Below are 57,331 nucleotides of genomic sequence, written 5' to 3'. Positions count from 1 at the left end.
GCTCACGGTCGCGATGCTACGCGGGGTGCCCCGACCCACCTCGCTGCCGCGCCGGGTGCGCCGGACCGGGTATGGCGCGCGGCTCAGGCGACGAGCTGCGCCTCGACCGCGCGGGGCGCGGCAACCGGGGCCTTGAGGGTGGCCCGCAGCCGCCAGGCGCCGAAGACGGCGAGCAGGCTGATCGCCACGTGCAGCCCGATGAACAGGCTGCCCAGGCCGGCGCCGAGGATGACCCCGGCCACGAGCGGACCGACTGCGGAGAACCCGGTCTGCAGCGCCGTGAACATCCCCAGGGTGGTGCCGACCAGGCCCGACGGGGCGAGGCTGGCCGTGAGCGGGTTGAGCACGGGCGCGTACATCGTCTCGCCGACGGCGAAGATGCCGAAGGTCGTGACGAACAGGACGGCGGCCAGCTGCGGTGCGAGCGCCGAGGCGGCGAGCACGAGCCAGGACACGGTCCAGATCAGGCCGACCCCCATGAGCAGGGTCGCGCCGCTGCGGTTGGCCGTGAGGCGCACGACCAGCATCTGCAGGGCGATGATCACGACGCAGTTCACGGCTGCGGCGAGGCCGATGGTGGTCTCGTCGACGTGCAGGACGGTCAGGGCGTAGGCGGGCAGCCCGGACTCGAACTGGGCGTAGAACCCCAGGGCCAGGGTGACCGTGATCAGAGCCGTCCACCGCAGGGCCGGGATGGCCCAGATGGCACGCAGCGCCTCCCGGGGGCTGGCCTGGCGCACCGGCTCGTGCGCGGCGCCACCGACAGCCGCAGTACCCGAGCCCACACCCAGCTCGGCACCTGCGTCCACGCCCGGAGCGGCGCCCCAGCGCGCCATACCGGCGACCAGGAGGAGCGCGGCGGAGACGAGGAACCCGCCACCGGCGGTGGCGAAGGCCGGCCACATGCCGTCGGCACGGTCGAGGTCGACGACGTAGCCGGCGGCGAAGGCGCCCACGGCCATGCCCAGGGCCTGCCCGGTGAACTGCCACGCGAAGACCTTGCGGCGGTCGTGCCCGCCGACCCACTGCAGCACCAGGACCGACTGGGCGGGGTTCGCCGCGGTGATGCCGAGGCCGAAGACGAACATGCCGACGAGGAACGCGGTCGGGCTGTCCGCCCAGATCAGCGAGGCCGCACCGGCGGCGGCGATGACCTTGGCGCCCACGGCGACGAGCACCGGCGACACGCGGTCGGCGAGGCGACCACCCACGGGGGCGGCGAGCAGCGCGCCGACGGAGAACAGGCTCGAGGCCGCGGCGGCGAGCAGCGCGCCCCAGCCACGGGTGTCGGCGGCATAGGCGTACTGGTAGGGCAGGACGGTGCCCCAGCCGAGCATGGCGATGGCGGAGGCGAGGATCAGGAGTCGGGCGCGCATGGTGTCTTCAACAGTTCTTCGAGGTCTAATATTTCGATATCGAAATCTTAGCATCCGAAAGAGCCATGCCAGAATGACCCCATGGCAGCGAGGAAGAAGGCAGCGCGCAGCGTCCGCGAGCAGTACCAGGAGGCGGTGGCCAGCTACGTCGCGGCGGGCGGTGACGAATCGGTCCAGCGCGTCATCACGGCCGTGAACTCGCTCAGCCGCAAGCTCGACCAGTGGTACACCCGGCAGCTCGCCGACCTCGACCTCTCCCACGGAGAGTGGTCCGTCATCGCGGTCCTGGCAACGTCCGAGGGCCGGCCGGTCACCCCCTCGCAGCTCGCCGACGCGAGCAACGTCGCCGCCTCGTCGATGACCCACCGGCTCGACAAGATGACCGAGCGCGGCCTGGTCCGCCGCTCCCCCGACCCCGAGAACCGCACCCGCGTGCTCGTCGAGCTCACCACCCAGGGGTGGGAGCTCTTCGAGGCGGCGGTGCGCGAGGCGAACGTCGTGGAGTCCGACGTGCTCGCGGGGCTCAAACGCGAGGAGCGCGACCAGCTGGCCGCGCTCCTCGAGGTGGTGATCAGCGGCCTCGACGAGATCGAGACCGCGTAGGACGGTGTGGGGTCAGAGGTTCGGGAACCAGATCGCGATCTCGCGGGCGGCCGACTCCGGGGAGTCCGAGCCGTGCACGATGTTCTCCTGGACCTTCTTGCCCCAGTCGCGACCGAGGTCGCCACGGATCGTGCCGGGCAGCGCCGCGGTCGGGTCGGTGGCGCCGGCGAGGGCGCGGAAGCCTTCGATGCAGCGATTGCCCTCGATGACGATCGCCGTCACCGGGCCGCTGGACATGAACTCCACGAGCGGCTCGTAGAAGGGCTTGCCCTCGTGCTCGGCGTAGTGCTCGGCCAGCTGCTCACCGGTGGGGGTCGTCACCGCGAGCGCGGCGAGGGTGTAGCCCTTCGCCTCGATGCGGCGCAGGACCTCGCCGGAGAGGCCGCGGGCGAAACCGTCGGGCTTGACCAGGACCAGGGAACGTTCGATCTGCGTCGTCACGCCCGCCAGCCTACCCAGCCCGCGCGGGCACTAGCGTCGCGGTGTGCGAGCGACGAGCGGGACCACCAGGACGATCCCGTATGCCGCGTGGCTGGCCCAGCCGGCCTACCTCGCCGCCGAGGTCCTGCTCGCCCTGCTCGCCGGCGTCGGCTACTCCTTGTCCGACGACACGATCAGCGCGCTGGGCACGAGCTGCGACTCCCCTGACGCGACGGGGTGCTCGTCGGCTCCGTGGGCCATGAACGTCGCCTTCATCGGCTTCGGCATCCTCCAGGCGGTCGGCGCCATACCGCTCCTGCGCGGGGCGACCACACGGGAACGGGCCGTCGGCTGGCTCTGGGTGGTGGCGGGAGTCTTCTCCGTCGGGGTGGGCCTGGCACCGGTCGACACCCACCCGGTGCTGCACTCCCTCGTCGCGCTGCCGGTGTTCGTGGCGCAGCCGCTGGCCCTCCTGCTGCACGCCCGGTTGCTGACCCGTGGTCGGCTGCGGGTGGTCGGCACGGCGCTCGCCGTCGCTGCGATCGCCGGTGCGGCGGCGTTCGGGCTGCTGCTCGGGTCCGACACGTGGTCGGGAGCCGTCGAGCGGCTGGCCATCTGGCCGGCGAAGCTCTGGCTCCCCCTCGCGGCCGTCGCCCTGCACCGGGCGAGCACGCGCCGCTAGGCGGAGGCCGCCTCCTGCTGGCGGCGGGCCTGCTCCTGCTCGACGCGGTGACAGATCACCAGCGAGCCGACCCACAGCACCAGGAAGAGGACCCCGACGATCAGCATCGCCGGGACGACGAATGCCGCGGCGAAGGTGGCGGCCTGGATCAGCCATCCCAGCGTCACGCCCCAGGGGCGACGCATCACCCCGGCAGCGAGGAAGCACAGCACCGCCAGGCCCGTCCCGACCCACAGCCATCCGGACCCCTCGTCCCCCTCGGAGACGGCGATCCCCCGGGCCACGAGGGCGCCGAGGAACACCACGATCCCCTGGCCGGCCAGCACCGTCGCCAGCATCCGCCAGGTGAACTTGCCGAGGGTGCCGTACAGGACGATCCCCTTCACCGGCGGTTCCGCCCGTTGTCGCGGAACTTCGTCAGCAGCCAGAACGCCACGGCGACGACGGCCACCAGCAGGATCAGCTTGGTGATGGGGTGCATGGGACGAGCCTAAGCCGTCCTGTGCGGGCGTACTGTCGAGGCACGGAGCCACTCAGGCTTCCTAGCGCTGGGAGCACAGCCATGGCCGACAAGTCACCGAGACAGAACCTGGCCAAGAAGGCGAGCAAGTCCATCAAGGAGAAGCGCGCCGAGAAGCACGCGAAGGCCGACGCCAAGAACCACAGCGACGTGGGTTCCATCGGCAAGAAGTAGTCGCTCATCCCGGGTTCGGGGGCACAGTGGCGAGCCGAGCTCACGCTGCTGCCCCCGAACCCGGCGGTGCGGGGAGCGCTCAGACGTCGGTGGTGCCGACGAGCATGCGCACCTCGGCCGCGGTCGTCACCGAACCGGTGGCCACGACCCCACCGCTCATGCCGCCCTCGTCGGCGAGGCCGGCAGCGACGTCCAGCGCGTCAGGGAGGTCCTGGACCACGGTGACGCGGTCCTCCCCGAAGATGTCCACCGCGAGCTCCCCGAGGTCGTCGGGCCGCATCGCGCGTGGCGACGTGGTGCGCGACACGACCACGTGGTCGAGCACCGGCTCGAGCGCCTCGAGCATCTCGGTGGCGTCCTTGTCCTTGAGGATCGCGATGACGCCGACCACCTTGGCGAAGGTGAAGGAGTCCTCGAGCGCCTGGCGCAGCGCCAGCGCGCCGGCCGGGTTGTGCGCCGAGTCGACGATGACGGTGGGCGACCGGCGGACGATCTCCAACCGGCCCGGTGACGCCGCGCGGGCGAGACCTGCCCGCACCACGTCGGGTTCGAGCCGCTGCTCGCCGCCACCGACGAACGCCTCGACGGCGACGAGCGCCAGGGTCGCGTTGTGGGCCTGGTGGGCGCCGTGCAGCGGGAGGAAGAGGTCCTCGTAGTCGCCCCCGAGACCGCGGATCGAGATCTGCTGCCCGCCGACGGCCACCTCGCGCGTGAGGAGTCCGAAGTCGTTGCCCTCGAACGTCATCCGCGCACGGACCTCCTCACCGCGCTCGATGAGGACCTGCGCGACGTCCGGCTCCTGCGTGCCGATGACGGCGACCGCGTCAGCCTTGATGATCCCCGACTTCTCGGTGGCGATGTCGACGACGTCGTTGCCCAGGAAGTGCTGGTGGTCGAGCGAGATCGGCGTGACCACGGCGACCGAACCGTCGGCGACGTTCGTCGCGTCCCAGCTCCCGCCGAGCCCGACCTCCACGATGGCGACGTCCACCGGGGCGTCGGCGAACGCGGCATACGCGACCGCCACGAGCACCTCGAAGTAGGTCATCCGCGGGCCGCCCTCGGCCACCGACTTCACGTCCACCATCTCGATGAACGGGAGGACGTCGTCGTAGGCGGCCAGGAACTTCTCGCGGCTGATCGGCTCGCCGGCCAGCGCGATCCGCTCGCGGACGCTGTGCAGGTGCGGGGAGGTGAACCGGCCCGTGCGCAGCCCCATCTCGGTGAGCAGGGTGTCGATGATCCGCGTCGTCGACGTCTTGCCGTTGGTGCCGGTGAGGTGGATGACGGGGTAGCTGCGCTGCGGGTCGCCGAGCAGCTCCATGACCGCGGCGATCCGGTCGAGGCTGGGCTGGAGGTCGTGCTCGGGGGCTCGGGCGAGGATCGCCTCCTCCACCTCGCGCATCCGGCGCACGAGCTCGAGGTTGCGCGCGGCCTCGCGCTGGGCTGAGTCAGGAGCGGGCACGGGGGGTTCCTTCCTGGGCGTGGGGGCGGGCAGCTGGCGGTATGGCGCGTAGGGTCATGACAGCTTCATCACCTTGATGCGCACGGGCTCGCCGTCACCGACGGTGGCCTGCACGACGTCGGCGCGCTCGGGCAGGGCCTCGAGCTGCGGGGCGCTGCCGAACTGGGTGGCCAGCGTCTCCTCGACGATGAGCGCCTGATGGGCGACCGTCGCCTCCCAGACCGCCTGGCTGCCCGTGACGGTGAGCGAGATCCGGTCGCTGACCTCGAGACCGGCGTCACGCCGCGCCTGCTGGACCGCGCGGACGACGTCGCGGGCCAAGCCCTCGGCGGCGAGCTCGGGGGTGACCGCGGTGTCGAGGACGACGAACCCGCCGCCGGGCAGCATCGCGGTCGCCTGCGAACCACCCTGGGCACCCGAGTCGACGACCGTCTCGAGGGTGTACTCCCCCTCGACGAGGTCGAGCCCCCCCGAGGTGACCATGCCGTCCTCGGCGACCGACCAGTCGCCGGACTTGCTGCCCTTGATGGCGAGCTGGACGTCGCGCCCCAGGCGCGGGCCGGCCGCACGGGCGTTGACCGTGAGCCGCTGCGTGATGCCGAAGTCGGCCTGGCTGGCCTCGGAGATGTCACGCAGGGACACCGTGCGGACGTTGACCTCGTCCGCGACGATGGCGCCGAAGTCCTTGAGGGACAACGCGTCCGGCACCACGACGGTGAGGTCGTTCAGCGGCAGCCGATTGCGCAGGCCGCCGGCCTTGCGCAGCGACGACGCGACGGAGCAGACGTCGCGGGCACGATCCATGCCGGCGACGAGCGCGTCGTCCTGGGGCAGGTCGGTCGCCTCCGGCCAGTCGGCGAGGTGCACCGAGCGGCCGCCGGTCAGGCCGCGCCAGATCTCCTCGGTCGTCAGCGGCAGCAGTGGCGCGGCGACCCGGCAGACGACCTCGAGCGCGGTGTAGAGCGTGTCGAAGGCCTGCTCGGTCGCTCCCCCACCCTGCCCGGCGCCGGTGTCCCAGAACCGCTCGCGGGACCGACGGACGTACCAGTTGGTGAGCACGTCGAGGAAGCCGCGCGTGGTCTCGCAGGCGTTGGCCACCTCGTAGCGGTCGAGCTGGTCCTGCATCGTCTGGACGTACTGCCCGAGCTTGGCCAGCAGGTAGCGGTCGAGCGGATCGGTCGAGGACGTCGACCACTTCGCCTCGTAGCCCGCGCCCCCGTTGAAGGCGTTGGCGTACAACGAGAAGAAGTACCAGGTGTTCCACAGCGGGATGAGCACCTGGCGCACCCCGTCACGGATGCCCTGCTCGGTGACGACGAGGTTGCCGCCGCGCAGGATCGGGCTGCTCATGAGGAACCAGCGCATCGCGTCGGCCCCGTCGCGGTCGAAGACCTCGCGCACGTCGGGGTAGTTGCGCAGGGACTTGCTCATCTTCTGGCCGTCGGAGCCCAGGACGATGCCGTGGCTCACGCACGACGAGAACGCCGGCCGGTCGAACAGCGCCGTGGCCAGGACGTGCAGGGTGTAGAACCAGCCACGCGTCTGGCCGATGTACTCGACGATGAAGTCGCCTGGGAAGTGGTGCTCGAACCACTCCGCGTTCTCGAACGGGTAGTGCACCTGCGCGAACGACATCGAGCCCGAGTCGAACCACACGTCGAGGACGTCCTCGACCCGGCGCATCGTGGACTGGCCACTGGGGTCGTCGGGGTTCGGCCGGGTGAGGTCGTCGATGAAGGGCCGGTGCAGGTCCTTCACCTCGACACCGAAGTCGGCCTCGAGCTCGGCGAACGACCCGTAGACGTCCATGCGCGGGAACTCGGGGTTGTCGGACTTCCACACCGGGATCGGGCTGCCCCAGAAGCGGTTTCGCGAGATCGACCAGTCGCGGGCGTTCTCCAGCCACTTGCCGAACTGCCCGTGCTTGATGTGGTCCGGGGTCCAGTCGATCTGCTCGTTGAGCTCGAGCATGCGCGCCTTGATCTTGGTGACCTCGACGAACCAGCTCGAGACGGCCATGTAGATCAGCGGCTGGCGGCAGCGCCAGCAGTGCGGGTAGGAGTGGTCGTAGGTCTCGCGGCGCAGCAGGACCGTGCCCGGGGTGACGGCGCCGGTCGGCCCCTCGCCACGCGTGCGGTTCTTGAGGTGCTCGATGACCATCGGGTTGGCGTCGAAGACCTGGACGCCCTCGTAGTCGGTGACGGGGAAGGTGAAGCAGCCGTCGGGACCGACCGGGATGACCGGCTCGATGCCAGCCGCGTCGGTGACGATCTTGTCCTCCTCACCGAAGGCGCCGGCGGTGTGCACCAGCCCGGTGCCGTCCTCGGTGGTGACGAAGTCCGCTGGGAAGACGCGGTGCGCCTTGTCGTGGCCGAGGTAATAGTCGAACGGCGGTGTGAACGACCGGCCGACGAGGTCGCTGCCCTTGAGGCGCTCGACGACCCGGGAGGCGGGATCCTTCTCGTCCGCGCCGAAGAGGTCCTTCGCGTAGGCCGCGAGCCGGGCCTCGCCGATGACGTAGCGCTCCGTGGTCCCGGTGACGTCGGACTCCACGACGACGTAGTCGATGTCGGGGCCGACCATGATCCCGAGGTTCGCCGGCAGGGTCCACGGCGTCGTCGTCCAGACCAGGGCGAGCTCGCCGGTCTCGAGGCGCAGGCCGACGGTGACGGCCGGGTCCTGGCGGTTCTGGTAGACGTCGTCGTCCATGCGCAGCTCGTGGTTGGACAGCGGCGTCTGGTCGTTCCAGCAGTAGGGCAGCACGCGGAAGCCCTCGTAGACCAGGCCCTTGTCGTGCAGCTGCTTGAACGCCCAGATGACCGACTCCATGTAGTCGGGCTCGAGCGTCTTGTAGTCGTTGTCGAAGTCGACCCAGCGCGCCTGACGGGTGACGTACTCGCGCCAGTCGTCGGTGTACTTCAGCACCGACTCGCGGCACTTGGCGTTGAACGTCTCGATGCCGAGCTCGAGGATCTCGTCCTTGGTCTTGATGCCGAGCTGACTCATCGCCTCGAGCTCGGCGGGCAGGCCGTGGGTGTCCCAGCCGAACCGACGCTCGACCCGGCGCCCGCGCATCGTCTGGTAGCGCGGGATGAGGTCCTTGACGTAGCCGGTGAGCAGGTGGCCGTAGTGCGGCAGGCCGTTGGCGAAGGGCGGGCCGTCGTAGAAGACGAACTCGTTGTCGCCGTCCTGGCCGGCGGAGCGGTTCTCGACGGAGGCGATGAACGTGCCGTCCTCGTCCCAGTACTTGAGGATGCGCTCCTCGATCTGCGGGAAGCGGGGCGAGGCGGGCACCCACTGCGTCGTGCCGGTGGTGCTCACGGCGTCGTCGGGGGCTGCACTGGAGACCTTCGGGTAGGTCATGGTGGCGAGGTCCTTCGTCATCGTTCGTGCGTGTCGCACGAGGACGATGTCGCCGGGACGTCCCGGCCGCACCGCGGTACCACCTCGCTTGCCGCACGACGCGTGGGTGACCACGCGGCATACGACCGCTCTTGTGCCAGGCGATGACGGGCCCACCCGTCCGGGTCTAGTGGGGACCGTCCGCCGGGGCGGGTGGTCCTGTTCTTCCGGAGGCTCGCCGGTGATGGCCGGGTCGATGCCTGTGGGACCAGTCTAGCGGGGTGGGACGAGGGGCTCGTCCGGGTTTCCGGCGCCGCCGCGGCGCGGGTGTAGAGTCGGGCCGTCGCCCTCGGGTGACACCACGACGCGCCACAGGGGAAGCCGGTCCAAGTCCGGCGCTGACCCGCAACCGTAGGCCGCCCGCGAGGGTGGCGAGCCGGAATGCCTGGAACGCGAAGCGGCTCCAAATCCGTCGAGGTACGCGGGGTGGAGCCCGGACACCCACCAGGTCCGAGGCCACCCCCTGTTTGTCGTGAGAGCGACGAGCGGGGGTTCTGTCTTTTCCTGCGGGTGCACCGGTGCCACCGTCGCGACACCGCTCGCACTGAGAGGCACCATGTACCACTCCATCCGCAGCGCCCGTCCGGCTGCCGCGCTCGCCCTGGCGGTTGCCGCCACGCTCGTGACGCCGGGTCTTGCGTCCGCGAGCACCACCACCCCCACCGGTCCGGCCGGTACGACGACCAGCGCGTCGACCACCAGCCCGTCGACCGGTTCGGCCACCAGCTCCGCCCCGTCGGCCACCACGTCGTCGTCAGCGACGACGGGGGCGACTACCACCGCACCGGCCACGACCCCCTCGACGACGAGCCCGTCGTCCACGGCCCCCTCGACCACGAGCCCGTCGACCACCGCGCCGTCGACCGGCACGACCGGCTCGACCGCCACTGCACCGAGCCCCGCGACCACGACCAGCACCGGTGGGCTCGTCGCCGGGGGCGACGCCGCGCGGTACGGCCTCGCGGCCCCGTCGGCCCTGCCCGCCACCTCGACGGACCCAGCCCTCGTCGGCGCCGGCTTCCTCGAGCGTGAGCTCGCGGCGGGCGGCCACCACCTCTCGGTGAGCTTCGACGGTGTCGACTACCCCGACTACGGCGTCACCCTCGACGCGGTCCTCGCGCTCGACGCCGCCGGCGCCGGGCAGACCGAGGCCGCTGCTGCGACGAAGTACGTCGCCGACAACGTCGGGCAGTACATCGGCTTCGCCTTCGGTGACACCGAGTTCTACGCCGGCGCCGCCGCGAAGACGCTCCTCGTCGCCGTCGCCCAGGGCGTCGACCCGACCGCCTTCGGCGGGGTCGACCTCGTCTCCTCCCTGGAGGGGCTGGAGCAGCCGAACGGGCGCTTCAGCGACAAGACCGCCTACACCGACTACTCCAACCTCATCGGGCAGTCGCTCGCCGTGATGGCCCTGCGCCGCGCCGGCGAGACGGTCTCCCCGGCCGCGGTCGAGATCATCCGCGACAACCAGTGCACCGACGGCGGCTTCAGCCTGAGCTTCGACGCGAGCCCCTGCACCAGCGACCCCGACGTCACCGCCTTCGCGGTCCAGGCGCTCCTGGCCGCGGGTGGTGCCGGTGACTCCGACGCCGGGCAGGGCCTGGACTACCTCGCCGGCATCCAGGGCGCCGACGGCGGCGTCGGTGGCGCCGGTCCGACCGCGGCCCACAACGCCAACTCGACCGGCCTCGCCGGCCAGGCGTTCCTCGCCGGTGGCCGTTCGGCCCAGGCCCGCGCCGCCCAGGGCTACCTGCGCGCCCTCCAGTACGGCTGCACCTACCCCACCGCCTTCCGCGGTGGAATCGCCTACGACGCCACCGCGTTCACCGCGGCCGCGGTCAAGGGGGCGACGGTCCAGGACCAGGACCGCCGCGCGACCAGCCAGGCGCTGCTCGCCCTCGCCGGCACCCCGCTGTATGCCGTGTCCGGCACCGGTGCGGACGCCACGGCGCCCGACCTGACCTGCGCGGCGCCGACGACCTCGACGACCACGAGCCCCACCAGCACGACGTCGACCACCTCGACGGCCACCTCGATGTCGTCCTCCTCGACGACCTCGGGTCCGCTGGACACCGGTTCCGCGACCGCCGGGTCCGGAGGCACGGGCGCCGGGTCCGACGGGGCGAACGGCTCGGACGACCCCGCGTCGTCCACCCCGGGTTCGCTGGCCTTCACCGGTGCGGACGTCAGCGCCTTCGTCATCACCGGGCTCCTGCTGCTCCTCGCCGGCGCCGCCGCGCTGGTCCTGGCTCGTCGCAAGGGCGTCCACGCCTGATGCGCCACGTCGCCAGCCACGTCACCCGCAGCCCTGCGCGTCACGCCACCCGCCACCTCGGTCGGCTCGTGGCTGCCGCAGCCCTCGTCGCCGCCGGCGGCCTCGCCCTCCCGGGTGGGGCCGCCCAGGCGGCGGCCTGCTCCGGCACCACCGGGGTCACCGTCGTCATCGACTACGGGTCGTCCTCCACCACGTCGTGCGCGGCGGGCGACCCGTCGTCGGCCATGAGCGCGCTCAAGGCCGTCGCCACGGTCGTGTCGCCGCAGCGCTACCCGGGCACCGTCGTCTGCCGGATCAACGGCACGCCGGCAAGCGACCCGTGCATCCAGATGCCGCCGGCGAGCGCCTACTGGGCGTTCTTCCACGCACCCCGTGGCGGCTCCTGGACCTACAGCCAGTCGGGGGTCGCGAGCTACAACCCGGCGCCGGGCACGGTCATCGGGTTCGCGTTCGGTTCGGGCGGCAAGCCCGACACCGCTCCGCCGGCCGCAGCCAGCGCACCGAAGCCGAGCTCATCCTCCACCCCGAAGCCGAGCACCAGGCCGAGCGCATCGAGCACTCCGCGCGCGACCTCCTCCACGAAGCCCCGCGCGACGAGCACCCCCCGCAGCACCTCGGCGGGCACCTCGGCGAACGCCACGGCACCGTCCTCCGGGTCCGGCACCACCGCGAAGCCGTCGTCGGGCGCGACGACGTCCGGATCCCCCGCCACCACCAAGGCTGCGGGCAAGCCGGCTCCGTCGACCCCGCGCAGCACCGGGACCGCGACGGCGCCCGACAGCACCGCTTCCACCGCGACGTCCGGCACGGCGACCACGGGTGGCACCGAGCAGTCGGCACCCGACACCGCCGCGCAGGCCGCGACGACGCCGGACTCCGGTTCGCCCACCACCCTCGCCGCAGGGATCGGGCTCATCGGTGTCGTCGGTGCCTCGGCGGCATACCTCACCCACCGCCGCCGCACGCACGGCTGAGCCATGTCCGCGCCACGACCGGTCCGTAGCCCCCTCCCCCGCCACCTGCACCCGGTGGCTTGGTGGGTGTGGGCGATCGGGCTGGCCGTGGCGTGCTCACGGACCACGAACCCGCTGCTCCTGCTGCTCGCCGTGAGCATCGCGGCGCTGGTCGTCTCCGCGCGCAGGGGCAGCTCGCCGTGGGCGCGCGCCTTCCGGCTCTACCTCGTCCTCGGCGCCTCGATCGTCGTCCTGCGCGTGGCGCTCCACCTGCTGGTGGGGTTCAAGTTCGGGACGACCCGGCTCTACTCGCTGCCGAGCATCGACCTGCCGGGCATCACGATCCTGGGCCCGGTCTACCTCGAGGGGGTGCTGGCGGCAGCCGTCGAGGGCCTGCGGCTCGCCTCGCTCATCGCGTGCATCGGTGCCGCCAACGCCCTTGCCAACCCCAAGCGGCTGCTGCGCGCGCTCCCCAGCGCCCTGCACGAGATCGGGACGGCGGTCGTCATCTCCGTCACCGTGGCGCCGCAGCTGGCCGAGAGCGTCCAGCGGGTCCGCCGCGCGCGGGTCCTGCGCGGCGAGGGCGGCTCCGGCCTGCGGTCCGTGGGCCGGGTCGCGCTGCCGGTGCTCCAGGACACCCTCGACCGATCGCTGCTGCTGGCGTCGGCGATGGACTCGCGCGGGTACGGCCGACGCCCTGTCCAGTCCGCCCGCACCCGTCACCTGACCGGCGCCCTGACCCTGACCGGCCTGCTCGGTGCCGCGGTCGGCACCTACGGCGTGCTCGACGCCACCGCTCCCGCGGTCGTGGGTCTCCCGATGCTCGCGGTCGGCCTGCTGCTGTGCGTCGCCGGGCTGAAGGTCGGTGGAGCGGCCGTGGAGCGGACCTCGTACCGCCCCGACCCGTGGACCCTCCCCGAGTGGCTCGTCGCCGGTTCCGGGGTCGCAGCAGCGGTCCTGGTCGTCGTCGCAGCCCGGCTCGAGCCCACCGCCTTCGTCCTGCCGCTGGAGCCCCTCGCGCCCCCGGCCCTGCCCCTGCTCGCCGTGGTGGGTCTGCTGCTCGCCGCCCTGCCGGCCGTAGCGGCCCCCGAGCCGCCCCGACGCGGAAGTCGCCGATGAGCGCCCCCGTCGTGGTCCTCGACCACGTGAGCGTCACGTATGCCGACCGCGAGCGTCCCGCCCTGCGTGACGCCTGCGTCGTGGTCGAGGAGGGCGAGCTCGCCGTCGTCGTCGGTCGCACCGGCGCGGGCAAGTCGACCCTGCTCGGCACCGTCAACGGCACCGTCCCCCACTTCACCGGGGGCCACCTCTCCGGACGGGTCACGGTCGCGGGGCTCGACACCCGCACCCACCGGCCCCGTGACCTCGCAGCCGTCGTGGGCGTGGTGAGCCAGGACCCGCTCGCCGGGTTCGTCACCGACACCGTCGAGGAGGAGCTCGCGTACACGCTGGAGCAGCTCGGCGTGCAGCCCTCCGCCATGCGTCGCCGCGTCGAGGAGGTGCTCGACCTCCTCGGGATCGCCGACCTGCGCGACGCTCCCCTGCGCGACCTGTCCGGCGGCCAGCAGCAGCGGGTCGCCATCGGCTCCGTGCTCACCGCCGACCCGAGGGTGCTCGTGCTCGACGAACCCACCTCGGCCCTGGACCCGACCGGCGCGGAGGAGGTGCTGGCCACCCTGTCGCGCCTCGTGCACGACCTCGGCCTCACCGTGCTGGTGTCCGAGCACCGCCTCGAGCGGATCGTCGGCCTCGCTGACCGGCTCGTGGTCGTGGCCGACGACGGCACCGTCACGCACGGCGCCCCGCCCGAGCTCATGGAGCACTCGGTGCTCGCTCCGCCGGTCGTCCACCTCGGCCGGTGGGCCGGCTGGACGCCGCTGCCGCTCACCGTCCGCGAGGCCCGCCGGGCCGCCACCGGCCTTCGGACCGACCTCGCCACCCTCTCCTCCCCCGCCGCGCTCCGCCCCTCCGGCCGACTTCGTACCCCCAGTTCCGCTGACGACCCCCGCGAAGGCCGCCATGAGCGGAACGGCGGGTACGAGGTCGACGGGGAGGTCGTCCTCACCGGCACCGGTGTCACCGTGCGGCACGGGGACCTGGACGCCGTCGACGGCGTCGACCTGTCGCTGCGGGAGGGCGAGGTCGTGGCGCTCATGGGGCGCAACGGCTCCGGCAAGTCGTCCCTGCTGTGGGCCCTGCACGGGTCCGCCCCCCGCGACGGCGGCGACGTCGCCGTGCGATCCGCGGCAGGCACCACGGTCGACCCAGCCTCGGAGTCCCCGCGGTCCCGCCGACGGCACATCGGGCTCGTGCCGCAGAGCGCCGCCGACCTGCTCTACCTCCCGACCGTGGACGCCGAGTGCCACCAGGCCGACACCGAGGCGCACGCCGCCCCGGGCACCGCACAGGGCCACCTCGACCGGCTCGCCCCCGGCATCGACGGCAGCACCCACCCGCGCGACCTGTCCGAGGGGCAGCGGCTCGCGCTCGTCGTGGCGATCCAGCTGACGGCTGCACCGGCGACGCTGCTGCTCGACGAGCCCACCCGCGGGCTGGACTACCCCGCCAAGGCCGGGCTGACGACGTTGCTCCGCGACCTGGCGGCCGCTGGGGGCACGGTGCTCGTCGCGACCCACGACGTGGAGTTCGCAGCCGGAGTGGCCGACCGGGTCGTCGTGCTCGCCCAGGGGCGGGTCGTGGCCGACGGCCCAGCCGCCGACGTCCTGTGCGACTCCCCCGCCTTCGCCCCACAGGTCGTCAAGGTGCTCGCCCCCACCCGGCTGCTCACCGTCGACGCCGTCCGCCGGGCGGTCCGTGACCTGCCCGCCGTCGCAGGGGGCCCGCGATGACCTCCCGGCGCAACGCCGTCGCCCTGCGACCGCGCTCGACCGCAGCCCTCGTCCTCGTCTCGGTCGCCGGTCTGCTCGCGTTCCTCTGGCCGCTGTTCGCCACCGCCGACTCGCGCCTGGGCCAGAACGCCGACGCCCCCCTCGTCTTCGCACTGCTCCTGCCGCTGCTGCTGGCCGTGGTGCTGTTCGAGATCAGCGAGGGTGGCCTCGACGTCAAGGCCATCGCCATGCTCGGCGTCCTGTCTGCCGTCGGGGCGGCCCTGCGCCCCCTCGGCGCCGGCACCGCAGGCCTGGAGACGGTGTTCTTCCTGCTCGTCCTCGGCGGCCGGGTCTTCGGGCCGGGGTTCGGCTTCGTGCTGGGGTCGACGACGTTGTTCGCCTCTGCGCTGGTGACCGGTGGCGTGGGCCCGTGGCTGCCCTACCAGATGGTGGGTGCCGCCTGGGTCGGCCTCGGTGCTGGCCTGCTCCCCCGGGTGCCCCCACGCTGGGAGCTGGCCCTGCTGGCGGCGTATGGCGCCGTGGCCGGCCTGCTCTACGGCCTCGCCCTCAACTTCTCGTTCTGGCCCTTCGCCACCGGCCTGGGTGGTGACCTGTCGTTCGTCGCGGGTGACCCCGCCTGGGAGAACCTGCGGCGCTTCGGGCTCTTCTCCCTCGCCACCTCGGCGTGGTGGGACCTGGGCCGGGCCGTCACGAACGTCGTGCTCATCGTCGTGACCGGGCGCGCCGTGCTCGGCACCCTCCGTCGGGCCTCCCGCCGGGCCGCCTTCGACGCCGAGGGCACCTTCGACGCACCGGCTGCCACCGCGCCCGAGCCGGCCACGCGGCATACCCTGTCTGGGTGACTTTGCCCGAATCGCTGTCATCCCGTGCCGTCACCGACCCCGACGTCAAGGCGACGTACGGCATCGACGAGTCGGTCGGCGCGCTCGCGCCGGACCGCTACGAGGTGGTGCGCGCCCGTGACCTCGGGGACGTCGTGGACGTGCTGGCCCACGCGCAGGCCACGGGGACCCCCGTGGTCCCGCAGGGCGCGCGCAGCGGGCTCGCCGGTGGGTCGGTGGCCCTGGACGGCGGCATCGTGCTGTCCCTCGAAGGACTCACGACGATCACCGAGCTCGACGCGGTCGAGGGCATCGCGGTCGTGCAGCCCGGGGTCATCAACGCCGACCTCAAGGCCGCCGCAGCCGCCGAGGGCCTGTTCTACCCGCCCGACCCGGCCTCGTCCGCGTTCTGCAGCATCGGGGGCAACGTCGCCACCAACGCCGGTGGCCTGTGCTGCGTGAAGTACGGCGTCACCGCCGACTACGTGCGCGGGCTCGAGGTGGTGCTCGCCGGCGGTGAGGTCATCCGCACCGGCCACCGCACGGCCAAGGGTGTCGCAGGGCTGGACCTCACGGGTCTGTTCGTCGGGTCGGAGGGCACGCTCGGGGTGGTCACCGAGGTGGTGACCAAGCTCGTCCCCGCACCCGACCCTGCGCTGACTGCCCTCGCGACCTTCGACAGCCTGTCCGCCGCCAGCGACGCGATCGTGGCCCTGCGCCGCGAGCGCCACCGCCCGAGCCTGCTCGAGCTGCTCGACGAGCCCACCCTCGCCGCGGTCCAGGCCATCGCCGACTACGGCTTCCCCACCGGGTGCGCGGCGGTGCTCATCGTCCAGGCCGACCGTCCCGGACACACCGCGGAGGACGTCCAGCGGTATGCCGCGCTGCTCGAGGAGGCGGGCGCGACCGAGGTCGCCGTCGCCGACGACGCGCAGGAGAGCGAGGCCCTGCTCGCCGGTCGACGGGCCCTGCACCACGCGCTCGTCGCCAAGGGCACCCACTTCATCGAGGACGTGTGCGTCCCGGTCCGCCAGCTCACCGACCTCATCACGGCCGGCCACGAGATCTCGGCCCGCACCGGGGTCGAGATCACGATGTCGGGCCACGGTGGCGACGGCAACCTGCACCCGTCCTTCTTCTACGACGCCGGCGACGACGACAGTCGCCACCGGGCGGAGGAGGCGTTCGGCGAGCTGGTGAAGGTGGCGCTCGGCATGGGCGGCACGATCACCGGGGAGCACGGCGTGGGCTCGCTCAAGGCGCGCTGGCTGCCCGACGAGGTCGGCGCGGCGTCGATCGAGCGGCAGCGGGCGGTCAAGGCGCTGTTCGACCCGCGCGGGATCCTCAACCCCGGACGCGTGTACTGGTCCTGACGCGGCCGGCTCCTGGCCCCGGCTCCTGGCCCCGGCTCTGCCACGGCCGACCCGCTCGGCACGGGGCCCGGCCGGTCCACGGCCGGTCCACGGCCGGGGCTGTCCCGGCGGCGCCCGGACCCGGCTGGTAGAAACGAGGCATGAGCCCCCTCGAACTCGACCGCAATGAGTCCTGGCTGTCCCGCGAGGAGCTCGATGCCGCCCGTGGGCGGCTGCCGATCCTCTACGTCGACGCCGTCCCGGTCCGGGTCGACGACCGCGGTGTCCTCACGGCGGTCGGCCTGCTGCTGCGCGCCTCCGACGGCGAGATCAACCGCGAGCTCGTGTCGGGCCGGGTGCTCTACCACGAGCGGGTCCGCGACGCCCTCGTCCGGCACCTCGAGAAGGACCTCGGCCCGATGGCGCTGCCGCAGATCCCGGCGAGCCCGCAGCCGTTCACCGTCGCGGAGTACTTCCCCACCCCGGGCGTCACGCCGTTCCACGACCCCCGCCAGCACGCGGTGTCGCTGGCGTTCGTCGTGCCGGTGGCGGGTGACTGCCAGCCCCAGCAGGACGCGCTCGACCTGGCCTGGCTCACTCCGCAGGAGGCCATGGATCCCGGCCTGCTCGCCGACATGGACAACGGCCACGGGGTGCTGCTGCGCCAGGCGATGGGCCACCTCGGCCACGCCGTCTGACCGACCTCGCAGACCGGCCAACCCGGTCCGACCCTAGGTCAGCCGACAGGCGAGGCCTGCATCTGCGAGAGCACCTGCCGCAGGTCGTGCAGGGTGTAGGGCTTGCTGAGGTACTCGTCCATGCCGGCTGCCATCACCTTGTCCCGGTCGCCCTCGGCAGCGTTGGCCGTCAGTGCGACAACCCGCGGCTGGTGCCCGGTGCGTTGACGCAGCTGACGCGTCGCAGAGAGCCCGTCGAGGTTGGGCATGTTGACGTCCATGAGGATGACGTCGTAGTCCTTCGCGGCCGCAGCCTCCAGGGCCTCCACTCCGTCGGCGGCCACGTCGACCTCGATCCCCAGTCGCCGAAGCATCCTCGTGGCCACCATCTGGTTGACGCGGTCGTCCTCGGCGAGGAGCACCGCAAGTCCGAGCTGCCCGCCCCCCTCAGCCGCCGTCCCGTCACGGGTCTCGACCTCGGTGCCGGCCACGGCGTCCGAGGCGGTCACCGGCACGGTGACCGTGAAGGTGGAACCGGTACCGGGCGTGGACACCACAGCGATGTCACCACCGAGCCGCTGGGCGATCCGTCGACAGATCGCCAGCCCCAGCCCGGTCCCTCCGTGCGTACGGGTGGTGGAGGCATCGCCCTGGGTGAAGGCCCCGAAGATCCGGTCCAGGCGGTCGGCGGGGATGCCCACACCGGTGTCGGCCACCTCCAGGACGAGGTCCCCCGCCCTCTGGTCCCCTATCGCCAGGCGTGAGGGGTCGGGACGGAAGCTCGCGCGGACCGAGACAGACCCGTGCGGGGTGAACTTGAGCCCGTTCCCGACGAGGTTGATGAGCAGCTGCCGCAACCGCACCACGTCGGTGAGGACCGAGCTGGGCACACCGTCCGCTTCCCAGGTCAGGGCGAGGCCCGCCCGGTCGGCGATGGGGGTGAGCATGGCGAACACCTGGGCGATGACCGCGCGGACGTCGGCCGCGGTCGACTCGAGCTCGAGCCGGCCGCTCTCGAGGGCGCTGAAGTCCAGGATGTCGTTGACCAGCGCCAGCAGGTGGACACCGCTCTGGTACGCCGTGGTGACGTAGAGCCGCTGCTCCTCACCCATGTCGGTGTCGAGCAGGAGCTCGGTGAGACCCAGCACGGCGTTGAGGGGCGTGCGGATCTCGTGGCTCATGTTCGCGAGGAACTGCTCCTTGGCGCGGGCGGTCTCCTCCGCCGTCTCCTTGGCCGCGCGCAGGGCGTCCTCGGTGAGTCGGCGCTTGGTGACGTCGGACTGGACGGCCACGAAACCGGTCACGTGTCCCGTCTCCTCGAGGATGGGGCGGACCTCGAGCGCCACCCAGTAGGGCTCTCCCGTCCGCGAGTAGTTGAGGACCTCGCACGTGAAGGGGTGGAGCGCGGCGAGCCGATCGCGCATGAAGGCCACCGTGGCGGGGTCGGTGTCGGGCCCCTGGAGCAGGCTGCCTGGTGCCGAGCCCACCACGTCGGCGAGGTCGTACCCGGTGCGGCGCGTGAAGGCGTCGTTCACCCACTCGATCCGGCCCAGCTCGTCGGTGATGACGACGAGGTTGTCGGTCGTCTGGACCGCGACCGAGTGGCGCTGGAGCAGCGCCCGGGCGTCGTGCAGGCGTGCCGTCTGCGCGAGCTGCGCGCTGCGTGCGCTGTTGAGGAACCAGATCATGCCGGCAACCAGCACGACCAGCGCGACGAGGGTGAACCCGAGCCCGCCGAGCAGCAGGCGCGTGTCCCGGACCAGGTCACGCGTGGCGGCGTTGGCGGCAGCCGCGTCCCGCTTGCGCAGGATCTCGGCGTCGGAGACCAGCTGGTTGTAGCGAAGCTCGAGGGCCATGACCTCGGCTCGCAGGGTGGAGGCGCTCTGCGGCGTCAAGGTGCCGGGATCGGCCACGATGGCGCGGACCTGCGGGTCCAACTCCCTGCTCCACACGGCAGCGAGCCCGCGCGAGCGCGCCAGGAGGTCGGAGTCACCGAGGGTCCGGCCCTGGTAGTCCAGCGTCCCTTCCTGGATCCGTTGTGTCGCAAGGGCGCGGGAGAGCTCGATGCGATCGGCATCGGTGGCGGTCGGATCGAGCGACGCCTGCAGGCGCAGGAGCTCACGCTGGACCTGGCTCAGGGTGCGGACGTTGCCGTCGACGAGGTCCTGGGTCACCTTGACGTTGTCACTCAGGGCGCGGGCCGAGCTGGCCGTCAGGGCACCCAGCACGACCGTCGCGACCACGGCCAGCACGGCGGGGACGACCAGGGCGAAGAACACCCGCCGCCGCCCCGCCGCGACCCGCCACCAGGACCCCATGGCTACTCGACCTCGATGGACTTCAGCTGCCAGATCCAGCGGGGGTCGTAGACCGTCGGGTCCAGGCCGACCCCGTCGGTGGGGTAGACGAAGCGGGTGGGGCCGTACCGCTCCACCGACATCCGCTCACCGTCGACGGAGGTGGCGAGGAGCACGGGGAACTTGGCGGTGTCGGACACCGGGATGTCCACCGCGTAGTCGTTGAGCGCGACGGCATGCATGGTGGTCGCGTCCTCGGCCCCCAACCACTGCAGCAGGGTGCTGACCAGGACACCGCGGAAGGTGGCCCTGCGCCCCTCCGCCTGCTTGTCGAGGACCGAGTACTCGACCGTCCCCAGCCGTTCCAGACCCGCGAGGTCCAGCTCGACCTCCGGCCCCTGCGCGAAGTCGCCGGTGAGGGTGAGCACGACCTTGCCCGTGGGGGCAGGGGCAGGGTCGCCGGGCTTCAGGGTGGGTTGGGAGACGACGGTGTATGAAGCATTGCCGACCTGCGCACCGGTCGACCGTGCCGTTGTCGCCGGCCCGGCCGTCGGCGCTTCCGAGGTGCAGCCCCCCAGCGCGAGGGTGAGGACACCGCAGGTCATGAGGGCGCCCGCCACGCGACGGCGCACAGGAGAAGTGGTCATGCCAGCACTGTGGCGGAGCCAGGTCTGCCCCACGTCAGCGCCACCTCAAGACCGGCTCAAGGCGATCGGATCTTGCGCCAACCTTGATGTGGGCCGGAACTGGTCGAGAACGAGGCAGGTCACGGTGGGACCTGTTCCGTTCCACCGACCAGAGGAAAGCGCCATGACCACCTTCGCCACCGAATCCCCCTCTCGCAGCCGGCTCGCGGTCCCCGTCACCGAGCCCAGGCCGTGGGGATCGTTCACCATCCTGGCCCTCAACGAGCCGGCCAGCGTCAAGCTCATCACGGTCGCCCCCGGAGGTCGGCTGAGCCTGCAGCGCCACGAGCACCGCGCCGAGACGTGGCTGGTCCTGGACCCGGGCCTCGAGGTCCTCGTCGGTGACCGGTCCTGGGTGGCTCAGGTGGGCGAGGTCGTGCATGTGCCGCTGGGCGAGGTGCACCGGATGTCGTCGAGCCACGGTGAGGTCAGGGTCCTGGAGGTGGTCCTCGACCGCTTCGACGAGGACGACATCGAGCGTCTCGACGACGCCTACGGCCGAGCCTGATCACCGTGATGGTCGGCGACACGGCGTGGACGGTGGTCGCCGACCGTAGGATGCGTGCGACTCTTCACGCGACGACGAGGTGGGCGATGGACGAGGACGACCCTCAGTGGCCGGACGCCGCCCTGGCGGCCATGGCCGACCAGCTCGGTGGGGAGGACATCGTCCTCGAGGTGGTCGCGGTGTACCTCGAGTGCCTGCCGGAACGGCTCGCCGCCATGTCGGCCGACGCCCTGCACTCCCGCGAGGAGATGGGTCGCGCGGCGCACAGCCTGAAGTCGGCCAGCGCCCAGCTCGGGCTCCACGACCTGTCGCAGAGCTGCGCCCGTCTGGAGCAGCTGGCGCGCGACGACGGGGGCGCAGACGTGCGCGCCGCTGCCGACGACGTCACCCTGCGGGCGCAGGTGGCTCAGGAAGCCCTCACCCGGTGGAGCGCCGGTCGGACGTGAGGGCGTCGGTCAGCGCGACGCCCACCGGCGGGCGTCGTCGAAGTTGGCGCGCGCCTGCTCGCGCAGCTCGGCGCTGCGGCTCTCGACCTGCCCGCCCACCGCTGTCCGTTGGGCGATCAGGCGGACCAGCCGCTCACGGACGTCATCGACGTCGATGGACTGGTTGATGTCGACGCACCACGGCTCCACCCCCAGCATCTTCGCGAGCTCGCGGACCTTGACGTCGTAGGCGAGCACGAGTGACGGAACACCGAGGATGGCAGCCATGACGATGGCGTGCAGGCGTTCGCTGACCACGATGTCGCAGCTCGCGAGCAGTCGAGCCGCGTCCCGGTGCGACGTCAGGTCGTGGCGCACGAACGGCACCGAGGGCAGGCGTGCCATGAACGCATCGATGACCTTGACGTCGTCGTTCTCCTTGAAGCCCGCCTGCATGGGCAGGGCGTGGACCTCGATGGGGCACTGCCCGTCGAGCTGCTCCAAGCAGGTGGCCAGCCGCGCCTGGAACTGCTCCCAGCTGTCCGGGTTCTCGATGTCGTAGTTCAGGTTGAGCGCCACCCGCACCCTACGCGGGTCCTCACCTGTCTCGTCGTCCGGCGTCAGTTGCTCCGTCGGCGGTTGGCCGGCTCCGAGCAGGAACTCTCGATCGACCGAGAACACCGCGTCCGTCGCGGCCACGGCCGGCACCCCGATCGACCGGCACGTGGCCACCGACCGCTCGTCGCGGACGGTGAGCAGGTCGACCTGGGACAGGATCAGCTTAGCGAGCCGGAGGCCGCGAGGACTGCGTAGCGGCCCGACGCCCACGTTGAGCATCGCGATCGGCTTGCGCACGACGCGGCGGGTGAAGGTCACGATCGCCAGGATCATCAGCAGCGTCGCGTACCGGTTGCGGCCCGTCGACGCATACAGCTCCTTGATGATCGAGCCGCCCCCGAAGACCAGCAGGTCGCAGCGGCGCAGCGCTCCCAGCAGGGCACGGCGGTCCTTGGCCGTGTCGATCACCTCGACCTCGAAGCGTCCTGCCAGCTGCTCCCGCGTGAACTGCGGGTCGTAGCTGTTCACGACGTACCGGTGCTGCGGTCCCAGCTGGGTGAGGAAGGTGTCGAGCAGCAGCTCGTCCCCGATGTTGTACTGCCCATGTGTTCCGAGGAACACGATGTCTCGTCCTTGCGTGCTCATGCGTCGTGCTCCTTGTTCGGTCCCGTGGGATCGGGCGGGGTGTCGGGTTCGGCGTCCGGGTCAGGTTCGGCATCCGGGTCGGGTTCGGTGTCGGGATCGGGGCCGTCGGGCAGCAGCCGCGCCCTCCAGCGCACGACCAGGCCACTCGCCAGCAGCAGCAGGAAGGTGAGTCCGACCCCCACCAGGCTGGACCCGACGGCGCCACCCTTGGGTGGTTCGAGGTCGTTGACGTCGGCCGCGGCCAGGTTGAGCAGCTCGTCCTGGGTGAGGTTCGCGTGCTCGGGGTTGGCGGCCGGGTCGACGTACCCTCCGTCCACGCCGCCACCCATGGTCCGCTCCGCGCACTCCAGCGTGTTCGGGTCCGTGATCGCGGTGACGCCCTCCGGGAGGGCGAGGCCGCTGTAGACGTCCTCGGGCACCACCATCATCCCCTCGAAGAGCATGGGATTGGTGTCGGTCTTGTCGATGGCGAAGGTGTGGGTGCCGGCCGTCGCGTCGACGACCCCGAGGTCCTGGAAGCTGTACCCGGAGTTGACCGGCACGAGCTCGTCGGGGATGGCGCGCTCCAGCTCCGCGACCGACATGCGTGTCGTGTCCGCGGCGGTGCGGTCGGCGTCGTAGACCGACGCGGCGGGAAAGAGCTTGACGTTGTCTGCGGGGGAACGCAGCTCGAGCCGCCGGTCGTAGGACAGGGACGGTGAGGTGACGTGCAGGGTGTTGGCCGTGTTCGCCGTCCGCATCAGGACGCGGTACCGACCGGCGGCGGGGATGGTGACGGGGACGCTGATGCTGGTGGCGCGTGGCAGGCCGATGAACGAGCCGCGCAGGGTCCCGAAGACCCCCGGTGTGATCATCCCGGTCCGGTTCCACTTGGTGTTGGAGAACAGCAGGAAGGACCGGAACATCGGTGACAGGTAGTAGTTGGAGGCGACGACGTCAGGGTTGAACGCGAACATCCGCGTGTCGGGACCCGAGATCGCCTCCGGGTGCCGCAGCAGGTACAGGTCCAGCGCGGAGGTCGGGACGTCGTCGGTGAGCAGCTCGATGGGAGCACCGTCGGGGAGGTCCGCCGGGTCGAAGTAGGGGGTGAAGGCGAAGGTGTAGCACCGGCTGAGGTTGCGCCGGCTGAAGACCAGGTCGAGGTAGGACTGCCAGCTCGAGTCCACCAGGAGCGTCGGACGGTCCGCCTTCGGCTGGTCGGTGATCTCGTACAGCGCGTAGCTGGAGTTCTGGAAGCGCAGCGCGACGTCGTCCTTGAGCCTGGCCAGGCCGGGCTCGACGAAGCTCTCGACGTCGGGGAGGTACTCCGCCCCGATGCCACCGTTGGAGTGGATCCGGCGGTTGACGACGATGTACCTGACGTTGATGTCGCGAGCGACGTTGATCCACCAGTCCTGCTTGTAGTAGAGGCCCCTCAGGATCAGGAAGAAGTCGAACTTGTTCTTCACGTCCCCGGTCAGCCCGTAGTAGTAGCTCGGCTTGTCGAGGTAGTAGATGAAGAACTTGTCGATGAACTTGTGGTCGACGCCGTTGCTGTCGGCGACGAGCTTGGCCGTCTCCGTCGGCGGGAGCACCACGGTCTTGCCCTGCGGCAGGCCGTTCAGGGTGTGCTTGAGGTCGCGCAGGTCGTCCAGGGGGAAGGGCGCGAGGAAACCGGCCATGTTCCCCGAGGCGAAGACGGAGCGGTATGGCGCGTTGGACCAGAAGGGGGTGAAGAACACCGAGCCCACGCAGACCGTCGCCAGGAGCTTGACGAGCAGCTCGCTGCGGGCCATCACGGTCGCAGCGCTCGCTGCCGGCCGCCTCCGTCGAGCGGCCAGCCGACCCGTCCCGCTCGGCCGCACGGCCGTCTGTCGTCGGGGACCTGCGGGGCGCCGCTTGCGCGGGGCAGCCACGTGCAACCAGCGCCCGCTCACCGTGTCGATCAGGTAGGCGACGGTCAGGGACATGACGAGCGGTGCGAGCATGAACAGGATGAGCTGGAAGCGGTGCGGGAACCGCAGGATCTGCACGACGGTGCCGGCTGCCGTGACGAGCAGGTCACCGAAGGGCGAGTGGCTGCTGTTCGCCGCGATCGCGACCCCGGCCAGGGTGCGGTGGAACGTCGGGAACCACAGCGGCTCGCCGTACCCGATGGTCGCCCACATCGCGAAGCCGATCGCCACGTACAGCACTCCCAAGAGCTGGCGGTGCGCGCGCGTGCTGAAGAGGCGGCGGCGGACCGGTGGTACCGCGAGGGGGACGAAGAGCAGCACCGTGTACAGGGCGTTCGGGTAGCGGGGCACCTTGGCCAGGTAGTCGCCGAAGAGGATCTTGTCGGTGATGCCGGCCAGGTCCCAGGACAGCTCGTGGAGCCACGAGACGGAGGCGTCCTGGATGAAGTAGAAGTCACCGGGCACGGTGTCGCTGAGGTTTGTGACCCCGGCGAGCGCGACGAACTTCACGAACAGGGCGTAGGGCACCAGCGTCACGCAGGCGTACAGCACCGAGGCGAGGACCACCCTCCCCGTCGTCGTCACCGTCCACCGCCCCCACCACGCACGCAGTCGGCGCACCCTCCCGCGGTGGGTCACCAGACGACGCACGCGACCGGGCAGCCTCCGCAGGCGCAGGGGACCGCCGCGCCGCAGCCAGTGCCCCACCTCTCCCAGCAGCAGGGTGACGACGGTCAGCGCGTGGAACAGGCTGAAGAGGATGAGGTAGTGGATCGCCGGGTTGAACAGGGTGGCGACGCAGGCGATCACGGCGTAGCGCTTCCACGTGCGGCCGGCGAAGAGCAGGGCGTAGAGCATCCACAGCGCCGAGATCATCATCAGCACCAGACCGAGCACGAGCGTGTAGAAGTGGGTGATCTTCGAGTAGACCATCACCAGGTAGATCAGTCCGACAGGGAAGAAGGTGGCGAGGTAGATCGCCTCGGTCGACAGCGAGGTGAACACCTTGTCCATGAACCGGGCGACGGTGAGGTAGGCGATCCAGAACAGGCTGGGGATCACGACCAGGATCGCGAAGGGCAGCACCGGGTAGTACCGCAGCCAAGTGGTCAGGAAGGCGTACCGCACCCGGAACTCGTAGCCGTGCACCAGCTCGTTGAACTGCCCCGCGGCCTGGTCGAGGAGCTGGCTGTGCCAGTTGAAGAACGGGACGAGCTCGTCGCCCGCGATGACCGCGTCCCCCCGCAGGACGGAGGGGATGGCCGTGAGGACGTCCCTGAAGACCACCAGCGCCCCGACGTAGTAGGCCAGGCCGGCGATCAGGGCGATCTTGCGGTGGGAGAGGCGGGTCACCCCGACGGGGCGAGGTGTCGGCGAGCTGGGGGCCACCGTGGTCTCACGGGTCGCGCCCGAGAGCCCGGCGCGGGCGGCGCGGCGACGACGTGGTGGCACGCGCCCCTCCCCTTCCCTCGTCGTCGAAGACACCGGCCGATGCGTCTTCGACCCGGGCCTGAAGATGGCTCGACTGTACGGCGCCCTCTCCGCGGACGGGTTCGTTTGCTTTCAATGCCCTTTGGGGCGATCTGTTAACACGACCTCCTCCTCGGGCAAAAGGAGGACCTGAGGTGAACTTGCGCTGGTCTTGAGGATGGCTCCCTACCTTGAAAGGACATCGCCCTTCCAAGCCGAGGACACCACTGTGACTGAGCTGCTCACCGCCAAGACCGGTGGAGCCACGCGTACCGGGCTGCGCATCGGCGTCATCTCGGCCTTTCCCCCGGGGCGCAACAGCCTCAACGAGTTCGGGTACCACCTCGTCCGGCACCTGTCCCGCCTCGACGAGGTCGACGACGTGGTCGTCTACTCGGACGTGACGGACTCCGGCGACCCGGACCCGATGGACAAGGTGACGTTCCGTCCGTGCTGGCGGTTCAACTCCTGGGCGACGCTGCGCTCCATCCCGAAGGAGGTGGCCAGGACCAGTCCTGACGCCGTCATCCTCAACCTCCAGTTCGCCTCGTTCGGCGACCGCCGTGTCCCGGGGGCGCTCGGCCTGCTCGTCCCTGCCCTGCTGCGGCTTCGTCGCGTACCGACCCTGCTGATCCTGCACAACCTCGCGGACAACGTGGACATGAAGGACGCGGGCTTCGCGGGGTCGGCGCTGACGGCCCGGTTGATGACGGCTGCCGGGCGGCTGTTGACCCGGGCGCTGCTGCGTGCCGACCTCGTGGCGCTGACCATCCCCCGCTACGTCGAGTTCCTCAGGTCCAGCTACGGAGCCACGAACGCCATCCTCGCGCCTCATGGCAGCTTCGAGGAGACCGCCCTGCCCTCGTTCACCGTGCCCCCCGGGCGCCGCACCATCATGGCCTTCGGGAAGTGGGGCACCTACAAGACGGTCGACATGCTCGTCGAGGCCTACCGCGTGCTCCTGGCCCGCGGCTACGACGACATCGGTCTGGTGCTCGCCGGGACCGACAGCCCCAACTCCGCCGGATACATGGCCGACGCTGCGCAGCGGTATGCCGACGTGCCGCACCTCTCCTTCCCCGGCTACATCGCCGAGGCCGACGTCGCACCGCTGTTCCTCGGCTCGTCCGTCGTCGCCTTCCCGTACACCTCGACGACGGGCAGCTCGGGTGTCCTGCACCAGGCCGGCGAGTACGGCCGGGCCGCCGTGCTGCCCCGGATCGGCGACCTGGTCGACATCATCGAGGAAGAAGGCTTCCAGGGCGTCTACTTCGAGCCCGGTGACGTGGTGAGCCTGGCCGATGCGATCGCCGAGGTCCTCGACGACCCGGCCAGGCAGGAAGCGATCGGTCGACGCAACTTCGCTGCGGCGACCGGGATCCCCATGTCCGAGGTCGTACAGTGGCACGTCGCCCACATCGACCGGCTCCTCGAGAGATCGGCATCACGGTGAACACCGTCCGGGCGACCGAAGTCAGGACCACCACGACCAGCGCAGCCACCCCCGCCACCCAAGCCGCTGGGGCCACCGGGGCCACCGGGGCCACCGGGGCTCGCGGGCTGCTGCGCGGTGGGTCGCTGCTCGCGGTCGCGATGCTCGTCGCCAACGTCGGCAACTACGTCCTCAACCTCTACCTCGGCCGCGTCCTCACACCCGCAGAGTTCTCGGACGCCAACCTCATGGTGACCTTCCTGTTCACGCTGACGTCCATCGCCCTGTGCCTGCAGCTCGTGGCGGCGCGGTTCGTCGCCCGCACCGACCAGCTGGGCTTCGCCGGCGACTCCGACCGGCTCGCCCGCCGCCTGCGGCGCATCGCGCTGGTCGCCGGTGTCCTCACCGCCGCCGTGCTGGCCGGCGCGGCCCCGTTCTGGTCCACCGTCTTCCAGACCGCCTCCGCCTGGCCGTTCGTCATCCTTGCCGTGGGTGTGCCCTTCTGGCTGGTCCAGGCGGTCGGCCGCGGGGTCATGCAGGCCCGACTGATGTTCCCGGCCCTGGCCGTCTCCTTCGTCATCGAGATGCTCACGAGAGTGGGTCTCGGGGTGCTGCTGGTCTCCTCCGGGATGGGTGTGGCAGGCGCCACGACAGCCCTGTCCGTCTCCTTCGTCGTCACCTGCGCCGCCGTCACCATCGCCGGCCGCTCCCACCACGAGCGGACCGGCTCCGGGATCCCGGGGCACGAGGTGCGCTCCTACGCAGCCCTGGTGTCGGTGCTGCTCGTGGGTCAGATCGTCGCCAACAACAGCGACATCTTCGTCGCGAAGGCCTTCCTCGAGCCCTCGGAGGCCGGCATCTACGCGGCGGTCGCCCTCGTGGGACGGGCGGTCTTCTTCCTCGCGTGGTCGGTGGCCACGGTGGTCTTCCCGGTCGTAGCCCGTCGCCACGCCTCCGGCGGCGACTCCACGACGGTGCTGCGCGGCGGCCTGCTCGCTGTGGTGGCCATCGGCTGCGCGTGCTCCGTGGGGGCACTGCTTCTCGGCGGACCCGTGCTCGCTGTCGTCCTGGGACCGACCTACGGCCACCTCTCCGGTGCTCTTGCCGCCTACGCGGGGATGACCACCCTGTTCGCCGTCGGCAACCTCGTCGCCAGCTTCCGCCTGTCCCAGTCGCGGGTGCTGGAGTCGTGGCTCCTGCTCGGAGCCTCGGGCCTGCAGCTCGTCCTGCTCCTGCGGTGGCACGCCGACCTCACCGAGCTCATCACCGTGCAGTACGTGGCCATGGCGACCCTGATCCTCGTGCTCGGCACGCTCGCGGTCGCCGGTCGCTCCTGGCCGTCCAACCCCACCCCCCGAGAGGTTCTGCCATGACCGAGGGCTCGTCCGCCTACCGCGCCTACCGTTCATGGGTGACCCGTCCCCTGGACGGCCCGCCCGAGGTGTCCGTCGTCATCCCCGCCTACAACGAGGAGTGGCGCATCCTCCCCACGATCGGTGCGGTGGCCACTCACATGAGTGCCCGCAACCAGCCGTGGGAGCTGATCATCTCCGACGACGGTTCGACCGACGCCACCGTGTCACTCGTCCGCGACCTCCGGTTCGCCAACCTGCGGCTGCTCGTGGCACCGGCCAACACGGGCAAGGGAGACGCGGTCCGGCGAGGGATGCTGGCCGCCCGTGGCCGGCTCGTCCTCTTCGCGGACGCCGACCAGTCCACCCCCATCGAGCAGTTCGACCGCCTCGCGGCGCTCGTCGACGAGGGGTACGACGTGGTCATCGGGTCCCGAGCCGCGGAGGGAGCAGCGGTCAGCGGCAAGAGCCTGACCCGGCGCATCCTCAGCCGCGGCCTGCACGAGGCGGTCTCGCGCCTGTACGGCATCGACGTCGCCGACACGCAGTGCGGCTTCAAGCTCTTCACCGCCGACGCGGCGCAGCGGCTGTTCGGGATGCAGCTGGTCGACGGTTTCAGCTTCGACCTCGAGGTGCTGTACCTCGCCCACAAGCTCGGGTACCGCACCGCCGAGGTCCCCGTGGAGTGGATCGACGCGCCGGGCTCGACCGTCGACGCCGCCAGGGTGAGCCTGCAGTTCCTGCGCGACCTGATGCGCATCCGGCTGCTCGATCTGCGCGGGCGGTACCGTCAGCCCCGGCTGCGTGCGACCACTGCCCAGCCCAAGAGAGCCACGATCGAGAGCCCTGCCCTGGCCCTCACCGCGCCACTCATCGACAAGGGGACGACGCCATGATCATCCACACCGAGATCGAGCACTCCCGCTGCGCCGTCCAGCTCGTCGGCCGTTTCGACGCCCACGAGGCGCCCGGGTTCCGGAGCGCCGTGCACCCGCTGCTGACCTCGGAGACCAACCGCGTGCACCTGGACCTCTCCCAGGTGGCGTTCGTGGACTCGACCGCCCTCGCCGAGCTCGTCCGCCTCCAGAAGGCGGCCCAGGCGCTCGGCGGTGAGGTGGTGATCGACCACCTGTCGGACCCCGTGCGCGTCATCCTCGAGATCACGGACCTCGCCGAGGTGTTCACCATCTCGGACGCACCCCCGGAGTCGCCGTGAGCGCACATGGTCTCGAGACACGGCCGGACGTCCTTGCGGCTGGAGACGTCCGCTCGCCGCAGGCAGCGATCGACCTCCTCGAGTCCGCGGCGCTGGGCGCGGCTGACGACCTCCATCGCAGCCTCGTAGCGGCGGGCGATGCTGCCGCCGTGCACGCGGCAGCAGCACTGATCCGGGCCACGATCGCCGAGCTCGACAGCACGCAGGCGGCCTTGGCGGAGGCACTCATCGCGAGCCAGGACCGGCTGCTCGCGGTGAAGGCGCTGGCGCAGGTGAACGTCCGCAGGGTCGGCAGCGACGGCTTCCTCGACGTGCTGCTCGACCAGGCCCTGGCCCTGACCGGCGCCTCGCAGATCCTCCTCTTCGACGCAGGAGCAGTCTTGGCGTCCCGGGGGGTCGTGACCGACGTCGACGGGCACATCGAGATCGTGCGTGAGGTCATCGCGGCGTCCCCGCGCGGCGCGCTGGTCACCACGGCCGGGGACCGGGCCATCGTCGGCAACCTCGACCCCGACGACGGCGGCCGGCGCCACATCGCGTTCTTCCGTCCCGCCGCCCGCCCCTTCTCCACGACCGACCTCCCGTTGGTGGAGGCTATCAGCGCTGCGCTCGGTGTCCGGCTCGCCCTGGCCCAGCTCCACCGACGCGAGCTGGAGCAGGCCGTCGTCGAGCGGGAGCACCAGCTCGCCTCTGCCCTCGCCCAGTCCGCCATCACCGTCGACCCTCCCCGTTCACCCGCCGTGGACCTCTTCGCGCGGACGGTCCCGGCCAGCCTCACCGGGGGCGACTTCTTCGTCTTCGGACGCGCCGACGGTGTCCTCTGGTTCGCTGTCGGGGACGTCGCCGGCAAGGGGCTACCGGCCGCCATGCTCATGACCCGAGCGGTCGCCGCCTGTCGGGTGGCCTTCCTCGGCCATCCGAGCCCGTCCGTCCCCGACGTGTTCGCGCGGATCGAGGACGAGCTCTACGCCCACCTCGACGACGCCGGCCTGTTCATCACCCTCGTCGTGGGGGCGGTCGAAGAGAGCAGCCGCACGGTGTCGATGGTCAACGCCGGGCACTCGCCCGTCGTGCTGGTCCGTGACGGGTACGCAGCTCCGGTGCGCTCGTCCGTACCGCCCCTCGGGGTGCTGCGGGGACGCGTCCCCGAGGTCTGCAGCGTCACCCTCGGCGTGTCCGACCGCCTGGTGGTGGGCACCGACGGCCTGGTCGAGCAGGCCGGTCCGGACTCCGAGCTGTTCGGCTACGACAGGTTCGACGAGCTGTGCCGATCCTCCAGCCGCCTCACCCCGGCCGGGATCGGCGCCGAGGTCTTCGCCACCTTGGCCGACTTCGCCTCCGGGACCGCCGCCTCCGACGACGCGACCCTCGTCGTCGTGGCGAGCGCGGAGGCAACCCGGTGACCGTGATCACGCACTCCCACCTGCGGCTCGAAGCGAGTGCCCTGGCGCTGCGGGACCTGGGTGGCTGGCTGCGCGACGCGATCGAACAGCTGCCTGATGAGCAGGTCGCAGCCGCCCTCCTCCCGCGCGCCGAGCTCGCGCTCCACGAGGCGTGCATGAACGTCGTCGACCACGCCCAGCTCCCCGCGGGCGAAGGCATCGAGGTGGAACTCGTCCTCAGCGCAGACCGGCTGGTCCTGACGGTCCGCGACAGGGGAAAGGAGTTCCACCCCTCCGAAGTGCAGGAGCCACCGCGGGCCGTGCTCCAGGAGCGCGGGTACGGCGTGAAGATCATCCGCTCGCTGGTGAGCGACCTGTCCCTGCGTCGCGTGGAGTCCACCAACGTGCTCGAGCTGACCATCAACCTCGGAGAACACCCATGACCGACCACGACACCTCCCTGCCGACGGACCACCTGCTCCACATCGACGTGGAATCCGGGCGTGCCGACCACTCCGTGATCACCCTGGGCGGGCGCCTCGACGCCGTGGAGGCGGTTCGCCTGCGCGAGGTCCTTGCAGCGGCCCCGGTCGCCCAGGTCGACCACCTCGTGATCGACCTGTCGGAGGTGGCCTTCGTCGACAGCGCCGGCCTCGCCGCCCTCGCCAGGGCCCGTCGCGACCGCGTCCTGCGGGGCGGCACGGTGACCCTGGTCCGGCCTCGGTCGGAGGAGGCGATGCGGGTCTTCCGCCTGACGCAGTTCGACGAGATCTTCGCCATGGTCGACACGCGCGACGAGAGCGGCTCCCCGTGAGCCGGGTCGCGCTGGTCGTCGACGACGACCCCGTCTCCCGCCTGGTCCTCTGCCACATGCTCAAGGGCCGTGGGTGGGCCGTCGAGCAGGCGGCCGACGTCCCTGCGGCGGTGACCTGCCTCGGCCAGGCTCCCTACGACGTCGTGGTGTGCGACTTCCACCTGCCCTCGGGAACCGGCCTCGACGTCCTCGCCGCCGCCGATGTCGCTGCTGCTGCACCTGCGTTCGTGCTCGTCACGGGCATGATCGAGCACCCATCCCTCCCCGAGGACCTGACGGTCCGGTGGGGCGCGCACCTCACGAAGCCGGTGAGCTCCCAGGCTCTCGACGCGGCGTTGGAGCAGCTGTTCCCCGCACCGACCGCCTGATGTCGCGGGTCGACCGGACCGGCACCGCGGCGCACCTGCTCGGCTGGGCCACCACCGGTGGCATGGGTGTCGTGGCCGCCACACAGCTGTGGCGCGCGCCCTCGGTACCGGTGCTCGTCGGCGCCCAGGGAGTTGCCGCATGGGCCCTCCTCGCGGCGTACCCCGTGGCCGGCATCGCGCTCTGGAAACGCAGGACCGCTCTGGCGCTCGTGGCCACCGGCCTCGCCGCCGTCCACCTGGCCCTGGTCGCCGGCGCGGTCAGCCTTCAAGGGCCTCGACAGGTTCCCGACGGGGACCTGCCGCTGCGTCTGGTCTCGGCCAACGTCCTCTACTCCAACCCTGACCTGCGACGGCTCGGCAACGACATCGCGGCCCAGGACGCGGACGTCGTCGTCCTGCAGGAGGTGACGTCGCAGGGCCTGGCTGCGCTCAGGTCCTCGACGCTGTGGTCGGCCTACCCCTACCGTGTCACGGACCCGCGGCCCCTGTTCCACGGTTCGGCGACCTTCTCGCGGTTCCCCATCGTCGAGACCCGTCCGGTGGACGTCGGGGGTCCACCGATGCTCATGACGGACCTGCGGACGCCGGCCGGTGACGTGCGGGTCGTCAACGTCCACACCGTGGCCCCGCTCACCCGGGCCGACGCGCGCCTGTGGGCCACGCAGTTTCCCGGCCTGCGTCGGGTGCTCTCCGACAGCCCGCTCCCGATCATCCTGGCGGGCGACTTCAACGCGACGCTCGACCACGCCCCGCTCGCGGAGCTGGTGGACGGCGACGTCCGGGACGCCTTCGTGGTCGCGGGCCGAGGACTCGGAGCCACCTGGCCCCAGTGGGACGGCCCCGTCCCCCCGATGATGCGGCTGGACCACGTCCTGGTCGCCGGTGGCATCAGCGTGGCGGCGATCACCGACCAGCCGAGCGTGGGCAGCGACCACCGTCGGGTGGTGGTCGACCTCGGCGTGCCTTCCCGGGCCGCCCCGGTCGGGTGACCGGCCGACGGCCTCCGATGTGCTCGAGCCCGTCTGGCTCCGCGCCGGGCGCGGGTCAGCGCAGTGCAGGCGCGGGCTGGTCCGTCGGGCTGGGCTCGAAGCGGTAGCCCACCCCCCGCATGGTGCGGATGAAGCGCTGGGCCGACGCACTCTCCCCCAGCTTCTTGCGCAGGTTGGCGACGTGCACGTCGATGACGTGGTCATCGGTCGCCCAGTCCCCACCCCAGACGGTGCTCATCAGCTGCGCCCGCTCAAAGGTCCGGCGCGGGGTGCCGGTCAGCAGGTCGAGGATGTCGTACTCGATCTTGGTCAGGGAGAGCACCTGGTCCCCGAGCCGCGCTTCACGCGCGACCGGGTCGACGGTCAGGTCACCGAACACGCGGAGGTCGGAGGGGGCGGCGGCCCTCGGACGTCGGCGCATGGCGCGGATCCGCGCTGTGAGCTCGCGGGGCGAGAAGGGCTTGGTCACGTAGTCGTCGGCGCCCATCGTCAGCCCGAGCACGCGGTCGAGCTCGTCGGTCCGGGCGGTGACCATGACCACGTAGCAGTCCGAGAACTCCCGGATCTGGCGGCAGACCTCGATGCCGTCCAGGCCCGGGAGCGTCACGTCGAGCAGCACGAGCTCGGGGGCGTGCCGCCTCGCGGCCTCCACCCCGTGCTCCCCGGTCGCGCTGTGGACCACGCGGAAGCCCTCTGCCGTCAACAGCGCGGTGGCGAGCCGCGTGAACTCGGGCGAGTCCTCCACGACGAGAGCGATCTGCTGGGGCATGTGGCCTCCTTGGGTCGCATCAAAGGTACCGATGCCCGTCGCCGCGTGGTCGGGTCGCCACCGGCATCTGGCCGTACGGCTGAGGACTCCCCCCCTCCGCACGGACCCCGCCCGCGGGGGGTCAGCCTTTCTTGCGGCGCATGGCGCGGACGCGCTCGGCGCGCTCCACACGGTCGAGCTCGTCGGCCTCGGCCAGCGTCGGGGCGGTACCACCGAGGCGCGAGGGCAGCAGGTGCTTCTCGGCGTCGGGCCACGCCGGGTACACGGCCTGGTCGGTGTCGAGCAGCTCCTGCATGGCCGACTTCATCCGGGCCGTCACCTCGGTGACGTCCTCACCGGGCGCGACGGTGATGGGGGCGCCGACCGAGATGAGCAGCGGGAACCCGTGCCGCCCCATCCGCTTGGGCTGGCCCTTGGTCCACACCCGCTGGGAGCCCCAGATCGTCACGGGCAGCAGCGGCACCCCGGCGTCCTGGGCGAGCCGGGCCGCACCCGACTTGAAGTCCTTGAGCTCGAACGACCGCGAGATCGTCGCCTCGGGGAAGACGCCGACGACCTCACCGGCGCGCAGGGCCTTGAGCGCGGCTGCGAACGACTCGGTGCCCGCCTCTCGGTCCACGGGGATGTGCTTCATCCCGGTCATCAGCGGTCCGGCCACGGGGTTGGACCAGATCGACTTCTTCGCCATGAAGCGCACGAGCCGACCGACCGTGACTCCGACCAGCCCGGCGTAGGTGAAGTCGAAGTAGCCGGTGTGGTTGATGGCCATGACGGCGCCACCCGAGCGCGGCACGTTCTCGAGCCCACGCATGTGGATCTTGAGCCCCTGGGCCGCGAAGAGGGTGCGCGCCACCCCGATCACGCTGCTGTAGACGGGTTCCATGCGCCAACCCTAGGGGGCGGGCGGACCGCCCACCGACCTAGCCGTGGCGCGAGGGCGTCCAGGCCAGCTGGATGACGTTGTTGCCCGACTCGCGGGACACGAGACGACCGCGACCGGGTACCGCCGGCACCGCCTTGATGTTGCCGATGAGCGGTCCCTCGTCGGGGCTGCCGGACAGCAGCAGCCCGGGCGAGGCGAGGTCGCGCAGCGACTGCATCACCGACTCGTACGAGGCCCGACCGGCACCACCGGAGCGACGCGTGACGACGAGGTGCAGGCCGACGTCGCCGGCCTGGGCCAGCAGCGGCACCAGGGCGGCCAGCGGGCTGCCGGCCGAGGTCACCACGAGGTCGTAGTCGTCGACGAGGAGGAACACCTCGGCACCGGTCCACCACGTGCGGTTGCGGAGCTGCTCAGGGGTCACGTCCGGGCCGGGCAGGCGCGAGCGCAGGTATGCCGCCAGCTCGGGGATGTTCTCGAGCGCCTGCTCCTCGGTCGTGAAGTAGTCGCGCAGGTACTCGTCGGGGATCTCACCGAGCAGCGAGCGCCGGTAGTCGATCGCGAAGATCTGGGCCTGCTCGGGGGTGTAGAGGCGCATGACCTCGTGGGCGACGGTGCGCAGCATGCCGGTCTTGCCGGAGTCGCTGTCGCCGAAGAGGTAGAGGTGCGGCTCCTCGACGACGTCGAGCCCGATCGGCGCGAGGTTGCTCTCGTCGATGCCGAGCAGGATCCGGCGGTCCTGCTCGCCCGCCATCTGGCGGACGCGCTCGAGGCTGATCTCGTCGGGCAGCAGCCGCAGCTTGGGCCCGGAGGGGCCCTGCCACGCTGCGTTGACCCGCTCGACGAGGTCGTCGACCCCGGCGCCGAGAGTGCCTGCGTCGCCACTGCCGTCGACGCGGGGAAGACCGGCGAGGAAGTGGTGGCGGGTCGCCTCGACGCCCCGGCCGGGACGGCCCTTGGGCACGTTGGCCGCGACCTTGCGGTCGATCTCGGAGTCGCTGGGGTCGCCGAGGCGCAGCTCGAGCTTGGTCCCGAACACGTCCTTGACGGCGCTGCGGAAGTCCATCCAGCGGTTGGTCGTGGCCACGAGGTGCAGCCCGAACGTCAGGCCGCGGCCGGCGATCTCCTGGATCTGCATCTCCAGCTCGTCGAACTCGGCCCGGATCGTGGGCCAGCCGTCGACGACGAGGAAGACGTCGCCATACCCGTCGTCGGCTCGTCCCTCGGCGCGGCGGCGACGGTAGGTCTCGATGGAGTCGATGCCCTGGGAACGGAAGTAGGCCTCGCGACGGTCGACGATGCCCTTGACCTCGGCGAGGGTGCGGCGCACGACGTCGGGCTCGTTGCGGCTCGCGACACCGGCGACGTGCGCGAGCTTGACCAGCGGCGAGAACGTGCCGCCACCGAAGTCGAGGACGTAGAACTGGGTCTCCTGCGGCGTGGTCGTCAGGGCGAGCGAGGTGACCAGGGTGCGGGCCAGGGTGCTCTTGCCGCTGCGCGGGCCGCCGACGATGGCGACGTGACCGGCCGACCCGCCGAGGGCGACGCTCATGACGTCGCGGCGCTGCTCCAGCGGACGGTCGACGATGCCGAGCGGCACGACCAGGGAGCCGGCGTCGCGCCAGCGACGCGAGACCAGGCCGAGCTCGGGGTCGACGTCGAGGTCGCCGAGGAGCACGTCGAGGGAGTCGGGGACGTCGAGCGGTGGCAGCCAGACCTGGTGGGCCGGTCGGCCCTTGCCCCGCATCTTGGCGACCGCGATGTCGAAGGTCGCCCGGTCCTCGCGCGGCCCGGAGTCCACGACGACGGGCTCGGGTGCGTCGTTGAGGCGCAGCACGGGAGCCGCCGAGAACGGGACGATGTCGTTCGTGGCGCCGGTGCGGTCGCTGGCGACGCGGCGACGCGCGGGCGGCGGGCCGGAGACGTAGGCGGCCTTGAACTTGATGAGCGTCGTCTGGTCCGGCTTGAGGTAGCCGAGGCCGGGGACGGCGGGCAGCTCGTACGCGTCGGGCACCCCGATGACGGTGCGGGACTCCTGCGCGGAGAAGGTGCGCAGGCCCAGGCGGTAGGACAGGTGCGACTCCAGGCCGCGCAGGCGCCCCTCCTCGAGGCGCTGCGAGGCGAGCAGCAGGTGCATCGACAGCGAACGCCCCAGTCGTCCGATCGCCACGAACAGCTCGACGAACTCGGGACGCGCGTTGAGCAGCTCGCTGAACTCGTCGGCCACGATGACCAGGGCCGGGAGCGGCTCGAGGTCGGCACCGGCGGCCCGGGCCTTCTCGTAGTCGGTGACGTTGGCGAAGTTGCCCGCCGACCGCAGCAGCTCCTGGCGCCGCACCATCTCGCCGTGCAGGGCGTCCTGCATGCGGTCGACGAGGCTCAGCTCCTGGCCGAGGTTGGTGATGACGGCCGAGACGTGCGGCATGTCAGCCATGCCGGCGAAGGTCGCACCACCCTTGAAGTCGACGAGGACGAAGTTGAGCGACTCCGAGGAGTGCGTCATGGCCAGGGCGAGCACCAGGGTGCGCAGCACCTCGGACTTGCCCGAACCCGTGGCGCCGATGACGAGGCCGTGCGGCCCCATGCCCTGCTGGGCGGACTCCTTGATGTCGAGCGAGACGACCTGCCCGTTGGACCCCAGGCCGATCGGGACCCGCAGCCGGTCGCGCTGCAGGCGCGGGCGCCAGGCCGCCTCGGGGTCGTAGTCGCGGACGTCGCCGAGGCCGAGCAGGTCGACGAGCTCGGTGGAGCTGGTCATGGCGTCACGCCGCTCGGGCTCCGCGCCGGCATACAGGGGGGCGAGGCGGCGGGCCGCCGCCTCGGCCTGGACGAGCGAGAGCTGGTCGGCGAACCCCTGGGCGGGGTCGGACGTGAGGGTGATGATCTGCATCGGCACACGGCCGGCGTACGGGCCGGAGCGCTGGGCGTTCCCCAGTGCCAGCCGCATCCGACCCTCCTGGGTGAGCTCGTCCCAGCGCTCGGGGAGGTGGAGCACGGTGACGCCCATGACCCCGTCGTCGGTGACGATCGGGTTGCCCGGCGGCACGTCGCCACCGTCGACGACGATGAGGACGTGCGGCATCGTGGGCTGCTCGGCGGGCCCGAAGCGGGGCCGGTCGGCGAGGTCGGCCGGGAGCATCTGCTCGAGGTCGGACAGCGAGGTGGCGAGCATGCGCGCCGGTCCGACGCCGTCGCGCTCACGCTGGCTGTGCGAGTGCGGCAGCCACTTGACCCACTCCCACTCCGGCAGCGCGTCGGCCGACGACACGATGGCCACCTGGAGCTGGTCGGGGGCGTGCTGGGTCGCCGCGGCCGTGACGAGGGCGCGGGCCAGCGCGCGCGTCGGCTCGGCGTCGCCGGTCAGCTCGATGCGCGAGAAGTAGGACAGCGAGACCGAGGCGGGCAGGTCCGGCTGGACGCGGTGCGTCGACAGCAGACGGTGCAGCGCCGACGCCGCGACCGGGTCGAGCTGGGCCATCGGCGCCGTCTCGGGGGCCTCGAGGGTGATGCACAGCGGCTGGTTGGTGCGACCGAACCGCACCCGCAGGAAGTCGTCGTCGCTCACGGACCGCTCCCACACGCGGGTGCGCTCCTCGCACAGGGAGGCGAGCGCATCGGGCGCCGGGTTGTTCCACAACGCGGCCGCACGCTGACGGTTCGCGGCCTCGCGCACGGTCTGGCGGACCTCGCCGAGGTACGCGAGGTACTCGCGACGCGCCTCGATGACGCCGGCCGTGTGCTGCTGGCGCTGCCGGTAGCCGTTGACCCCGACGAAGCCGAGCGAGGCGATGAGGAACATGCCACCGGCGATGTAGCCCTTGACCCCCGGTGAGGACAGCGCCACGAACGCGATCGAGCCCACGCTGCCGAGCATCGGCACGGCGTTGAGCAGCAGGCCGCTGATCCCCTCGCTCGGGGTGATCTCCGGCGGCGGCTGCAGGACGATTCGGCCCGACGGCACCTCGGGCGCCTCTTCGCGAGGCCCCCGTCGCAAGGTCACTGACATGGTGGTGTGCGCCCTCCTCGGCGTTCGTGCCCGTCCCCTGCGGACGTCGCTGCCTCCCCCGGGTCGGCAGGCGTCCGCCCACAGCGGGGCCAACCTATCGCGTCGGCGGCGGACGAACGGTGCAGTCTCGTCCTTCCCGGACAAACAGGCGGTAGGGTTCCCGGCGGGAGCTCAGCGGCACCAGTCCTCCGGCGCGTCGGGGCGGGTCGGAACGGGTTCGGCGCAGGTGTGAACGCAGGTGTGAACGCAGGGTCGGGCGAAGGGGAGGTGCGGCGTTGGGCGAGGACTCGCACCGCATCTCGCTGCTCGCGGACGACCGTCGCTACGACCTCGTGGCCCCGGCAGGCGCACAGGTCGGCGACCTGCTCGCCGCCCTCGGCATCGCCCCCCGCAACAGCCCGTATGCCGTGGCCACACCGGCAGGGCGCGTCATCGCCCTCGGTGAGGTGCTCGGCGACGCCGTCCCCGAGGGGACGCTGCTCACCGTGATCCGCGCGACCACCCACGAGGTGACGCGCGACGTGCTCAACTTCGACCGTTCACCGGTCGCCGGCGGCGCCCGGTCCCCCGAGGGTCAGGGAGGTCGACAGGTCGAGGCGTCCGAGGAGACCGTGTCCCGCCGCGCCCTCGCCGAGGCGACCCGCCGGCGCGAGGACCTCGCCGTCCCCGTCGACGAGACCTCGGCCGCGGCGCCGGTCGTCCACCCGGCGTCGGCGGCACCCGTGGCGACCGCCCCACTGCTGCGCTGGACCGGTGCCGGGCTGGCCCTCGCCACCGTCGCGGTCCTCGCCCCCGGCGTGTTCCGCGACCACACGACACCCGACCCGCTCGTCGCCGGTCTGACCGCCACCGCACTGCTGCTGGCCGGGTTGGCCCTGGCCACCGACCACGCCCACTCCACGACGGCCCGCCTGTCCCGGCTGGTCTCCCCCGTCCTCGGCTTCGCCGCGGGCCTGGCGCTGCCGGTCGCGTCGACCCCGAGCGCCGGCCGCATCTCGCTCATCGCGGCCTGCACGGTCGCCACCGCCGTCGCCGGCGTCGCACGCATCAGCGGCGGACCGCTCGACCGGGCCTCCCGCGCGGCGATGACCGCGCTCGCGGCCGTCGGTGGGCTCGCGGTCCTCGGCGTGCTGCTCGACTGGCCGTCGTTCGCCGTGGCCGCCGTCGTCGCCGGGCTGGTGCCGGGCGCCGTGCGCCTGCTGCCCTCCCTCGGCTTCGAGGTCCCCGACGAGCAGCTCGTCGACGTCGACCGGCTGTCGACGACGATCTGGACGGCTCGCGAGCAGCGTCGCCGCCGCTACCGCCGCCTGCGCATCGCGGAGGTGGACACCGTGTTCCACGCCGCGCGCGAGACCGTCGCGGCGGGCACGGTGTGGGGCTGCGTCCTGGCGCCCGTCGCGCTGGCCGTCCTCGTCGCCACCCCCGGACGCTCCGGCTGGTCCAGCTGGGGCACGGTCGGCCTGTGCGCGGCCGTCACCATCGCCCTGGGCTTCCAGTCGCGGACCGTGCGCGACCGCCTCCCCCGGTTCGCCCTGCTCACCACCTCCGCCCTGTCCGGCCTGCTCGGCACGTATGCAGCCGGGCAGCTCGTCGGTGCCGCCCTCGGGTTCGTCGTGGTGTGCGTCGCGCTCGCCCTCGCCGTCATCGCCGTCGTCAGCGCCGTCGCCCTCGGTCGGGGCTGGCACTCGACCCGGCTGTCCCGGCTCGCCGACATGCTCGAGGGGTTCGCCATCGCCATGAGCCTGCCCGCGGCAGCCCTCGCCGCCGGTGGCTTCGAGACCATGGCCAGGATGGCAGCAGGCTGATGCCGACGGCGTCGTCGGACACCGGGATGCGGTGTTGGGGCCGGGCCCTGCTCGTGCTGCTCGCGCACGCCGCGCTGCTGCTCGCGCTCTGGTGGTCGTGGCACCCGCGCGACGGTGACGGCAACACCTCGCCGGGAGCCATCAACCCGCTGCTCACCGGCCTCGCAGCGGTGATGTTCTGGGCGGTGCTGCTCCAGGTCTCGTCACGGGTGCCGTTCCGCGCCGTGTGCGCCGTGTTCGTCCTCATCCCCTTCTGCACGTTCTTCGTGCAGCACGCCGGGGCGCGCTGGTGGACCACCGACGTCATGCGCTCGAGCGGGCAGGTCGAGGTCGTCGAGGTGGACCGCCTCTTCGCCGGCGCCAGCCGCCTCCAGGTCCGCAGCGACGACGGCCGCCAGACCCTGGCCTACTCCACGATCGGTGAGCGCCGCACCAACGAGTACTCCTTCCAGCGGATCAGCCCCGGAGAGCGGTACGAGCTGGTCACGGACCCGACCGGTCTCGTCGTCCCCCTCATCCAGCCGGTGGGCTACCGCGACTCGGCCGCCCGCCCCGACACCGCGCTCTGGGGATCGGTGGCCGCCGCGTCGGTGCTCGTGCTCGAGGCGGTCAGCCTCAGCGCGCTGGTCAGGGCGCGCAGCCAGGTGCAGGCCGTCGACGACCGTCGGCGCACCCCGCGCCGCCGCGGTCGTCGTCGCGACCCTGCTTCCGCCTAGCCCGACCCGGCCCGACGTCGCCCGACCTTGCCCGACCTGGCTCGACCGCGGTTAGTCGACCCTGGGCAGCGGCTTGGCCGCGATCTGCTCCATCTGGGCGTACATCTCGCGCAGGTGCTGCTGGGCCGACGAGAAGGCGACCTGCAGCTCGGCGGCCGAGTCCTCGCGGCTGCCCAGCTCCTGCGCCTGCACCCGGGACACCTCCGCGGCGTTCTCGGCCGCCGTGCGCCGGACACTCTCCGCGGCGGAGGAGTCGTCGATGCCGTGCACGATCGCGGTCAGGCTCGTCTCCCCGAGGTCGATCCGGCGCTGGAGCCGCTGCCAGTCGGCGCCGAGCTCGCCGGCCCTGGCCTTCTTCGCCCGGTCCTCGTCCTTCTTCTCCACGGAGGCGAGGTACTTCTGGTGCTCGGCCACCGCCTCACGGGTCTGGCGGTCGATGTCGGCGCGGATGCCCCGCATCTCGCCGAGCAGGGCACGCACCTGCGCGATGGACCGGTCTGCGTCAGTCATGGCGTCACACCCCGAACTGGTTCTGGGCCGCTTCGTCCATCCGGGAGCCGTTGTGGGCCGCGAGACCACCCGAGATGCCGTTCAGGGCGAGCTTGATGACGTGCATGATGTTGACGACGGCATAGATCGCGTCGATGAACCGGTCGATGGTGTCCAGCACCCGGCGGATCAGCTTGACGGCCTTGTCGAAGCGGTCCCAGAAGCTCTTGATGTGGATGGCGATGTCGGCGGCCCCGACCAGCCATCCGACGACCGGCACCGACGCCTCGATGATGAGGCGCTCGAGGATGTCGCTGATGAACGACACGAGCGTCGCGATGCCCAGGGCGGCGGACTTGGCCACCTCGATGAGGCTGCCGGTGAGCTCCCCGATGAGGTCGCACCCCTCGGCATACGTCCCGTAGTTGTCACCGAGCTGGACCATCCGCGAACGGAACGCCTCTGCGGCCTCGCCGTCCCACACGTCGACGGTGTTGGTGTCGAGCTCGGTGAAGTTCTGGCCCACGCCCCGACACATCTGTCCGGCGTCGGCCCAGCCCTGCTGGGCGACCCCCATGACGCCCCAGTCGCCGCACAGCGGCTTGACCAGCTCGACCAGCGGGTCGGTCCCGAACGCCTGGCGGCAGAACCCCAGCAGGTGGCCGATGAGGAAGCCGCAGCTGGACTCGAACTCCTCGATGAAGTCGTCGTCGGGCAGCACGGCCAGGCAGCGGTCGTACCCTGACGGGTCGACCTTCTCGTAGACGCTCACCAGGTGCCTCCCTTGTCCTTCGCGGCCCACCGGATCGCCTCGGTGTTCGCCGGTCCGTCGGCCGCCTCGGCGGTGCGCCCTGCCTGGTCCACGGTCTCCGCGAGCCGTTGCCCTGCGTCGAGCACGCCCTGGGTCTCACTCAGCACGGCACCCGGCGCCTGGAGCACCTTCGCCCCCTTGCCGAGCATCTCGGAGTCCCTGTCGGACAGCGCACCGGCAGCGGGGCTGCGCGATCCGTCCTCGTCGGCGCGCCCGGGGACGTGGGTGCGGGCGAAGTCCTGACCCCGGGCGTAGAAGTCGCGTTGCCGGTTGCGCAGGTAGGTGCCGCGCTCGGTCGCGGACATCCCGTCGAGCTTCTGCCGCAGGGCGTTGGCCTGGCTGGTCAGTCCCCGCTGGATCCAGTACCTCGGGTCGGTCCGGTCGGCAAGGTCCTCGGTCCGTCGCTGCACCCGCCACAGCTCCCGGGGGTTCTGCCGCAGCGGCTTGGACAGGGTGTCGGCCGTGCTCACGAGGTCCTTGCTGCTCTTGAGGAAGGACAGCTGGTCGAGGAAGCCGAACGGTCCCGAGCCGCCCCTCCCGGCCAGCGGCCCGATCGGGGTCCCGGTGCGCACGGTGCCCCCGCGAGGAGCCTCGTACGGCGCGTTCACCCCCTGCTTCGCAGCGATCCGGTCGTGGGCCGCCCGGTCGCGCTCGATGAAGTCGGCCCGGGTCGCAGCGGTCTTGTCCGACGCGACGCGCGCGATGGTCGCGCCGTTGGTCATCCCCTGCGACCCCGCGTCGTAGGCGCCGCGGTAGTGCCCCTCGAGCAGTCCGAGGACGCCGGTGAACGCCCCCCTCGCGCTGCAGTTGGTCCGCACGAACGAACCGACCCCCTGCATGTGGCCCTGCTGCCTGTCCAGGACCTGCCCGATGAGGTCCAGCTGGGCGATCTCGACCCTGATCTTCGGTGCCACTGCTCCCCCTTCGTCGTCGACAGCCGGAGCGACCTACTCCCAGACGGAGTCGCTCGCCTCGGCGTCGTCGTACCAGTTCTCCTCGTCCTCGTGCGTGAGCAGCTCGCGGTCCTTGCGGTCCTGGTCGCTGCCCGACCCGCGACCCCCGCCACCGCCGGCGCCCACGACACCCTGCGTCCCGGAGCCGCCCGTGCCGCCACCCGCAGCACCCGCCCGGGCGCCTCCGCCGGTGGAGCCGCCCAGTCCGGAGCCGGCCGACCGCCCACCGCCGGCACCGCCCGCAGCGCCGGGACCCCCGGCGCCGCCACGGCCACCGGCCCCGGCCGCGCCACGGCTGCCCGCCGCAGCACCGGACTGACCGCCACCGCCGGGCACCAGCGAGGTGCCACCACGGCCGCCCGCACCGCCGGCTGCTCCGTCGAGCCGGGGCACGCCGTACTTGCCGGAACCGGTGGACCCGCTCACGGTCGAGCCGCGGGAACCAGAGGCACCGCCCGACGACCCGCCGGCCGACCCGCCCGGGACCATTCCGCTGCCACGCCCACCCGCGCCGGAGGCCACGATGTTCGTGCCACCCCCGGCGCGCGATCCGCCGGGCACCGCGGACGTGCCACCGAGGCGACCACCCGCGCCACCGCGCGCCGCGCCTCCTGTGGCGCCTCGCGCGGTGCTGCCGGCCACCCCGGTGGCGCCCGTCACGGTGCCGCCCGCCCGGCCCACGGCACCGCGCAGCGCACCGCGCAGTCCCCCGGCCCCGCCGGCGACCATGCCCATGGCGCCGGCCGTGCCGGCCAGCCCACCCGAGCCGCCACCGCTTCCGCCGAGCCCACCGACCCCGGTCGCACCCTGCACCCCACCGGGCACCGGAACCGAGCCGACGACGGTGCCGTCCGCGCTGGTCGAGCCGTCGTACGCCGTGGGGTCGAACCCGGTGGTGATGCCCGTCGGGGTGCCCACACCGGTCCCGTCGTCAGGGACGATCTGCGGCACCATCGGGTCGTTCGGGGTCGGCTGGTAGCCCGGGATGTTCGGCACGCTCCCCGTCCACCCGCCGGTGGAGATGGTCGGGGTGGAGCCGACGTTGCCGCCGGAGTAGCCGGTGCCGCCGCCCCCTCCCGGTGGGGTGCCGCCACCGCCACCACCCGCGGGCAGCTGGGTGTCGCCGTCGCTGTAGTCGTCCGGCGCCTCCACGGGCAGCTGCGTCGTGGCACCGGCCATGTCGACCCTGAGCTGCTGGAGGGCCGCCTCGGCGGCGGCCTCGCGCTGGGCCTCGCGGTCCGCGACGGCTGCGTCGTACGCCTGCTGGTCGAACTTCTTCCCGACCGGTCCCGGGGAGTCGACCCCCTCCTGGGTCATGAACCCCTGGCGGCTCGGCGAGGTGTCGACCGTCTCGACGTCGTTGGCCAGGGCGGTCTGCGCCGTCGTCACCGCGGTGTCGGCAGCCACGAGGGCGGACTTCACCTCGCGCAGCGCGGTCGCGTGCAGGACGAGCTGCGCGGTCAGGGTGTCCATGGCGGAGTAGGCCGCGTCGGCGCCCTCGCCCTCCCAGTCGACGGCGAGGTCGTTCTTGGTGTTCTTGATGCTCGTGACCAGGTCGTCGATCTCGGTCGCGGCGTCCTCCCAGTGCTGTGCCTGCGCGGCGATGTTGCCGGCCGCGGCCTCGATCTTCCTGAGCTCTGCCTCCTTGGCGCCCATCTCAGCTCCCCTCCCCTGGTTGTGTGGCTCGTGGTTCGGCCGCCTTCGAGGCGGCTCCCTGACGACTGACGACGAGTGCTCCGCCCGCTCCCGCGAGCACCAGCAGGCCCAGGCCCCATACCCAGACCGGCACCCCACCGGAGCCGTCGTCCCCGCTGCCGGACGGCGCTGCCGCCGGGTCGCTCCCCTCGGAGCCGGGGCTGGTCGCACTCGCGGTCGACGATGACGTCGACGGAGACGTCGACGTGGTCGGTGTCGCCTGCGGGCCGTCCTCGGCGAGGGCGCCCGCGGCGATCTCCTCGGCGGTGGGTCCGGAGGCATTCGCCTTGCGCACCAACGGATTCGTGTCGGGGTACGTGGTCGGGTCGACCTCGACGACATCGGCGGGCGCGAAGATCCCCCAGCCGAAGCCGGTGCGGGACGCGTCCTGGATCTTCGGGAAGCCCGAGCCCACGCGGCGGTAGGAGTAGACCCAGCCCTTGGCGCCGGAGTTGCTGGTGCCCTGCTTCATCCCCGGGTGACGCAGCGCGGCCTGGAGGATCTGGTTGCCCGTCGCCTTCGGGTACTTCGACCAGTAGGCGGCCAGCCCACCGCTGACCAGGGGCGCCGCGAACGACGTGCCGCTCGTGAGGTTGCCCTGACCCACCCACGTCGTGCCCCGGTGACCACCGAGGACGAGGTCCATCCCCGGTGCACAGAACGCCACGCCGTAGGACGCCGCGTTGGCGCCGTCCGGGTCGAGCTGTCCCTCTCGGTCGCAGGCGTTGACCGCGACGACGCCGTTGTAGGCCGCCGGGAACGTCAGGGACCCCTTGCCCGTCGCCGCGACGACGATGGCCCCGGCGTGCTGGGCGAGCGTGATGGCGCGCTTCTGCGCCGCGTTGGTGCTGCTGCCGCCGAAGCTGAGGTTGATGATCTTGGCCCCGTCGTCCAGGGCCTGCTGCATCGCGGTGAGCAACGGGTACGGCTGGTCGGTGTCCTTGACCAGGCAGGAGTTCTTCTCGCCCGGGCCGAGGCTGTAGTGACGCAGCGTCGCCTTCGGGGCGATGCCCCGCACCCCGGGGGTGCCGCCGGACGCCGCACCGGTCCCGACGATGACCTGTGCGATCTGGGTCGCGTGGTCGGCGTCCTTGCCGGTGCCCGTCGCCGGCTGGCTGCACGGGGTGGAGACGGCGGCGATACGCCCCTTCACGTCCGCGGCATCGGGGTCGATGGTGCCGTCGATGACCGCGACCGTCACCCCCTGCCCGGTGGCTCCCGCGCTGGCGAGGTCGTCGAAGCCCATCGCCGCGGGCCACCAGGGCGTGGGGTTGGCCGCGTCGGCCGTGGCCGCCGGCCTGCTCCCCGCGACCCCGACGACGGGCAGGGCGACGAGCGCAGCGCTGACACCGGCCACCAGCGAGGCCCGCAGCAGGGCGCTGACGGGGCGGGTGGGGCGCTTCATCGTGCGGGATCCTCCTGCGATCGGGTGGCGTGAGCGGCGACGACGTTCAGCGGGACGCCTGGACCGTGGTGTCGCCCTCGTCGGTGGCCGGCGCGGCTCCCGGGGTGACGAGGTTGTCGGTGCCGCTCCCGGCCGGCGCCGTCCCTCCCACGGCGTTGTCGGCACCGGGGTGGCCACCGTCCGGGCCGGCCCCACCGCCGTGGTCGCCGTTCCCGCCGGGCCCGCCGTCGGGACCGTGGCCCTGCTGACCGGCCTGCTCGACCTGCTGGGCGGCCTGCTCCTGGGCGTGCTCGGCCTCGACCGCGTCCTGGCCCTCGTTGGCCCGGGTGTTGCGGACGTTGCTCTGGAGCGAGTCCTGCGCGGCCGGGGCCGCGAGCGCCGCGAACACCTCTCCGGCCCGGTTGTCCTTGTCCTCGAGGTGCGTCGCCACCTGCAGGAGCTTGTCCTGGTAGGCCTTGACGTCCTCCTCGACACCCTTGAGCGTCTCCTCGTAGATCTGCTTGGCGGTCGTGTAGACCGACCCGAACTGCTTGCACGAGTCGATGCCGGAGAACGAGCTCGCGTCCAGGGTCGTCCCCACGACCTTGGAGCGGCTGCCCGTGGCTTTCTCGGTCCACGCCGCGCCACGGTTGTTCGCCAGCGTGCGGATGATCTCGAAGTCCGCCTTGAGCTTGCCGTTGGTGAAGCGGTACCCCTGCAGCTGCTGCTGGTCCTCGTCCGGCAGTGCCATGTCATCTCCCCCTGCGTCGTGTGCTGCACCTCGTGCCAGTGGTCACGGCACGTGCCGGAACCCCGAGGGGGCTCCGGCACGACCGTGGCGACTGGCTGCTACTGGAACAGGCCGGCGGACTTCTTGTCGCCGTCCTGGTAGTCCTGGTTGCTGGTCTCGACGGCGTTGCCGATCTCGGCCAGGACGAGCTTCATGTCCGTGATGGCCTGGGTCCACTTCTGCTTGGCCTGGGTGTAGGCCTCCTTGGCAGAACCGTCCCACTCGCTCTTCAGCGGCGAGAGCGCCTGGTCCATGTCGTTGAGCTTGCCCTCGATCTTGGACGCACCCTGGGCGATGTCACCGGCTGCGGCGCTGAGGCCTCCGTGGTCAACAAGCATGTCTCACATACCCCCGTACTTGTTCTTCATGGCGGTCGCGGCGTTCTCGTCGCGCTCGGTGAAGGTGTTCTGCGTCGAGCGCAGGTTCTCCTCGAACGTCGACAGTGCCGAGATGATCTTCGCGGAGTCTTCCTTCCAGCGGGTGAAGGTCGCCTGGAAGCTCGCCGCTCCCTGTCCCTTCCACTGGCTCTGCAGACCCTGCAAGCGGCCCTCGAGGGACTTCAGCTCGTTGTCGAGCTGTCCCCGGTAGTCGCTGACGATTCCGGCGCCTTTATTGAGTACGCCATCTCCAGCAGCAAGCATGGTGCCTCCCAACTTCCACTTCTGGCCCCCCTGGGGGCGCGCTGATCCCCACTCGCTCTGCGCATGGGACGGACCCCGAAACACGTTCCCCCGAGGTCCGATTTGAGAGAGTAGCAACGTTTGGAAGAGCGCAACATGGGGAGAACTCCCCCCTATGCTGCGTCTGGCCCCGTCGGGGCCGAAGGACATTTCGTCGTCACCGGGAGGGGCCCGTGACCGTGAGCACTGGCAGTACTGGCAGCACCACCTCGCTCATCCGGCTGTCCGTCACTGCGGGCACCCGCCGTGCGGATCTCGGGCTGCCCGGCGGCATACCCGTCGCGGAGCTGGTGCCCGAGCTGGCACGGGAGCTGGGGCAGCTCGACCCGAGCACCGCCAGCCGGGGGTTCCGCCTCGTGCGCCACGACGGGATCACGGTCGAGCCCGACCGCAGCCTCGCCGCCCAGGGGGTCGAGGACGGCTTCGTCCTGGCCCTCGAGCCGGCCGGCGACCCCGTCGAGCTCAAGGTCTACGACGACGTCGTCGAGGCGGTCGCCGACCTCGTCGAGTCCTCGTTCGCCCCGTGGACGCCCGAGAACAGCGCACGCACCGCGCTCGGTGCCGCCGTCGCGCTCTTCGCCGCCGGAGCGGTCGCCCTGGTCACCGCGCGCACCACCGGGGTCCTCGTCGTCGGCATGGCCGGCGCGGTCGCCGTCCTGCTGGTGATCGCCGCCGCCGTCCTGTCCCAGGCCCGTCGCCAGGCGGTGTCCGGCGCCGCGCTCGCCCTGTCCGCGAGCGCGTATGCAGCCGTGGCCGGCCTGGCCGTCCCCGTCGACGGATCGGTGTGGGGCCGGCCGTTGATGTTCGCGGGGCTCGCCGCCGCCGTCGTGGGCGGCCTCGGTGTCGTGGCGGTCCGAGAGCACCGGCCGGTCGTCCTCGTCGGTCCCGTGGTCGGGCTGGTCCTGGCCGTCTGCGGGGCGCTCGTCGCCTTCGCCGGTTTCCCCGTGGACGGCGTGGCCGCGGTGGTCTTCGCGGTCGCGGTGATCGCGGGCAACCTCTTCCCGTGGTTCGCGCTGTCCTCCAGCCGCCTCACGACGAACCCGCCCCGCACCGACGCAGAGATCTTCGCCGACGCCCCGGCCGTGGACAGCCGCTCGGTCCGTCGCCAGGTCGTCGCCGGCCACGACCTCATGCTCGGCCTGGGCATCGCCGCCGGCCTGGTCGCCCTGCTCGCCGCGCCGTTCGTCGCCCGCACGGGGTGGCTCGGACCGGTGCTCGGCGCGGTCGGCTTCGCCGCGGTGCTGCTGCGGACGCGGCACAGCCGCACGCACGCCAGCGTCCTGGTGTCCATGGTCGTCGGCATCCTCGGACTGGCGGTCGTCGGCGTCAGCGCCGCCATCGCCCACCCCGACTGGCGACCGCTCCTCGGTCTGGCGCTCGCGGCAGCTGCGGCCGTCGTCGTCGGCCTCGCCCTCGTGGCGCCGCGGTCCCGGGTCCGGCTCGGTCGCCTCGCCGACGCCGTCGACGGCGTCTGCCTGGTCGCCCTGCTGCCCCTCGCCGCTGCCGCCGCCCAGATCTTCTAGACCAGATCTTCTAGACCAGATCCTCCGGACAGGATCTGACACGGAGCGAGCGGGATTCGTGGGTCTTTGACGCGTCCCGCGGCATTTCCCCTAGAATCTGACCGGCTCGACCACGGCACCCGAGGATGCGGGGGGCGTCGCCGGTAACGGGCCATCACACGACGTTCGACTCGTCCAGGGGGACACCACCGTGACATCGACATGGCGCACGCTCGCGCTCACGACCGCCGTCATCGCCGGATCCGGCCTGCTCGTGCTGGGGCCGCAGTCCGCCTCGGCCGACACCGCCGTGCCGTGCGTGACCACGACGAGTGCGACGACCTCGTTCGACCTCGTCGGCTCCGGGCCGGCCGCCTGCGGGATCGACGCCCGCGACGACAGCGGCGTCTTCGACCCGCCCAACCCGCCCGGACCGCCCGCCCCGGTCTGCGACATCGTGCCCGTGCCCGTGGTCTGCGAGACCACCACCACGACGACGACGGTCCCCGACGAGACGACGTCGAGCACCACGACGACGACCACGGACCCCGGGCCCACGGACCCGCCGACCGACACCATCACGTCGACGACGAGCACCACGACGAGCCTCCCTCCGCTGCCGACGGACACCACGTCGACCACGAGTGAGCCGTCCACCTCGACCGGTGTCCCCTCGACCACCACCGAGCCGTCCACGACGTCGGCGCCGGCGACCACCACCTCGAGCACGACCACCTCGGTCCCCAGCACCCCGGGCGCCGGGGGCACGAGCACCGGCGGCAACGGCGGCGGCACCAGCACCGGTGGCAACGGCGGGAGCACCAACACCGGTGGCGGCACCGGCAGCGCCCCCACCGGCACGCTGGGCACCGACCCCGTCGACGTCGAGGGCAACGTCGGCGCGGACGACTGCACCGGCCTGCGCTGCGCCGACGAGTCCTACCTCGACGCCCTCGGCTCGCGGACCCAGCAGAACGCCGCCGTGCCGGCCGTGACCACGGCGAGCCAGGGGGCTCTCGCCCGCACCGGTGCGGCACTCCCCTCGCTGACGACGCTGGCCGGTGGCCTGCTGGTCGGCGGCGGGCTCCTGCTCGCCGCGCGGCGACGCCTGACCCCGGCGTACGAGCGTCGCCACTGACGTACGGCGAAGGTCGCTGACCGGCCCTTCGGGGTCCGGCAGCGACCTGACGTCGTCCCCGGGGCGTCGGCGGTTCGGCCACCAGCACGACCGTTGCGCGCCTAGGGTGGCCGCAACCAGACCAACCACCACGAAAGGCAGGGAACGGGCGTGGCCACGAAGAAGGATCTGGTCGAGGCCCAGGCCTTCAGCCGTCGTCGGCTGACCACTGCCTTCGTCGCCGGCGCCCCCGGTGGCCGCGAGGTCGAACCCCAGCGACCGCTGCGGGCCATCGTCGGCGGCATCGCCGTCACCGTGCTGCTCGGCGTCGGTGGTCTCGTCACCGGGGCCCTCACCAAGCCTCTCCCCGACGGGTGGGACGACAACCACCTCGTCATCGCCGAGAACAGCGGGGCCCGGTACGTCGCGGTCAAGAAGACGCTCTACCCCGTCATCAACACGACCAGCGCCCGCCTGCTCATCCCTGCCGGCAGCTTCTCGGTCGTCACGGTCGACGACGACAAGATCGCCACGACGCCGCGCGGCCAGACCATCGGCATCCTCGGGGCGCCGGACTCGCTCACCCCGCCGGCCCGCCTCGCGCGCTCGGGCTGGGTGTCCTGCCTGGCGCAGGACGGCGCCACCAAGACCGTGGTGGGCCCCGGCGCCACGAGCACCCCCGCCACCAACGGCGCGGCGCTGGTCACCACGGCCGACGGACTGTTCGTCGTGACGGGGCGTTACCGCCTGCCCGTGTCCGGCAAGGACTCGGCCGCCGTGCTGCGCCAGCTGCGGCTGGACGCAGCCACACCGGTCCCGACCCCCGCTGCCTGGACGGCGCTGTTCCCGCAGGGACCGACGCTCGGGCCGCTGCGCGTGGACTCGGCAGGCAAGGCGCTGCCCGACCTGCCCCCCGGCGCCGTCGTCGGCTCGGTGCTCGCCGTCAAGGACTCGGGCGAGACCCCTCGTCGCTACGTCGTCACGCCGACCGGTGAGCTGGCGCTGCTGTCGCCGTTCGCCTACGCGCTCTACCAGATCGGCTCGGGACGCTCGCTCGGCGCGGACCTGCAGGTCACGCCGGCCGAGATCGCGGCACTGAAGACCACCGACCGCTCGATCGTGCCGTCGCAGTGGCCCGAGGACCTGCCCGCCCCGGTCGACGGTGAGGCCTGCGCCACGCTGACGTCCGGGCCCAGCACGCTGCCCACCACCGCGCTGAGCACCTCGTCCGCGATCCGCCCGACGGACGGTGCGGTGACCGAGGTCGCAGCCGGCTCGGGGGCCCTCGTGCGCGCCATCGGCGACAACATCGTCAACCGCGGCCCGGTGTTCGTCGTCGACGCGACGGCCACGGCCTACAGCGTGCAGGGCGGCAACGACGCGCTGTCCCGGCTGGGGTACTCCCCCGGTGACGTCGTGCCCGTCCCCCAGGCGTGGGTGGACCTGTTCCGCTCCGGTCCCACCCTGAGCGTGGCGGCGGCCCAGCAGGCCGTCACCACCGGCAAGCAGTGAACCGCACGCGGCTGGCTGCCGCCGTCGTCTCCGCGCTGCTCGGGAGCACGGCCCTCGTGACCGCAGCCGCCGCCCCTGCCGCCGCTGCCACCTGCGACAAGGACAAGACGACCTACGTCAACGAGGAGCCGCAGGCCCTGCAGCGGCTCAACGCCCGACTCGCCTGGACGCTCGCGACCGGCCGCGGTGTCACGGTGGCGGTCGTCGACTCCGGCGTCGAGGCCAGGAACGCCCACCTCGGGCCCGCCCTCACCGGCGGCAAGTCCTTCGTCCCGGACCTGGGGGCCCGCGGCGACGCCGTCGGCCACGGCACCGCCATCGCCGGCCAGATCGCCGCCCGCCCGGTCAAGGGGTCCGGCGTCATCGGGCTCGCCCCGGACGCCCGCATCCTGCCCGTCCGGGTCTTCTACGCCGACGACGAGCAGTCCCGCAGCGCCGGGGTCGGTCCCCGCCCGGACCGCATCGCCGCCGGCATCCGGCACGCCGCCGACCAGGGCGCCAAGATCATCAACGTCTCCATGAGCACGCCCTCCGACGACGCCCGGCTGCGCGACAGCGTCGCCTACGCGACGAAGAAGGGCTCGCTCGTGGTGGCCTCCGCCGGCAACCGCAACGTCTCCGAGAACAAGAACGACGGGCCCCGCTACCCCGCCGCCTACCCCCAGGCCGTCGCCGTCGCCGCGGTCGACACGTCGGACAACGTCGGTGAGGGGTCCATCCACGGACCGCACGTCGACGTCGCCGCCCCCGGCACCCGCATCCTGACCACCTTCTACGCCGCGGGTGACTGCCTGCTCGAGGAGGAGGCCGAGTCGACGAGCTTCGCGACGGCATACGTCAGCGCCACCGCCGCCCTGCTGGCGCAACGCTTTCCCGGCGAGGGTCCGGCGGGGTGGAAGCACCGGCTCGAGGCCACGGCGTCCCGCGACCAGCGCGACACCCGCAACGACTCCGCGGGGTGGGGACTGGTGCAGCCGTACGAGGCGCTGACCGCCCTCACCGACGGCAGCAGCAGCGGGCCGGTCGCTCCCGGCGCCACGAAGGCCCCGGTCGTCACGCCGCCCGCCGCGTCCATCGACCTCACCCCCGTGTCCGACCCGCGCGCCGGCGAGCGCACGGCCGCCACCTGGTGGTCGCTGCTCGGGGTCAGCGCGCTGGTCGCCCTGGCGCTCGGTGGCGTGCTGCGGCCCGGACGTCGTCGCTCGACCGCCTGAGCACGACAACCGGTTGGTCAGCGCGTGAGCCGGGATGGGAAGATCACGCCATGACCGACGCACCCTCCACGCCACGCGCTGCCGCCATCCCCGACAAGCCCTCCATCGACGGGCTCGAGGACACGTGGTCGCAGGTATGGCGCGAGCAGGGCACCTACACGTTCGACCGGGCCAAGGCGCTCGCCGGGCCTCGTGAGGCGATCTACGCGATCGACACCCCGCCCCCGACGGCCTCCGGGTCGCTGCACGTCGGACACGTCTTCTCCTACACGCACACCGACTGCATCGCGCGCTACAAGCGGATGACGGGCCTCGAGGTCTTCTACCCCATGGGCTGGGACGACAACGGCCTGCCGACCGAGCGCCGCGTCCAGAACTACTACGGAGTCCGCGGCGACGCGACGCTGCCCCACGACCCCGACTTCGTGCCGCCGCTGCAGGGCGCCGAGGGCAAGAGCGTCAAGGCCGCCGACCAGGTGCCGGTCTCGCGCCAGAACTTCATCGAGCTGTGCGACGTCCTGACGGTCAAGGACGAGGAGACCTTCGAGGCGCTCTGGCGCCGGCTCGGCCTCTCCGTCGACTGGGACGTCAACTACCGCACCATCGACGCCCACTCGCGGGCCACGGCCCAGCAGGCGTTCCTGCGCAACCTCGCCCGCGGCGAGGCGTACCAGTCCGAGGCCCCCGGCCTCTGGGACGTCACCTTCCAGACCGCCGTCGCCCAGGCCGAGCTCGAGGCGCGCGACTACCCCGGCCACTACCACCGCGTCGCGTTCCACCGCGAGGGCGGCGAGGTGGTCCACATCGAGACCACCCGGCCCGAGCTGATCCCGTCGGTCGTGGCCCTCATCGCCCACCCCGACGACGAGCGGTATGCCGCGTTGTTCGGGACCACGGTCACCTCACCCCTGTTCGGGGTCGAGGTGCCGGTCCTCGCCCACCCGCTCGCCGAGATGGACAAGGGCGCGGGCATCGCCATGTGCTGCACCTTCGGTGACCTCACCGACGTGCAGTGGTGGCGCGAGCTCGACCTGCCGACGCGCTCGGTGATCACCCGCAACGGCCGCATCCAGGCCGAGACGCCCGAGTGGATCACCTCCGAGCAGGGCCGGACGCTGTTCGCCGAGCTCGCCACGAAGACGACCTTCTCCGCGCGGGCCGCCGTCGTCGACGCCCTGCGCGAGTCGGGCGACCTCGACGGGGAGCCCAAGGCCACCCAGCGCAAGGCCAACTTCTTCGAGAAGGGCGACAAGCCGCTCGAGATCGTCACCTCGCGCCAGTGGTACATCCGCAACGGCGGGCGCGACGCGGCCCTCAACGCCGAGCTCATCGAGCGCGGTCGCGAGCTCGACTTCCACCCGACCTTCATGCGCACCCGCTACGAGAACTGGGTCGGGGGCCTCAACGGTGACTGGCTGATCAGCCGGCAGCGCTTCTTCGGCGTCCCGATCCCGGTCTGGTACCCCGTGGATGCCGCCGGCAACCCCGTCTGGGACCAGCCGATCTCGCCCGCCGAGGACCAGCTCCCCGTCGACCCCGCAGCCCAGGCGCCGCAGGGGTACGACGAGTCGCAGCGCGGTCAGGCCGGCGGCTTCGTGGGCGACCCCGACATCATGGACACCTGGGCGACCTCCTCGCTGTCCCCGCAGATCGCCCTCGGCTGGCGCGGTGACCCCGAGCTGTTCGACAAGGTCTTCCCCATGGACCTGCGTCCGCAGGGGCAGGACATCATCCGCACCTGGCTGTTCGCGACCGTGGTCCGCGCCCACCTCGAGCACGGCTCGCTGCCGTGGACCGGCGCCGCGATCAGCGGCTGGATCCTCGACCCGGACCGCAAGAAGATGAGCAAGTCCAAGGGCAACGCCGAGACGCCCGAGGACGTCGTGCGCCAGCACGGTGCCGATGCCGTCCGCTACTGGGCGGCCTCCGCCCGGCTCGGCACCGACGCGGCCTACGACACCGGTCAGATGAAGGTCGGTCGACGCCTCGCGATCAAGGTCCTCAACGCGAGCAAGTTCGCGCTCTCTTTTGGCGAAGCCGAAGCGGGTATCGGGAACAGTGGTGAGGTGGATGGCGACCTCGCTGCGGCAGTGACGAACCCGCTCGACAAGGCGGTGCTCGCCGAGCTGCGTGAGGTGGTCGCGAAGGCGACGGCCGGGTTCGAGGCCTACGACCACGCCAAGGCCCTCGAGACGACCGAGACGTTCTTCTGGACCTTCTGCGACGACTACCTCGAGCTCGTCAAGGACCGAGCCTACGGCGGCCAGGGCGACGAGGCCGCCGCCTCGGCCCGTGCTGCCCTGCGCATCGCCCTCGACGTCCAGCTGCGGCTCCTCGCGCCGTTCCTGCCCTACGTCACCGAAGAGGTCTGGTCCTGGTGGCACGAGGGCTCGGTCCACCGCGCCCCGTGGCCGACGACGGACGACGTCGCGGCCGGCGAAGGTGGTGAGCGCGCGCTGCTCACGGCCGTCGGAGAGGCCCTCGCCGGGGTCCGCAAGGCCAAGTCGGAGGCCAAGGTCGGCATGCGTGCCGAGGTCGCCTCCATCACCCTGGCCGGTCCCGGCGACTGGGTGGCCCGCGTCCGGCAGGGCGAGGCCGACCTCAGCGCCGCTGGTCGCATCACCGCGACGCCGACCTACGCCGAGGCCGAGACCCCCGAGGTCCGCGACGCCGAGCTCATCCCGGTGGAGAAGCGATAGGCCTGGGCCCTGCGCAGCCCGTCGGGCTGGACGGCGACCCACGGGACGTCCCAGCCCGACAGGCCCAGGGCCCGCCCGGCGAACCGTGACTCGTCGAGCAGGGTGACCCGGCCGGTCGCGGGGTCGTAGACGTCCAGGACCCGGTCGCCGTCGCCGGGCAGGACGAGGGTGACGTGACGGGGCAGGGTCGCGCTGCCGATGTAGAGCAGCGCCGGCTCCCCCTCCGACACGACGTCGAGCAGCCGTGCGTGCGCGGTCCGCAGCCCCGCGGTGGTGAGCTGGCGCACCATACGGAGCTCGTAGGTGGTGCCGGTGCGGGCCGCACCGAACTCGAGCTCCTTGCGCGCCCCCCAGGGCGGGGTGCCGAGGGCCCGGGGCCACGGCAGGTTGAGCCGGCGCCCACCGGCGAAGAGCTGGTTGGTGCGGGCCATGACGACGCGCTCGTATGCGGCGAAGCGCTCCTGCTCGGTCGCCCCCGCCGGCGCGTCACCGCGCGGCCCCTCACCCGTGGTGATCCACCGCGCGAAGGCCGGGTTGACGAGCATCCGGGCCACGGTCAGGCAGGCCGAGCCGCACGTCACGGGGCTCTGCTGCACCGGCCCTGTGTCCCCGCTGCTCAACCGGTACCCGATGGCCATGGGCCCATCCTGTCCGGTCGGCC

General features: G+C 72.0%; 50 protein-coding genes (1 of these 50 only partly in view). 28 read left to right on the top strand and 22 right to left on the bottom strand.

Annotated elements, in window-relative coordinates:
• Both mreB and ABD286_RS15375 read right to left on the bottom strand, forming a co-directional pair.
• On the bottom strand, positions 1-6 hold the 5' portion of the coding sequence (mreB, locus tag ABD286_RS15380) for a rod shape-determining protein (protein WP_344195049.1). It extends 1,041 nt beyond the left edge of the window; the window shows 6 of its 1,047 coding nt (coding positions 1-6); its start codon is at positions 4-6; the stop codon falls past the left edge of the window.
• Positions 7-83: 77 nt separating this feature from the next.
• Positions 84-1,376: an MFS transporter gene (locus ABD286_RS15375; protein ID WP_344195047.1), complete on the bottom strand. Its 1,293-nt coding sequence runs from the start codon at positions 1,374-1,376 to the stop codon at positions 84-86.
• An 81-nt stretch (positions 1,377-1,457) separates the two neighbouring features.
• Here ABD286_RS15375 and ABD286_RS15370 point away from each other — a divergent pair, with 81 nt between their 5' ends.
• On the top strand, positions 1,458-1,979 hold the full coding sequence (locus ABD286_RS15370) for a MarR family winged helix-turn-helix transcriptional regulator (protein WP_344195045.1): 522 nt from the start codon (positions 1,458-1,460) through the stop codon (positions 1,977-1,979).
• Between the two features lie 12 nt (positions 1,980-1,991).
• Here ABD286_RS15370 and ndk read toward each other — a convergent pair whose 3' ends face one another.
• Positions 1,992-2,420 (bottom strand): nucleoside-diphosphate kinase, encoded by a 429-nt coding sequence (gene ndk, locus ABD286_RS15365; RefSeq protein WP_344195043.1) that lies wholly within the window; start codon positions 2,418-2,420, stop codon positions 1,992-1,994.
• Positions 2,421-2,463: 43 nt separating this feature from the next.
• Between ndk and ABD286_RS15360 the strand changes: the two genes are divergently transcribed.
• The gene (locus tag ABD286_RS15360; protein ID WP_344195041.1) at positions 2,464-3,081 is read left to right on the top strand and encodes a DUF998 domain-containing protein; all 618 of its coding nucleotides are present in this window, start codon (positions 2,464-2,466) and stop codon (positions 3,079-3,081) included.
• Here ABD286_RS15360 and ABD286_RS15355 read toward each other — a convergent pair.
• A complete protein-coding gene (locus ABD286_RS15355; RefSeq protein ID WP_344195039.1) occupies positions 3,078-3,467 on the bottom strand; it encodes a DUF4233 domain-containing protein in 390 nt (129 codons plus the stop codon). The two genes, ABD286_RS15360 and ABD286_RS15355, sit on opposite strands and share 4 nt — an antisense overlap.
• A 176-nt stretch (positions 3,468-3,643) precedes the next feature.
• Here ABD286_RS15355 and ABD286_RS15350 point away from each other — a divergent pair, with 176 nt between their 5' ends.
• Positions 3,644-3,775, top strand: coding sequence for a hypothetical protein (locus ABD286_RS15350; protein WP_344195037.1), 132 nt, complete (start codon positions 3,644-3,646; stop codon positions 3,773-3,775).
• Positions 3,776-3,854: 79 nt separating this feature from the next.
• On the opposite strand, the gene ABD286_RS15345 is transcribed toward ABD286_RS15350, so the two are convergent.
• A complete protein-coding gene (locus ABD286_RS15345) occupies positions 3,855-5,180 on the bottom strand; it encodes a bifunctional folylpolyglutamate synthase/dihydrofolate synthase (RefSeq protein WP_344195506.1) in 1,326 nt (441 codons plus the stop codon).
• A gap of 114 nt (positions 5,181-5,294) precedes the next feature.
• Complete coding sequence (gene ileS / locus ABD286_RS15340) at positions 5,295-8,603, bottom strand: isoleucine--tRNA ligase (protein WP_344195504.1); 3,309 nt, start codon at positions 8,601-8,603, stop codon at positions 5,295-5,297.
• 595 nt (positions 8,604-9,198) lie between these two features.
• On the opposite strand from ileS, the gene ABD286_RS15335 reads away from it, so the two are divergent.
• The 7 genes from ABD286_RS15335 to ABD286_RS15305 all read left to right on the top strand — a co-directional run bounded on the left by ABD286_RS15335 (position 9,199) and on the right by ABD286_RS15305 (position 17,590).
• Positions 9,199-10,917 carry a hypothetical protein gene (locus ABD286_RS15335; protein ID WP_344195035.1) on the top strand — a complete coding sequence of 573 codons (1,719 nt, stop codon included), beginning with the start codon at positions 9,199-9,201 and terminating at the stop codon, positions 10,915-10,917.
• On the top strand, positions 10,917-11,891 hold the full coding sequence (locus tag ABD286_RS15330) for a hypothetical protein (RefSeq protein ID WP_344195033.1): 975 nt from the start codon (positions 10,917-10,919) through the stop codon (positions 11,889-11,891). The genes ABD286_RS15335 and ABD286_RS15330 overlap by 1 nt, the downstream gene beginning before the upstream one ends.
• A gap of 3 nt (positions 11,892-11,894) precedes the next feature.
• Positions 11,895-12,989 (top strand): energy-coupling factor transporter transmembrane component T, encoded by a 1,095-nt coding sequence (locus ABD286_RS15325; protein WP_344195031.1) that lies wholly within the window; start codon positions 11,895-11,897, stop codon positions 12,987-12,989.
• Positions 12,986-14,719, top strand: coding sequence for an ABC transporter ATP-binding protein (locus ABD286_RS15320; protein WP_344195029.1), 1,734 nt, complete (start codon positions 12,986-12,988; stop codon positions 14,717-14,719). Before ABD286_RS15325 ends, ABD286_RS15320 begins: the two co-directional genes overlap by 4 nt.
• A complete protein-coding gene (locus tag ABD286_RS15315; RefSeq protein WP_344195027.1) occupies positions 14,716-15,561 on the top strand; it encodes an ECF transporter S component in 846 nt (281 codons plus the stop codon). The genes ABD286_RS15320 and ABD286_RS15315 overlap by 4 nt, the downstream gene beginning before the upstream one ends.
• Positions 15,558-16,913, top strand: coding sequence for an FAD-binding oxidoreductase (locus ABD286_RS15310; protein WP_344195025.1), 1,356 nt, complete (start codon positions 15,558-15,560; stop codon positions 16,911-16,913). The genes ABD286_RS15315 and ABD286_RS15310 overlap by 4 nt, the downstream gene beginning before the upstream one ends.
• A 140-nt stretch (positions 16,914-17,053) precedes the next feature.
• Positions 17,054-17,590 (top strand): NUDIX hydrolase family protein, encoded by a 537-nt coding sequence (locus ABD286_RS15305; protein ID WP_344195023.1) that lies wholly within the window; start codon positions 17,054-17,056, stop codon positions 17,588-17,590.
• Positions 17,591-17,628: 38 nt separating this feature from the next.
• On the opposite strand, the gene ABD286_RS15300 is transcribed toward ABD286_RS15305, so the two are convergent.
• Complete coding sequence (locus ABD286_RS15300; protein WP_344195021.1) at positions 17,629-19,887, bottom strand: ATP-binding protein; 2,259 nt, start codon at positions 19,885-19,887, stop codon at positions 17,629-17,631.
• A gap of 2 nt (positions 19,888-19,889) precedes the next feature.
• Positions 19,890-20,513, bottom strand: a complete 624-nt coding sequence (locus ABD286_RS15295) for a putative pterin-binding protein (protein ID WP_344195019.1) — start codon at positions 20,511-20,513, stop codon at positions 19,890-19,892.
• A gap of 163 nt (positions 20,514-20,676) precedes the next feature.
• Here ABD286_RS15295 and ABD286_RS15290 point away from each other — a divergent pair, with 163 nt between their 5' ends.
• Together ABD286_RS15290 and ABD286_RS15285 are read left to right on the top strand one after the other, a co-directional pair.
• Positions 20,677-21,060, top strand: a complete 384-nt coding sequence (locus tag ABD286_RS15290; protein WP_344195017.1) for a phosphomannose isomerase type II C-terminal cupin domain — start codon at positions 20,677-20,679, stop codon at positions 21,058-21,060.
• Between the two features lie 86 nt (positions 21,061-21,146).
• Positions 21,147-21,506 (top strand): Hpt domain-containing protein, encoded by a 360-nt coding sequence (locus ABD286_RS15285; protein WP_344195015.1) that lies wholly within the window; start codon positions 21,147-21,149, stop codon positions 21,504-21,506.
• A gap of 9 nt (positions 21,507-21,515) precedes the next feature.
• Here ABD286_RS15285 and ABD286_RS15280 read toward each other — a convergent pair whose 3' ends face one another.
• Both ABD286_RS15280 and ABD286_RS15275 read right to left on the bottom strand, forming a co-directional pair.
• Entirely contained in the window at positions 21,516-22,688 is a 1,173-nt protein-coding gene (locus ABD286_RS15280) for a polysaccharide pyruvyl transferase family protein (RefSeq protein ID WP_344195013.1), read from the bottom strand.
• Positions 22,685-26,074: a hypothetical protein gene (locus ABD286_RS15275; protein ID WP_344195011.1), complete on the bottom strand. Its 3,390-nt coding sequence runs from the start codon at positions 26,072-26,074 to the stop codon at positions 22,685-22,687. The genes ABD286_RS15280 and ABD286_RS15275 overlap by 4 nt, the downstream gene beginning before the upstream one ends.
• Before the next feature lie 247 nt (positions 26,075-26,321).
• On the opposite strand from ABD286_RS15275, the gene ABD286_RS15270 reads away from it, so the two are divergent.
• From ABD286_RS15270 to ABD286_RS15230, 9 genes are read left to right on the top strand one after another with little or no spacing between them, the layout of a single operon-like run.
• On the top strand, positions 26,322-27,545 hold the full coding sequence (locus ABD286_RS15270; RefSeq protein WP_344195009.1) for a glycosyltransferase: 1,224 nt from the start codon (positions 26,322-26,324) through the stop codon (positions 27,543-27,545).
• The gene (locus ABD286_RS15265) at positions 27,542-28,897 is read left to right on the top strand and encodes an oligosaccharide flippase family protein (protein WP_344195007.1); all 1,356 of its coding nucleotides are present in this window, start codon (positions 27,542-27,544) and stop codon (positions 28,895-28,897) included. Before ABD286_RS15270 ends, ABD286_RS15265 begins: the two co-directional genes overlap by 4 nt.
• On the top strand, positions 28,894-29,772 hold the full coding sequence (locus ABD286_RS15260) for a dolichyl-phosphate beta-glucosyltransferase (RefSeq protein ID WP_344195005.1): 879 nt from the start codon (positions 28,894-28,896) through the stop codon (positions 29,770-29,772). Before ABD286_RS15265 ends, ABD286_RS15260 begins: the two co-directional genes overlap by 4 nt.
• Positions 29,769-30,092 (top strand): STAS domain-containing protein, encoded by a 324-nt coding sequence (locus ABD286_RS15255; RefSeq protein WP_344195003.1) that lies wholly within the window; start codon positions 29,769-29,771, stop codon positions 30,090-30,092. Before ABD286_RS15260 ends, ABD286_RS15255 begins: the two co-directional genes overlap by 4 nt.
• Positions 30,089-31,495, top strand: a complete 1,407-nt coding sequence (locus tag ABD286_RS15250) for a PP2C family protein-serine/threonine phosphatase (RefSeq protein WP_344195001.1) — start codon at positions 30,089-30,091, stop codon at positions 31,493-31,495. The genes ABD286_RS15255 and ABD286_RS15250 overlap by 4 nt, the downstream gene beginning before the upstream one ends.
• Positions 31,492-31,917: an ATP-binding protein gene (locus tag ABD286_RS15245; protein ID WP_344194999.1), complete on the top strand. Its 426-nt coding sequence runs from the start codon at positions 31,492-31,494 to the stop codon at positions 31,915-31,917. The genes ABD286_RS15250 and ABD286_RS15245 overlap by 4 nt, the downstream gene beginning before the upstream one ends.
• The gene (locus ABD286_RS15240; protein WP_344194997.1) at positions 31,914-32,288 is read left to right on the top strand and encodes an STAS domain-containing protein; all 375 of its coding nucleotides are present in this window, start codon (positions 31,914-31,916) and stop codon (positions 32,286-32,288) included. Before ABD286_RS15245 ends, ABD286_RS15240 begins: the two co-directional genes overlap by 4 nt.
• Positions 32,285-32,656: a response regulator gene (locus ABD286_RS15235; RefSeq protein ID WP_344194995.1), complete on the top strand. Its 372-nt coding sequence runs from the start codon at positions 32,285-32,287 to the stop codon at positions 32,654-32,656. The genes ABD286_RS15240 and ABD286_RS15235 overlap by 4 nt, the downstream gene beginning before the upstream one ends.
• Positions 32,656-33,645 carry an endonuclease/exonuclease/phosphatase family protein gene (locus ABD286_RS15230; RefSeq protein WP_344194993.1) on the top strand — a complete coding sequence of 330 codons (990 nt, stop codon included), beginning with the start codon at positions 32,656-32,658 and terminating at the stop codon, positions 33,643-33,645. Before ABD286_RS15235 ends, ABD286_RS15230 begins: the two co-directional genes overlap by 1 nt.
• 55 nt (positions 33,646-33,700) lie before the next feature.
• Here ABD286_RS15230 and ABD286_RS15225 read toward each other — a convergent pair whose 3' ends face one another.
• The 3 genes from ABD286_RS15225 to eccCa all read right to left on the bottom strand — a co-directional run bounded on the left by ABD286_RS15225 (position 33,701) and on the right by eccCa (position 39,258).
• Positions 33,701-34,414: a response regulator gene (locus ABD286_RS15225; protein ID WP_344194991.1), complete on the bottom strand. Its 714-nt coding sequence runs from the start codon at positions 34,412-34,414 to the stop codon at positions 33,701-33,703.
• Positions 34,415-34,535: 121 nt separating this feature from the next.
• Positions 34,536-35,297 (bottom strand): lysophospholipid acyltransferase family protein, encoded by a 762-nt coding sequence (locus tag ABD286_RS15220; RefSeq protein ID WP_344194989.1) that lies wholly within the window; start codon positions 35,295-35,297, stop codon positions 34,536-34,538.
• A 37-nt stretch (positions 35,298-35,334) separates the two neighbouring features.
• A complete protein-coding gene (gene eccCa / locus ABD286_RS15215; protein ID WP_344194987.1) occupies positions 35,335-39,258 on the bottom strand; it encodes a type VII secretion protein EccCa in 3,924 nt (1,307 codons plus the stop codon).
• Positions 39,259-39,578: 320 nt separating this feature from the next.
• On the opposite strand from eccCa, the gene ABD286_RS15210 reads away from it, so the two are divergent.
• Entirely contained in the window at positions 39,579-41,108 is a 1,530-nt protein-coding gene (locus ABD286_RS15210; protein ID WP_344194985.1) for a ubiquitin family protein, read from the top strand.
• On the top strand, positions 41,108-41,824 hold the full coding sequence (locus tag ABD286_RS15205; protein WP_344194983.1) for a hypothetical protein: 717 nt from the start codon (positions 41,108-41,110) through the stop codon (positions 41,822-41,824). The genes ABD286_RS15210 and ABD286_RS15205 overlap by 1 nt, the downstream gene beginning before the upstream one ends.
• A gap of 51 nt (positions 41,825-41,875) precedes the next feature.
• Here the strand turns inward: ABD286_RS15205 and ABD286_RS15200 are convergent, their stop codons facing one another.
• The 8 genes from ABD286_RS15200 to ABD286_RS15165 form a co-directional block, all read right to left on the bottom strand.
• On the bottom strand, positions 41,876-42,334 hold the full coding sequence (locus tag ABD286_RS15200; RefSeq protein ID WP_344194981.1) for a hypothetical protein: 459 nt from the start codon (positions 42,332-42,334) through the stop codon (positions 41,876-41,878).
• 4 nt (positions 42,335-42,338) lie between these two features.
• A complete protein-coding gene (locus tag ABD286_RS15195) occupies positions 42,339-43,085 on the bottom strand; it encodes a hypothetical protein (RefSeq protein ID WP_344194979.1) in 747 nt (248 codons plus the stop codon).
• The gene (locus ABD286_RS15190) at positions 43,082-44,038 is read right to left on the bottom strand and encodes a hypothetical protein (RefSeq protein WP_344194977.1); all 957 of its coding nucleotides are present in this window, start codon (positions 44,036-44,038) and stop codon (positions 43,082-43,084) included. The genes ABD286_RS15195 and ABD286_RS15190 overlap by 4 nt, the downstream gene beginning before the upstream one ends.
• A gap of 33 nt (positions 44,039-44,071) precedes the next feature.
• On the bottom strand, positions 44,072-45,733 hold the full coding sequence (locus ABD286_RS15185) for a WXG100 family type VII secretion target (protein ID WP_344194975.1): 1,662 nt from the start codon (positions 45,731-45,733) through the stop codon (positions 44,072-44,074).
• Between the two features lies 1 nt (position 45,734).
• Positions 45,735-47,177, bottom strand: coding sequence for a S8 family peptidase (locus ABD286_RS15180; protein WP_344194973.1), 1,443 nt, complete (start codon positions 47,175-47,177; stop codon positions 45,735-45,737).
• A 46-nt stretch (positions 47,178-47,223) separates the two neighbouring features.
• Complete coding sequence (locus ABD286_RS15175) at positions 47,224-47,907, bottom strand: hypothetical protein (RefSeq protein ID WP_344194971.1); 684 nt, start codon at positions 47,905-47,907, stop codon at positions 47,224-47,226.
• Between the two features lie 98 nt (positions 47,908-48,005).
• The gene (locus tag ABD286_RS15170) at positions 48,006-48,284 is read right to left on the bottom strand and encodes a WXG100 family type VII secretion target (RefSeq protein WP_344194969.1); all 279 of its coding nucleotides are present in this window, start codon (positions 48,282-48,284) and stop codon (positions 48,006-48,008) included.
• Positions 48,285-48,287: 3 nt separating this feature from the next.
• Positions 48,288-48,587 (bottom strand): WXG100 family type VII secretion target, encoded by a 300-nt coding sequence (locus ABD286_RS15165; RefSeq protein WP_344194967.1) that lies wholly within the window; start codon positions 48,585-48,587, stop codon positions 48,288-48,290.
• Between the two features lie 212 nt (positions 48,588-48,799).
• Between ABD286_RS15165 and eccD the strand changes: the two genes are divergently transcribed.
• The 5 genes from eccD (at position 48,800) to valS (ending at position 56,670) form a co-directional block, all read left to right on the top strand.
• On the top strand, positions 48,800-50,149 hold the full coding sequence (gene eccD, locus ABD286_RS15160) for a type VII secretion integral membrane protein EccD (RefSeq protein WP_344194965.1): 1,350 nt from the start codon (positions 48,800-48,802) through the stop codon (positions 50,147-50,149).
• A gap of 190 nt (positions 50,150-50,339) precedes the next feature.
• A complete protein-coding gene (locus ABD286_RS15155; RefSeq protein WP_344194963.1) occupies positions 50,340-51,266 on the top strand; it encodes a hypothetical protein in 927 nt (308 codons plus the stop codon).
• 150 nt (positions 51,267-51,416) lie between these two features.
• Positions 51,417-52,757 (top strand): type VII secretion protein EccB, encoded by a 1,341-nt coding sequence (gene eccB / locus ABD286_RS15150; RefSeq protein ID WP_344194961.1) that lies wholly within the window; start codon positions 51,417-51,419, stop codon positions 52,755-52,757.
• Positions 52,754-53,971, top strand: a complete 1,218-nt coding sequence (locus ABD286_RS15145) for a S8 family serine peptidase (RefSeq protein ID WP_344194959.1) — start codon at positions 52,754-52,756, stop codon at positions 53,969-53,971. Before eccB ends, ABD286_RS15145 begins: the two co-directional genes overlap by 4 nt.
• 50 nt (positions 53,972-54,021) lie before the next feature.
• Positions 54,022-56,670 carry a valine--tRNA ligase gene (gene valS / locus ABD286_RS15140; protein ID WP_344194957.1) on the top strand — a complete coding sequence of 883 codons (2,649 nt, stop codon included), beginning with the start codon at positions 54,022-54,024 and terminating at the stop codon, positions 56,668-56,670.
• Here the strand turns inward: valS and ABD286_RS15135 are convergent.
• Positions 56,607-57,308: a hypothetical protein gene (locus ABD286_RS15135; protein WP_344194955.1), complete on the bottom strand. Its 702-nt coding sequence runs from the start codon at positions 57,306-57,308 to the stop codon at positions 56,607-56,609. The genes valS and ABD286_RS15135 overlap by 64 nt on opposite strands.
• Between the last annotated feature and the right edge of the window lie 23 nt (positions 57,309-57,331).

Source organism: Pedococcus aerophilus (genome assembly GCF_039532215.1).
Classification (GTDB): Bacteria; Actinomycetota; Actinomycetes; order Actinomycetales; family Dermatophilaceae; genus Pedococcus; species Pedococcus aerophilus.
Note: the sequence above shows the minus strand (reverse complement) of the source record. Positions and strands in the feature narration are given on the sequence as shown.

Bases quoted from the DNA above. Each gene is read 5' to 3' on its own strand.
- ABD286_RS15295 (WP_344195019.1), bottom strand. From the start codon at position 20,513: ATGACCACTTCTCCTGTGCGCCGTCGCGTGGCGGGCGCCCTCATGACC.
- ileS (WP_344195504.1), bottom strand. From the start codon at position 8,603: ATGACCTACCCGAAGGTCTCCAGTGCAGCCCCCGACGACGCCGTGAGC.
- ABD286_RS15345 (WP_344195506.1), bottom strand. From the start codon at position 5,180: ATGCGCGAGGTGGAGGAGGCGATCCTCGCCCGAGCCCCCGAGCACGAC.
- ABD286_RS15205 (WP_344194983.1), top strand. From the start codon at position 41,108: ATGCCGACGGCGTCGTCGGACACCGGGATGCGGTGTTGGGGCCGGGCC.
- ABD286_RS15375 (WP_344195047.1), bottom strand. From the start codon at position 1,376: ATGCGCGCCCGACTCCTGATCCTCGCCTCCGCCATCGCCATGCTCGGC.
- ABD286_RS15290 (WP_344195017.1), top strand. From the start codon at position 20,677: ATGACCACCTTCGCCACCGAATCCCCCTCTCGCAGCCGGCTCGCGGTC.
- ABD286_RS15230 (WP_344194993.1), top strand. From the start codon at position 32,656: ATGTCGCGGGTCGACCGGACCGGCACCGCGGCGCACCTGCTCGGCTGG.
- ABD286_RS15320 (WP_344195029.1), top strand. From the start codon at position 12,986: ATGAGCGCCCCCGTCGTGGTCCTCGACCACGTGAGCGTCACGTATGCC.
- ABD286_RS15170 (WP_344194969.1), bottom strand. From the start codon at position 48,284: ATGCTTGTTGACCACGGAGGCCTCAGCGCCGCAGCCGGTGACATCGCC.
- ABD286_RS15325 (WP_344195031.1), top strand. From the start codon at position 11,895: ATGTCCGCGCCACGACCGGTCCGTAGCCCCCTCCCCCGCCACCTGCAC.
- ABD286_RS15350 (WP_344195037.1), top strand. From the start codon at position 3,644: ATGGCCGACAAGTCACCGAGACAGAACCTGGCCAAGAAGGCGAGCAAG.
- ABD286_RS15165 (WP_344194967.1), bottom strand. From the start codon at position 48,587: ATGCTTGCTGCTGGAGATGGCGTACTCAATAAAGGCGCCGGAATCGTC.
- ABD286_RS15175 (WP_344194971.1), bottom strand. From the start codon at position 47,907: ATGGCACTGCCGGACGAGGACCAGCAGCAGCTGCAGGGGTACCGCTTC.
- ABD286_RS15255 (WP_344195003.1), top strand. From the start codon at position 29,769: ATGATCATCCACACCGAGATCGAGCACTCCCGCTGCGCCGTCCAGCTC.
- ABD286_RS15305 (WP_344195023.1), top strand. From the start codon at position 17,054: ATGAGCCCCCTCGAACTCGACCGCAATGAGTCCTGGCTGTCCCGCGAG.
- ABD286_RS15225 (WP_344194991.1), bottom strand. From the start codon at position 34,414: ATGCCCCAGCAGATCGCTCTCGTCGTGGAGGACTCGCCCGAGTTCACG.
- ABD286_RS15335 (WP_344195035.1), top strand. From the start codon at position 9,199: ATGTACCACTCCATCCGCAGCGCCCGTCCGGCTGCCGCGCTCGCCCTG.
- ABD286_RS15315 (WP_344195027.1), top strand. From the start codon at position 14,716: ATGACCTCCCGGCGCAACGCCGTCGCCCTGCGACCGCGCTCGACCGCA.
- ABD286_RS15285 (WP_344195015.1), top strand. From the start codon at position 21,147: ATGGACGAGGACGACCCTCAGTGGCCGGACGCCGCCCTGGCGGCCATG.
- ABD286_RS15300 (WP_344195021.1), bottom strand. From the start codon at position 19,887: ATGGGGTCCTGGTGGCGGGTCGCGGCGGGGCGGCGGCGGGTGTTCTTC.
- ABD286_RS15180 (WP_344194973.1), bottom strand. From the start codon at position 47,177: ATGAAGCGCCCCACCCGCCCCGTCAGCGCCCTGCTGCGGGCCTCGCTG.
- ABD286_RS15135 (WP_344194955.1), bottom strand. From the start codon at position 57,308: ATGGCCATCGGGTACCGGTTGAGCAGCGGGGACACAGGGCCGGTGCAG.
- valS (WP_344194957.1), top strand. From the start codon at position 54,022: ATGACCGACGCACCCTCCACGCCACGCGCTGCCGCCATCCCCGACAAG.
- ABD286_RS15330 (WP_344195033.1), top strand. From the start codon at position 10,917: ATGCGCCACGTCGCCAGCCACGTCACCCGCAGCCCTGCGCGTCACGCC.
- ABD286_RS15220 (WP_344194989.1), bottom strand. From the start codon at position 35,297: ATGGAACCCGTCTACAGCAGCGTGATCGGGGTGGCGCGCACCCTCTTC.
- ABD286_RS15280 (WP_344195013.1), bottom strand. From the start codon at position 22,688: ATGAGCACGCAAGGACGAGACATCGTGTTCCTCGGAACACATGGGCAG.
- ABD286_RS15185 (WP_344194975.1), bottom strand. From the start codon at position 45,733: ATGGGCGCCAAGGAGGCAGAGCTCAGGAAGATCGAGGCCGCGGCCGGC.
- ABD286_RS15240 (WP_344194997.1), top strand. From the start codon at position 31,914: ATGACCGACCACGACACCTCCCTGCCGACGGACCACCTGCTCCACATC.
- ABD286_RS15370 (WP_344195045.1), top strand. From the start codon at position 1,458: ATGGCAGCGAGGAAGAAGGCAGCGCGCAGCGTCCGCGAGCAGTACCAG.
- ABD286_RS15200 (WP_344194981.1), bottom strand. From the start codon at position 42,334: ATGACTGACGCAGACCGGTCCATCGCGCAGGTGCGTGCCCTGCTCGGC.
- ABD286_RS15260 (WP_344195005.1), top strand. From the start codon at position 28,894: ATGACCGAGGGCTCGTCCGCCTACCGCGCCTACCGTTCATGGGTGACC.